This window comes from Allobosea sp. LjRoot237 (assembly GCF_964253285.1).
Classification (GTDB): Bacteria; Pseudomonadota; Alphaproteobacteria; order Rhizobiales; family Beijerinckiaceae; genus Allobosea.
The window spans coordinates 2,559,306-2,612,942 of the sequence record NZ_CAXUQP020000001.1 but is presented as its reverse complement, the minus strand read 5'-3'; the positions used below and the strand labels follow the sequence as shown (position 1 = coordinate 2,612,942).

Here is a 53,637-nt window from a genome sequence, read left to right as displayed (position 1 = left end):
GTCAAGGCGGATATCCGCCGACAGGAGAATGCCATGTCAGATTTCGGAAAGAGCCGCTTCCTCGTGACGCTCGCCGTCGCCGGCAGCGTTCTGGTAGCAGGCCTGACCCCCGTTATGGCGGGTGAGACTCGCGCGGTCGGCTTCGACAAGAGCCGCCTCGATGCGGCGCAGGCCGATTACTCGCAGTATTATCGCCGTGGCTGGCGCGGCAGCAATCGCGGTGCCGCGATCGCAGCCGGCGTGGGTTTGGGCATCCTCGGCGCTGCGGCGATCGCCGCCAGCCGGCCAGCTTACGCCGAGCCGGTCTATGGCTACGATGACGGCTATGATTACGAGGAGCCGGTTTACGTCGCGCCGCGCCGCTACTATCGGCAGCGTTATTACGGCGGCTACTATCCCGACAATATCCGCGATCCGGCCGGCGGCAGCTACCGCTGATCTGTCCTTCACGGAAAAACAGCCTTAATCAATTCTGAACGCCTGCTGCCTAGGCTTTGAAGGGTCGCTTCCGTCGCTCGACGGCAGCGGCCCTTTTCACGGCGTACGGCAACGACTGGCCCCGATCCTGGGGCCATCGCCTTGTCGACCTTGGAGAAAGACGATGAAACCCTCGCTCAAGACGCTACTGTCCGGCTGCGGTGCGGTCGCCCTGGCGGCGTTCTGGTCCGGCACGGCGATGGCCCAGTATTATGATGACGGCTATGGCCGCCGTCAGGAGCGCCCCCGCTATGACCGCGGCTATGATCGCGGCGGCTACGACAGGGGCTATGATCGAGGCTCACGTGATCGTGGCTATGGACGCGATGACGGCCGCGGTCGGGGCTACGGGGCCGACAACGCGTATGGACGCGGCAATCCGGTCAACCGGATGAGCATCGAAGACCAGAAGCAGGCGCTCAAGAATCACCGCAACGCGCAGAAGAAGGCGATCAAGCGCGGCTACGTCATTCCGTAACCGAGTCGTCCTCCGGCTCGTTCCCGTCCGATTCGAGGCGGGCGAGCCGGTCGAGTGCGCCCTGCAGGATATAGGCGGCCGCCATCTTGTCGACGACAGCCGCCCGCCTTGCCCGCGAGGCATCGGCCGCGAGCAAGGTGCGGGTGACCGCAAGCGTCGACATCCGCTCATCCCAGAACACGATCGGCAGCGCCGTCAACGGCGCGAGATTGCGCACGAAGGCCCGTGTCGACTGCACCCGCGGTCCTTCGCTTCCATCCATATTGAGCGGCAGCCCGATCACCAGGCCGGCGATGGCGTGCCGCTCTGCCACTTTCAGCAGCGCCACCGCATCCTGCCTGAACTTGACGCGTTGGATCGTCTCCAGCGGCGTCGCGATCCGGCGTTCGACATCGGAGAGCGCGAGCCCGATCGTCTTGGTGCCGAGATCGAGCCCGAGCAGGCGGGCATGGTCGGGCAAGCCGAGGAACTGATCCAACGTGACGAGATTGGCGCTCATCTGTGGGCGGTAGCACGGGCCGCCCGCCTAGTGGAACGAATTTGACATTTTCCTCCGGCAGACATCCCGCTGGGAGCAAATGTCAAATTCATAAGTTCCACTTGAAAATCAAGAGGTTGCTAGTGGTCTTGTTGATTCCGACATTCGCTCCGTCGCTCTGTATAGAGGGATGCGAATGTCGGAATCAGACCACTAGGCGAGCGGCCCGTCCTTCAGTTGGCGGCCTGCGGCGTTAGGCCCGCTGCCTTCAATGCCGTTCCCCATTTGGTGACTTCGGCGGCGAAGCGCTTGCCGTGGGCATCGCGCGTCCATTCGGTAGCCGGAAAGGCGCTGGTGCCGACTGCCTTGAAGCGCTCCAGTATCGCAGGGTCCTTCAGCGCGGCCTGCAAGGCGCCATTGAGTTTGTCGAGCGCGGCGTCCGGCGTTCCTTTCGGGGCGTAGAGACCGTGCCAGATCGTCATGTCGATCTCGGTACCCACCTCCCGCGAGGTTGGAGTGTTCGGCAGCACGCCGAGCCGCTCCGGCGAGGTCACGGCATAGGCGCGGATCTTGTCGGATTGGATCTGCGGCACCGCCGTGGTCGACTGGTCGCAGAGCACGTCGACCTGGCCTCCGACGAGGTCGTTCATCGCCGGTCCAGTGCCGCGATAGGCGACCTGGGCGAGCTTGACGCTCAGCGCCTGCGAGATCAGCACGGCGCATAGATGCGCATTCGAGCCGACACCGGCATGGGCAACGGTGAGCTTCTCGGCCTGCTGCTTGGCGTAGGAGAAGAAGGCCTTGCCATCGACCGGGGGCAAGGCGAGCTTGCCGGCGATCACCATCGGCCCGGTGTTGACCAGCCCGACCGGAGCGAAGGCGGTCTGCGTCTCGTAGCCGAGATTGCTGTACAGCGCCGGTGCCGCGGCGAGCGCCAAATGGTGGATCAGCAGCGTGTATCCGTCCGGCGCCGCCGAAACCAGACGCTTGGCGCCGGCCGTCCCGCCGGCGCCGGCGATGTTCTCGACGATGACCTGTTGACCGAGCGTGCGGCCCATATGCTCGCCGAGCAGGCGGGCGATCACGTCACTGGGGCCGCCGGCGGCGAAGGGAACGATCAGCGTGATCGGTTTGCTCGGAAAGCTCTGGGCCAAAGCGGGCGCGCCGAACCCCAATAGGAACAACCCTGCAAGCGCGCCGCGGCGCGTCGCGAGGAAACTGCGGAAATGGGCGATCATTCGTATCCTCCGATGTGGCTGCCGCTCTGCGTCGGCTTGGTCGAAAACTCGGGCCATTTGGTCCTCGAGCCTTGGTCGCTCGATTTCGAGCGAAACTTTAGAAACATTCGGCAACACGCTGATCATGAACGATCAGTTGGGTTAGTTCTTGAGCGGCAAGGAGATTCACCGCAGGTCTGAGAGATAGTGGACCTCCTGGGTCAGACAGAGGCTGAGCCTGCGCTCGACAGGTGTGCCGTCGAGCGACAAAGCGACACGGTCGATCTGCAGCGCGGGCTCTCCTGGCGTCACGCCAAGGGCGGCCGCGTCGTCCGTCGCAAGCGTCACCGCTTTCAGCCGCTCGCGCGCATTGGCGATGGTGATGCCGTAGCGGCCCGCGTACAGGCTATAGAGATTGTTCGGGATCGGCCCATCCTCCAGGCCGGGGAAAAGCTGCTGCGGCAGGCTCAGCGTCTCGACGATCAGCGGCGCGCCGTCGAAGGAGCGCGCCCGCCGGATACGGGTGACCGCGGCATTCTCGGCAAGATCCAGGGCGGCACGTTCAGCCTCGTCGGCCGGGCCGGTCGTCACCGAGAGGACGACGCTGTCGGGAAAGCGCGGTTCGCCGCGATCGGGCGCCAGCTTGAAGAACTGGAACAGGATGCGGCGCTCGTCATGTTCGGCGACGAAGGTGCCGCGGCCCTGGCGCCGGACGACGAGGTTCTCGGCGGCGAGCTCGTCGAGTGCCTTGCGTACCGTCCCCTGGCTGACGCCGATCTCGTTGGCGAGCTGGCCTTCACTCGGTAGCACTGCGCCAGGCGCCCAGACCCCGTCCATGAGCCTGCGCACGAAGATTGCTTTGACCTGCCGGTAAAGCGGCCGGAAGCCCAGCGCCTCCGGCGTATCCGGCTCGCGCCGGGGCTCTGCGATTTCGAGCTTGTGCACACTCATATGTCTTATATAAGACTTGGGCGCAGCCACGTCGAGGCCCGATTTCGCAAACGGAGCCGCGACGTGCAGATCACGGAAACGGTCAGGGAGCCCACCATGAGCAAGCCGCATCTGCTGGTGCACGAGAAGAAGGACACGGTCGGTGTCGTCGTCGTCGAAGGCCTGAAGGCCGGGACCGACATGCTCGGCGTCGTCACCCACGACAATTCGGATTTCCGCCTGACCGCCAAGATGGACATCCCGATCGGCCACAAGGTCGCGCTCAAGGACATCAAGAAGGGCGACACGATCTGGAAATACGGTCAGGACATCGGCAAGGCCGTCGCCGACGTGAAGCAGGGCGAGCATCTCCACATCCACAACGCCAAGACCAAGCGCTGGTGAGCCCAGCTCTCCGCTGATCCCGATCTCCGGGCTCCCGTCAGGTCGAGCCCAAACCTTCAGGAAATCGCCAATGTCCATCGTCGCCAATTTCGATCTCGTCAAAGGCAAGCTCGCCCGGGTGAAGGGCCGCAAGATCGAGGCGCCCGAGTTCAAGACACCGTTCGTCAAGCGCCCGACCGGTCGCAGCCTCGATTCCTTCATGGGCTGGCGCCGCGAGAACGACCGCGTCGGCGTGCGCAACCATGTGCTGCTGCTGCCGCTCGACGATCTCTCCAACGCCGCCTGTGAGGCTGTCGCCAACAACATCAAGGGGACGCTGGCGATCCCGCACGCCTATGGCCGCCTGCAGTTCGGCGAGGATCTCGAGATCCATTTCCGCACCCTGATCGGCACCGGCTCGAACCCGAACGTCGCTGCCGTCATCGTCATCGGCATTGAGGACGGCTGGACCAAGCGCATCGTCGACGGCATCGCCAAGACCGGCAAGCCGGTGGTGGGATTCGGGATCGAGGGTCATGGCGACATCGCCACCATCGCCAAGGCCTCCTATGTCGCCAAGGAGTTCGTGCAATGGGCGACCGAGCTGCCGCGCACGAAATGCGGCATCGAAGAGCTCTGGGTCTCGACCAAATGCGGTGAATCGGACACCACCACCGGCCTCTCCTCCTGCCCGACGGTCGGCAACATGTACGACAAGTGGATCCCGCGCGGCGTCTACGGCGTCTTCGGCGAGACCTCCGAGATCACCGGTGCCGAGCATCTCTGCAAGGCGCGCGCCGCCACCCCCGAGGTCGGCGAGCGCTGGTACAAGATGTGGAAGGCCTATCAGGACGACGTGATCGAGGCCCACAAGACCGACGACCTCTCGGATTCGCAGCCGACCAAGGGCAATATCGCCGGCGGCCTGACCACGATCGAGGAGAAGGCGCTCGGGAACCTCGAGAAGATCGGCCGCGAGTGCAAGTTCATCGACATCCTCGAGCCGGCCGAGGCACCGCAGAAGGGGCCCGGCCTGTACTATATGGACACCTCCTCGGCGGCGGCCGAGTGCGTGACATTGATGGCTGCGGGCGGCTATGTCGTGCACACCTTCCCGACCGGGCAGGGCAACGTCATCGGCAACCCGATCGTTCCGGTGATCAAGATCACCGGCAATCCGAAGACGATGCGCACGATGCCCGAGCATATCGACGTCGACGTCTCCGGCATCCTGCGCCGCGATCTCACCATCCCGCAGGCCGGTGACGCGCTGATCGAGAACATCGTGCGCACGGCGAATGGCCGCCTGACGGCTGCAGAGGCGCTCGGCCATCGCGAGTTCTCGATGACCAAGCTATACCGCAGCGCCTAGAGTCGGATCCGCTCAGATTGACTCAATCTGAGCGGTGAATCCGTCTCTCACTTTGAGTAGAGACCGTTTTACCGATCAGCTTGCGGTGCAAGCTGATCGGAACGGGCTCTGAGCAACAGCTCTCCGGGCGCGACGAGGCAAAAGTGTCGGACAGGATCGTTTCATTGCATGCGCCGGGGCGGGACGTGCTGCCCGCTTATGTCCGGGCGCTGGAAGCGGGCTGGTCGCCGAACACGATGCGCAATGTCGCGCCCGAGCAACTCGCCGCGATTGCGGCCGACCCCGAGGCTTTCGTAGCCGGGCTGAACGGACGCGGTGGCAAGATTCGCCTGCATGACGGCAGCGAGGTCGCGCGCCTGCCGGACATGATCCGCTGGATCGTCGCCGTCGATCAGCCGGAGCGTCCTTTCGTCGGCAGCATCAACCTGCGCTGGCAGGAAGACGAAGCAGGCAGGCCGGTCACGGATTTGCCGCCGCATGTGCTCGGCCATGTCGGCTACACCATCCTCCCGGACCATGCCGGGCGTGGCTATGCCAGTGCAGCCCTGGCGAGCGTGCTCGCCGAGGCGCGCGCCATCGGATTGCCATTCCTGAAGATCACCTGCGACACGCGCAATGCGGCCTCGCGGCGGATCATCGAGAAGAATGGCGGGCGTTTCGTCGAGAGCTTCGTCGCGCCATTCTACGGGCCAGAGGAACGGCTGATGTATCGGGTCGATCTGCAATCATGACCGAAGCAGCTGCCTTGCGTCTGACCAATGGGCTCGGCCGGCTCGTGCCGGGCATCGCCCTGTCGGCGGCGGTGGCGATCGCCTCCGTGCTCGCCGAGCCTGTCCTGAAACAGCTCGCCGGCGGGCGCGTCGGCATCCCGGCCGTGGTGATCGCGCTGGTGATCGGCATGCTCCTGCATCCGATCGCCAACACCAGGCGCTTCGAGCCGGGCATGACCTTCAGCGTCAAGAAGCTGCTGCGTTGGGCGATCGCGCTGCTCGGCCTGCGCGTCGCGCTCGGCGATATCATCGCGCTCGGCCTGGGCACGGCGGTGCTCGTCATCGTCTCCATGGTGGCGACCGTCGTCAGCGGCTTCCTGCTGGCCCGACTGCTCGGCCGCGAGCCCGGAGTCGGCGCCCTGGCAGGCGTCGCCACGGCGGTCTGCGGCGCCTCGGCCGCGCTCGCCACCGCGACGGTGGTGCCCGATTATCGCAACAAGGCCGCCGACACCGCCTTCACCGTGATCGCGATGAACGTGCTCGCGACGATCGCGATGCTGGCCTATCCGCTGCTCTGCGTCTGGCTCGGCCTTTCGCAGCAGCAGACCGGCGTCATGCTCGGCGCAACCATCCACGACGTCGCGCAGGTCGTCGGCGCTGGCCAGGCCGTGTCGGACGATGCGGCGAACGCCGCGGTGATCGTCAAGCTGTTCCGGGTCTTCCTGCTGCTGCCTTCGGTGCTGATCGTCGGCTGGTGGCTGACCCGCCATGGCGAAACCCATGGCGATGCCAAGGTGCCGGTCCCGGTCTTCGCCTTCGTCTTCCTCGTCATGTGCCTGGTCAACAGCGTCCTCAGCACGCAGGCCGGACTGGCGGGCCTTTACCTGCCGCTGCGCGACATCCTGCTCGAAGTCTCGCGCTGGGGCTTGCTGATCGCGATCGCCGCGCTCGGCTTGGGAACCTCGATCGCGGCGATGGCTCGGCTCGGCTGGCGCCACCTTGCCCTCGTCACCGGAACCAGTCTCATCATTCTCGTCGTCGCCACGGGCGGTATCGTCCTGCTCGGCTGAACGGCTCTCACAGCGGAAACAGCCATGACCGACATCGTCATCACCGAATTCATGGACGAGGCGGCTGTGGCGGCGCTGAAGGCGCGCTACAGCGTGCATCATGATCCGGAGCTCTTCGGCAAGCCCGACGAGCTTGCCCGGCTCGTGGCCGACATCCCGGCGCTGATCGTCCGCAACCAGACGCAGGTTCGCGGTGCGCTGCTGGCGGGTGCGAAGAACCTCAAGGTCGTCGGCCGACTCGGCGTCGGGCTCGACAATATCGACATGGAAGCTTGCATAGCGCGCAGAATCCAGGTCTTCCCGGCCACCGGCGCCAACAGCTTGTCCGTGGTCGAGTACGTGATCGGCACGGCGATGACGCTGCTGCGCGGCGCCTATTTCGCCAATGCCGCCATGATCGCCGGCGAGTTCCCGAAGACGAAGCTGATCGGCCGCGAGATCGCCGGCAAGCGCATGGGCCTCGTCGGCTTCGGCGCTATCGCCCGCGACGTCGCTCAGCACGCCAAGGCCCTCGGCATGACGGTTGCCGCCTACGATCCCTATGTTTCCGCCGATGCGTCCGTCTGGCAGGGCATCGAGAAGCTCGAGCTCGACGCTCTGCTTGCAACGTCCGATGTGATCTCGATCCACCTGCCGCTGACGCCCGAAACGCGCGGGCTGATCGGCGAGGCGGCCTTTGCGACGATGAAGCCCGACGCCGTGCTGATCAACGCGGCGCGCGGCGGCATCATGGACGAGGCGGCCCTGGTCGCCGCGCTGAAGGGCGGGCGTCTCGGCGGCGCGGCGCTCGACGTCTTCGAGCAAGAGCCGCTCAAGGCCGAAGGCGCAAAACTCTTCGCCGGCGCGCCGAACCTGATCTTGACCCCGCATATCGCCGGCAACACGGTGGAATCGAACGGGCGCGTCTCCGGCCTCGTCGCCGAGCGCGTCATCGCGGCGCTGGAGGGGCGGACATGACGCGGCTCTCGCTGGTTGAGGCCGAGCAGAAGGTTGCGGAGCTCTTCATCGAGGCCGGCACCTCGCCCGCCAACGCCGCCTCGGTCGCGCTAGCCCTGGTCATGGCCGAGGCCGACGGGCTGAAGGGACATGGCCTGTCGCGCGTGCCGACCTACCTCTCGATGCTGCGCTCCGGCAAGATCGACGGCCAGGCCGTTCCGATCGCGCGCCAGCCCAAGCCCGGCGTGCTGGCGATCGACGCCGCCCATGGCTTCGCCTATCCGGCGATCGACCTCGCGGTGATCGAGTTGCCGGAGATCGCCCGCAAGCAGGGCATCGCCGCAGCCCCGATCCGCCGCTCGAACCATTGCGGCGCCGCCGGCCTGCATGTCGAGCGGCTGGCCGAGCAGGGGCTGGTGGCGCTGCTCTTCGCCAATACGCCCGGCGCGATGGCGCCCTGGGGCGGCGCCAAGGCGATTTTCGGCACCAATCCGATCGCTTTTGCCGCGCCGCTGGCTGGCCGCGAGCCGCTGGTGATCGACATGGCGCTGTCCAAGGTGGCGCGCGGCCCGATCGTCGCGGCGAAGCAGAAGGGCGAAAGCATTCCGGAAGGCTGGGCGCTCGACGCCGCTGGCAACCCGACCACCGACCCGGCGGCGGCGATCGCCGGAACCATGGTGCCGCTCGGCGACGCCAAGGGCGCGACGCTCGCCATGATGGTCGAGATCCTCGCCGCGGCACTGGTCGGCACCCATTTCGCCTTCCAGGCCTCGTCTTTCCTCGACGACACGGGCGGCCCGCCCGATACCGGCCAGCTCATTCTCGCCATCGACCCTGCAGGCATGGGCGGCAACTGGTTCGCCGAACGCATGCGGATGCTGACGCATGCGATCGAGGAGCAGCCGGGGACGCGGCTGCCGGGTGTCAGGCGGCTGGGGCTGCGGGCCAAGGCGCGGGCCGAGGGGATCGAGGTCGATCTCTGAGACAGGCCGTCATGCTCGGGCTTGACCCGAGCATCTCAGGCCGGTCGAGGCGCTGACCAGCACCATCTCGTCATGAGATTCTCGGGTCTGCGCTTTGCTGCGCCCGAGAATGACGGTTCCGATCACACGAAATCGAATCGATCAACGTCGACAAGCCCTTTGTCGGTGATCTTCAGATACGGGATCACCGGCAGGGTCAGGAAAGCGACCTGCAGGAAGGGCTCGGCCAAGACGACGCCGAGCGCCTTCGCCGCCGCGCGCAGGCCCTCGAGCCCATGCCGCACCGTCTCGAAAGGCTGATCGCTCATCAGCCCGGCGACGGGAAGCGCCAGTTCGGCCACGACCTCGCCGCCATCGGCCACCGCAAAGCCACCGCCGGTCTCGATCAGCCGGTTGGCCGCCGCCGCCATCGACGCCTCGTCGACGCCGACGACACAGAGGTTATGGCTGTCATGGCCGACCGAGGAGGCGATGGCGCCATGCTTCATGCCGAAGCCATGGACGAAGCCGGTGGCGATACCGCCATTGCGGCCATGGCGCTCGATCACCGTGACCTTGACCGCATCCTGATCGAGATCGGGCAATGCGAGGCCATCCTGCGTTGGCAGGCGCATCGCTAGCCGTTCTGTGATGATCCGGCCAGGCACGACGCCGATGACGGGCGTCTCGCCGTCGCGAGCCTTCGCCGCGAAATCCTCCGGCGCGAGCTTGCGGCTGCGAACGCTGTGCAAACCAACCGGTGAAACCGCCTTCCGATCGGCGAACAGCTCGTCCTCGACCAGCCTGCCGCCGGCGAAGACCTGCCTGACGCGGCAGGCGGCGAGATCGTCGACCAGCACGATGTCGGCGCGCTTGCCCGGCCCGATGAATCCGCGGTCGAACAGGCCGAAATTCCGCGCCGCCGAGAACGAGGCGACGCGATAGGTCGCGAGCACGTCGGCGCCGTGTGCGATCGCAGTGCGGATCATGAAATCGAGATGGCCTTCCTCGGCAATGTCGAGCGGGTTGCGGTCGTCGGTGCAGAAGGCGAGGAAGGGCGAGGCGTCGCGCGTGATCAGCGGGATCAGCGCATGCAGGTCCTTCGAGACCGAGCCTTCGCGGACCAGGATCGCCATGCCCTTGGCCAGTTTTTCGCGGGCTTCTTCGGCGGTCGTGGTCTCGTGGTCGGTGCGGATGCCGGCGGCGAGATAGCCGTTGAGATCGAGACCGCGGACCAGCGGCGCATGGCCGTCGATATGCCGGTGCGAGAAGGCTTCGAGTTTGGCAAGGCAGCCGGGATCGCGGTGGAGCACGCCGGGGAAATTCATGAACTCGGCAAGGCCGATCACCTTGGGATGGTCCATGAACGGGGTGAGGTCGGCTGCCTCGAGCGCAGCGCCGGCGGTCTCCAGATGCGTCGCCGGCACGCAGCTCGATAGCTGCACGCGCAGATCCATGCGCATCTCTTCGGCGCAGGCGAGGAAATAGCGGATGCCCTCGGCGCCCAGCACGTTGGAGATTTCGTGCGGATCGCAGATCGCGGTGGTGACCCCGTGCGGCAGCACGCAGCGTTCGAATTCGAGCGGCGTCACCAGCGAGGATTCGACATGCAGATGCGTGTCGATGAAGCCGGGCACGGCGATCAGGCCGGTGGCGTCGAAGCTCGCCTTGCCCTCGTAGCGGCCATGGGTGCCGACGATCGTGTCGCCGCAGAGCGCGATATCGGTTTCGACCAGATCGCCTGAGACGAGATCGAACAGCTGCGCGCCGCGGATGACGAGGTCGGCCGGCTCATCGCCGCGACCCTGGGCGATCCGGCGGGCGAGGGTGGCTGCATCGGTCATGGGCGTGGGCTCCGGGTTAAGGCCGGCTTGGCTACGCCATCTCGCCGGCCTAGACAGGCGCTGTCCAGTCGCCTTTCGCGGAGACCATCATGCAGCTCACCTGGTTCGGCCATTCGGCCTTTCGGCTCGACCTGCCCGGCGCCTCGGTCCTGATCGACCCGTTCTTCACCGGCAATCCGGCCTTCGATGGCGATATCGCGGCTGCAAGCAAGGGCGTCAGCCATATCGTCGTCACCCATGGCCATGGCGATCATGTCGGCGACACGCTCGCCATCGCGGCGGCGAACGATGCGACCGTGATCACCAATTACGACCTGTGCATGCACCTCGCCTCCAAAGGGCTGAAGAAGTTCGAGCCGATGAACACCGGCGGAACCGTCGATCTCAGCGCCTTCTCGGTGACGCTGGTCCGGGCCGATCATTCCGCCGGCATGGGCGAAGCGGGGGTGGCCGTTCCGGTCGGCAACGCCAACGGTGCGATCATCAAGGCGCCTGGTGAGAAGACGCTCTGGCATATGGGCGACACCGACATATTCGCCGACATGGCGCTGCTCGCCGAGATCCACGGCGTCGAGATCTGCATCTGCCCGGTCGGCGACCGCTTCACCATGGGCGCGAAGACGGCGGCGCTGGCGATGAGCCGCTTCGTCAAGCCGAAGGTCGCGATCCCCTGCCATTACGGCTCGTTCCCGATCATCGCCCAGGACGCGGCGATCTTCGTCGAGGGGCTGAAGGGCAGCGGTATCGAGGCGCTAGTGCCGGAGAAGGGCAAGGCGGTGGCGGTTTGAGGGGCCGAAGCTTTTTCTAGTGAGGCGCGGGGAACCCTCTCCTGGAAGGAGAGGGCAGGGTGAGGTGCGGGAGATTAGACCAGTTCCGCGAGCGCTCACCGCGCGCTCAGGTTCAGGCCAACGTTTCCAGCCCGAACACCTCACCCCTACCCCTCTCCTTACAGGAGAGGGGATCCCGCGCTTGGCTTGAGGCGTGTTGCGGGCTGGCTGCGCCCGCCGTATAGCCCGTGACCACACATCATGTTCGCCAGTGCCGCGAAGTTTCAGGAGCCCGCCCATGTCGGTCGATGCCGCCACCGTCAAACGCGTCGCGCATCTCTCGCGCATCGCCGTCGATGATGCGGATGTGCCGAAGCTGCAAGGCGAGCTCAACGCCATCCTTGGCTTCGTCGAGCAGCTCAACGAGGTCGATGTCACAGGTGTCGAGCCGATGACCTCGGTTACTCCGATGGTGATGAAGAAGCGCCAGGACGTGGTGACCGACGGCGAGATCGCCGCCGAGATCGTCGCCAATGCGCCGGCTTCCGAGGACGACTACTTCATGGTGCCGAAGGTGATCGAGTGAGCGCCTGAGGCGCTCCGCTCACCCTCATCACTCGACCGCATATGTTTTACGGATATTCCCCGTGACCGACCTCACTCGCCTGACCCTGACCGAAGCCCGCGACGGGCTGAAGGCCAAGCAGTTCTCCGCCACCGAGCTCACCAAGGCCCATATCGCCGCCGTCGAGCAGGCGAGGGCGCTGAATGCCTATGTGCTGGAAACGCCTGAGCACGCCTTGAAGCAGGCCGCGGCCTCGGATGAGAAGCTCGCAAAGGGCGAAGCCGGCCCGCTCGAAGGCCTGCCTCTTGGCATCAAGGACCTGTTCGCGACCAAGGGCGTGCGCACCACCGCCTGCTCGCGCATCCTCGGCAATTTCGTGCCGCCCTATGAGTCGACCGTCTCGTCGCAGCTCTGGCGTGACGGCGCCGTCATGCTCGGCAAGCTCAACAATGACGAGTTCGCCATGGGCTCGTCGAACGAGAGCTCGGCCTTCGGGCCAGTGGTCAATCCCTGGCGCCGCCAGGGCTCCAACGTCGGAGCAGGGCCTGCCGGTGCGATCGAGGGCAACCATCTCGTTCCTGGCGGCTCCTCTGGCGGCTCGGCTGCGGCCGTCGCCGCGCATCTCTGCCTCGCCGCGACCGCGACCGACACCGGCGGCTCGATCCGCCAGCCCGCCGCCTTCACCGGCACGGTCGGCATCAAGCCGACCTATGGCCGCTGCTCGCGCTGGGGCATCGTCGCCTTCGCCTCCTCGCTCGACCAGGCCGGGCCTATCGGCAAGACCGTGCGCGACTGCGCCGTGATGCTGCGCTCCATGGCCGGGCACGATCCGAAGGACACCACCTCGGTCGATCGGCCGGTGCCGGATTACGAGGCCTCGGTCGGCCGCTCGATCAAGGGCATGAAGATCGGCATCCCCCGGGAGTATCGCCTCGAAGGGCTCAACCCCGAGATCGACGCGCTCTGGCAGCAGGGCATCGACTGGCTGAAGGCGGCCGGCGCCGAGATCGTCGAGATCTCGCTGCCGCACGCCAAATACGCGCTGCCGGCCTATTACATCGTCGCCCCGGCGGAGGCTTCGTCCAATCTCGCCCGCTATGACGGCGTCCGCTATGGCGTGCGCGAGCAGGGCCGCGACATCGTCGAGATGTACGAGAAGACCCGCGCTGCCGGCTTCGGCGCCGAGGTCAGGCGCCGCATCATGATCGGCACCTATGTGCTGTCCTCGGGCTATTACGACGCCTACTATCTCCGCGCCCAGAAGGTCCGCACGCTGATCAAGCGCGATTTTGAAGCTGTCTACGACCAGGGCGTCGACGCGGTTCTGACACCTGCCACGCCATCCGCCGCCTTCGGCATCGGTGAGAAAGGCTCGGCCGATCCGGTCGAGATGTATCTCAACGACGTCTTCACGGTGACGGTGAACATGGCCGGCCTGCCGGGCATCGCCGTGCCGGCTGGGCTCGACAGCCAGGGCCTGCCGCTCGGCCTGCAGCTGATCGGCCGGCCTTTCGACGAGGAGACGCTGTTCTCGCTTGGCCGGGTGATTGAGGAGGCCGCCGGCCACTTCCCGGTCAGTGAGCGCTGGTGGGCGTGAGCGGGCTCCAACGGCCTCCCGTCCACTCCTAGTCATTCCGGACGGAGCGAAGCGGAGATCCGGAATGGGTCCCGGGTCTTCCTGTGGTCGCCCGGGACGACTCGGAAAGGTTGAGCAGAGATCAGTCACCGCCGCTTGATCGATCGCATTTCGATTCCTGATTTCCCGACGGCCGCTTCCGGTGCCAGTCTCCGCGCCTGATCAGGCTGCCGGAGACCGCCATGCCGTCCTATCCGTTCGAGACCGTCGACGTCTTCACCAACAGCCGCTTCGGCGGCAACCAGCTCGCCGTTTTCACCGATGCGCGCGGCCTCTCGGATGCCGAGATGCAGGCGCTGGCGGCGGAGATGAACTACAGCGAGACGACCTTCGTGCTGCCGCCGAGCGATCCGGCGAATACGGCGCGCGTCCGCATCTTCCATCGCACCGCCGAGATGCCCTTCGCCGGCCACCCCAATGTCGGCACGGCCTGCGTGCTGGCAGGCCATGGCCGCGACCGTGACGGCATCCTGTTGTTCGAGGAGCTCGCCGGATTGGTCGAGGTTCGCATTGCGCGCGATGCCGCCGGGCTGGTGACGGGCGCGACGATCGCTGCGCCCCAGGCGCTTTCGCTCGACATCCAGCTGCCGGCCGACGCCATAGCGGCCTGCGCCGGCCTTGCGATCGAGGACGTCCTCACCGGCCGCCATCCGCCGCAGCAGGCCTCGGTCGGCGTCAAGTTCGTCCTCGCCGAGGTGACACCCGAAGCCCTGACGCAGGCGATGCCTGATATCGCGGCCTATCGTCGCCTCGAACAGGCCTATCCGGCTCTGGAGAAGCGCCTGTCGATCTTCTTCTATGCCTGGGATGGCGACAACGTCCGCGCCCGCATGTTCGCGCCGCTCGCCGGAACCTGGGAGGATCCCGCGACCGGCAGCGCCAGCGCGACCTTGGCGGCACTGACCTTGTCTCTCTCCGATAAGGACAGCGTCGCCTTTGACATCATCCAGGGCGTCGAGATGGGCCGGCCGAGCCTCTTGCACGTCGCGGCGCGGCGCGTCGACGGCGAAATCCGCGCGACCGTCGGCGGCGGCTGCGTGCCGGTGCTGCGCGGCGAGGCCACGGTATGACGGGCTCGTCATGCTCGGGCTTGTCCCGAGCATCTCAGGCCGGGGCAGGCTCCTGATGACGCTTTCTCGTCCCGAGATTCTCGGGTCTGCGCTTTGCTCCGCCCGAGAATGACGAGGCCTTCAGCTGCCGAGCCCCAGCTCCTTGCGGAGCTTGCGCGTCAGCCCCGCTGCGACCAGCCGGTGGCTCTCGCGCAGATAGTCGCGAAAGGCGTCGTCCGGCAGGCTCTCGTCGGAGAAGCGCTGGATCCACTTGATCCCGCGCGAGGCCAGGTAAGGCGCAGGGCGGCAGCCCGGCGCATCGCGCAGCATCTCGTAGGCCATGGGCGAGCATTTGAATGAGACGAAGAGCGCGCCTTCTGCGTCGTCGCGGCCGAGCGCGAACACCTTGCCGCCGACCTTCCAGACATCGGCGCCGCCCCATTGCATGACATGCGTGGTCGCGGGCAGGGCGGCGCAGAAGGCGTTGTATTCAGCGAGAGTCATGGCGTCCTGATATCGCGGAGCGGCAACGCTGCATCTTTGCCGCATTCGCCCGAGAGCAGGATGCGAAAAAGTGGAAACCGGTTTTTCGCATAGATCCTGCTCTAACTTTTTGATGAGAGACGGATTCAGATTTCAAGCGGAATCGCAAGGGATTCCACTTGAAATCATCCGGCTCTAGCGCTGCCAGAAGCGTTTGGCGATCTCCGTTTCGACCTGCTGTCTCGTCAGGCCGATATCGTTGAGCAGATGTGGGTTCTCTTGCGACATCTGCGCGAGTTTCCAGCGCGAACGGATGCGCTCGCGCCAGGTCATGATGATGCTTCGCAAAGGCGCAGGGCCGTAGCGCCGATGCGGGTCGGAAGCGTGGTTCATGGCAACCTCCCCGTGGTTCGAGAGGCCGGAGGCCCCAAAACTGAAGGAGGTTTAGTTCTGCGGCATGCGGGCAGCACCGTCCTTAAGCGCGGCCAAAGAGTTCCAAAAACCTCCAAACCGGCTATGGATTCACCCATGCAGGGATCGCGTTTTGCCTTTGGGCCGTTCGTGCTCGATTCGGGCGCAGGAACGCTGCTTCGGAACGATGTCCCGGTTACTGCCGGCTATCGCGCGGTGAAGTTGCTTGCGGCGCTCGTCGCGCGGCCAGGCGAGATACTCGGCAAGGCCGAACTGATGGATGCGGCATGGCCGGGCACGGCCGTGGAGGAAGGCAATCTCACCGTCCAAATCGCGCAGCTGCGCAAGCTGCTCGGTGCATCTGTCGACGGCGGCGAATGGATCGCCACGGTCCCGCGCATTGGCTACCGCTTCACGGGGGCGGTCAAGGAGATCGGTGAGGCCAGGCGAAAGCCTTTGCCTCTGCCCAGCAAGCCATCGATCGCTGTGCTGCCATTCGTCAACCTCGGCAACGATCCCGAGCAGGAATCCTTCGCGGACGGGCTGACCGAGGACCTGATCACCGACCTGTCCAGGACCTCTGACCTGTTCGTCATCGCCCGCAACTCGGCCTTCGCCTACAAGGGGAAGGCGAGGGACGTGCGCGCGATCTCTGAGGAGCTCGGTGTGCGCTACCTGCTGGAAGGCAGCGCAAGGCGCGCTGCAGGGCGCGTGCGCATCAACGCGCAGCTGGTCGATGCTGTCAGCGGCGAGCACCTCTGGGCGGAACGCTTCGATCGCGGCCTGGACGACATCTTCGCCGTCCAGGACGAGGTCACGGCCCGGATTGTCGAGGCCCTGCTCGGCCGGCTGCGAATGCCGCCGCCGCGGCAGCGGCCGAAGAGCCTCGAAGCCTATGATCTCTGCGTGCGTGCGCGCCGGCTGATGGACGACACGCCTCGGGCGGCACAGGAAGCGCATCTGCTGCTGACGCGCGCTGTGACGCTCGATCCCGACTACGCCGAGGCCTATCGCTGGCTCGCTTTGAACCACTGGATGGGATGGGTACATTCCGGCGGACCGACAGAGGCGTCCCGTGGCATCGCCTTGGAACTGGCGCGCAAGGCCGTGGCGATCGATCCGGGCGATGCCGGCTGCCGTTGGGCACTGGCCTATCTGCTCGCCTACGAGCGTGACTTTACCGAGGCGGATACGGAATTCGCCAAAGCGATCGAACTCGATCCGAACGAGGCCGATGCCTGGGCTGCCCTGTCCGACATCACGGTACTGGCCGGGCGGATCGACGAAGGCCTCGAGCACATCCGCAAGGCCTTCCGGCTGAACCCGTTTCCGGCGAGCTGGTACTATCTGCCGCTCGGCCAGGCGCTCTACGCGGCCGGCGAGCATCAGGCCGCGGTTGAGGCGCTGCGCCGGGACGAGACCCATCGGACGAGCTCGCGCCGTTTCCTGGCGGCGAGCCTCGCCCAGCTTGGCCGGGTCGACGAGGCGCGCGCGGAGGCCGAGCTTTTCCTGGTCGGCAATCCGGATTTCAGCATCCGCCACTGGGCCGCGATGGAGCCATTTCGCGATGTCGCGATGCGCGAGCGCTTTGTCGAGGGCTTCCGCAAGGCCGGCCTTCCGGAGTGATGAAGCCGGCTCCGGCTATCTAGACTGAGGCGGTGTCAGGCTGGTCCTTCAGGAACCAGCCCGTGCTAGGCTCGTTGGTCTGCCGCTGGCGACGGTGAAAACCCGAGGGCGACACAAATGAAACTCTCCGGTGGCTGCAATTGCGGACAGGTCCGCTACGAACTCGACGGCGAGCCCATCCGCGTCGGCATCTGCCATTGCGAGACTTGCCGTAAGAGTTCCGGCTCGACCTTTTCCTATTTCGGGATTTGGCCGAGGCGCGCCGCAACCCTGTCGGGTGAGCTCGGATGCTGGCAGAGCAGGGCAGGAGGCGAGCGCTTCTGCCCGACATGCGGCTCCCCGCTCTTCTGCTGGGCGGATGATTCCGACGAGATCGAGATCAAGCTTGGCACTTTGGACAGCCCGCCCAGCGCGCTCGTACCGGCCTATGAGCTCTGGACCATCCGCCGCGAGCCATGGCTGGCGCACCAGAAAGGCGCCGAACAGCATACGCGCGATCGCGAACGGTCAGGACCTAACGCCGGTTAGAAGCGCTCGGCGTCGACGCCATGAGCGTGGGCGGCTGCGACGATCTGCGACCAGGTCTCGTCGTCGAGCGGGATGCCGTCGCGCTCCCGTTCGATCCTTGTCGCACGCTCCTTGTCGCCGGGCGCCAGCACGGGCTGCGACGGATCCTGCGGCGCGGCGGCGCGGACGAAAGTAAGATAGCTCTCGATCCGCTGCTGACGCAGGCTCGCATCCGGCTCGAGCCGGGCCGGGTCGATCAGCACGCCGAACAGCGAGTTGATGATCCAGCTCTTGTGCGGCTTCTCGTCGATACGCGCAGCACCCATCAGCCCAGCTGACAGCAATTCGGCGATCAGCGAGAGGCCGGCGCCCTTGTGGTCGCCGAAGGGCAGGAGAGCACCCAGCGGCAGGTCCGGCTGCAGGAAGACGTGCCTCGGTTCGGTAGTCGGGCGGCCCTCGCCATCGATGATGTAGCCCTCCGGCACGTCGACGCCCTTGTTGAGTGCGACGCGGGCCTTGCCATGCGCCATCCGGCTGGTGGCGAAGTCGAGAATCAAAGGCTCGCCGCCCGGTACTGGAAGGCCGATCGAGATCGGATTGGTGCCGAATCGCGCCTCCTTGGCGGCAAAGGGCGCGACGATCGGCGGCCGGCCGGCGACATTGACCCAAAACACCGAGATAAGCCCGGCAGCCGCCACGACCTCGGAATAATGGCCGATGCGGCCGATATGATGGGAGTCGAGCAGGTTGAGCACGGCGACGCCACCGGCCTGCGCGATCGTGATGGCACGGTCGACCGCGTTGCGGGCGGTCGGCTGCCCGAGTGCGACATTGCCGTCGGCGATCAGGAAGGGGCCGGCTTCGCTGCGGATGCTGAGCTTGGCCTCCGGCTTCAGATTGCCGTCGGCGAGCGAGTTGAAATAGAGCGGCAGCATGCCGATGCCGTGGCTGTCATGGCCGCTGAGATTGGCGAGCACCAGATGCTCGGCCGTCTCTTTCGCTTCATCCTCGCTCCAGCCGGCGGCTGTGATCATGGCGCGGGTGAGGGCGCGAAGCGCGTCGGGACGGTGCAGACGATACGAGGGCATGGCGATCTGTCGGATATGAAGACGGTAAGGGCAGAGTGCACGGGCCTGCACGCCATGCAATGGACGCAAGCAAATGGCGCCGTCCCGGCCGGTGCATCTCGACGTAGCGCTCACCAATCCTTATGTTGCTGTCTGCAATCCTGTTTTCACCGGACCTTGAATCCGGTCGAGGAGGGACGAGGATGTTTTCGATACCTGGCCTCAAGGTGGTCTCGCTGACCGATGCCGCCGCGACCCGCATTCGCGCGATCATGGCGCAGTCGAGGCGTGACGATCCGAAGGCGCCCGCGCTCGGTTTGCGCGTCGGCGTCAAGAAGGGCGGCTGCGCCGGCATGGAATACACCTTCGAGGTCGCCCGCGCGGTCGCGAAGGGCGACGAGGTCGTGACCGAGAAGGACGCGACGGTGATCGTCGACGCCAAGGCGGTGCTGTTCCTGCTCGGCACCGAACTCGATTTCAAGAGCGACCGCTTCTCCTCGACCTTCGTCTTCAACAATCCGAACCAGGTCTCGGCCTGCGGCTGCGGCGAATCGGTTGAGATCAAGCCGCGCGCGGAAAGCGCGATGGCGGCCCAGTAGCCGCGCATGGACATTGCCGCTGTCGCGGAACTGTTCGCGCCGGTGGTGTCGGTTCGTATGCGCCGTATGTTCGGCGGACTGGGCGTTTATGCCGGAGAGGCCATGTTCGCGCTCGCCTTCGATGGCGAGATCTTCCTCAAGACGACAGACGCAACCCGGCCGGAATTCCTGGCGGCCGGCAGTGAGCCTTTCCGCTATATGGCGCGCAGCCGCGAGCGCGAGATCGGCTATTGGCGCTTGCCGGCGATAGCCTTCGACGATGAAGACGCCTTGCGCCGCTTCACCGAGCTCGCGCTGGCGGCGGCGCGCGAGGCCGCGCTCAAGAAGAGCGCCGGCGCCAAGCCGCTCAAGCGACCTTCGCGGCGTCCAGGATCGCGTCCTCGGTGATGGTGCGATTGCGGCCGTCCCGCTTGGCCTGCAGCAAGGCATTGTCGGCGCGCTCGACGATCGAGCTCGCCGTGTCGCCGCGTCGATAGACCGCGACGCCGAGCGAGATGGTGATCCGCCCGAGACTTTCGTTGGTCGAGCGCTTCACCAGTTCGCGGGTGAGCAGCGCCTGACGAACGGTCTCGGCGCCGAACTTGCCGGCGACGACATCGGCTTCCGGCAGGATGATGGCGAACTCCTCGCCGCCGAAGCGGGTGATGATCGCCTTGTCCTTGAACTTGTCCTTCATCGTCTTGGCGACCAGCCGCAATACCTGATCGCCGGTCAAATGGCCGTGCATGTCGTTGAAGTGCTTGAAGAAATCGATGTCTGCCATGACCAGCGCGAAGGGCTCGCGCCGCAGCGTCGCCTGATCGATCGCCTTCTGCAGCATCTCCTCGAAATGACGGCGATTGGCGAGGCCGGTGAGGGGATCTGTCAAGGCTTCGGCTCGCGTCGATTCCAGAGCTTCGCGCAGATTGTGGATTTCGTGGGCGCTTTCCCGAAGCTGGGTTTCGAGCTGGGTCTTGCGCGCGACCTCCTCGCGCGTCGACAGCACCAGCGCCTCGACCCATTCGCGCAGCTTGTGCCGGTCGGCCGAGGGCGGAACCTCCTCCGTCATGGCGCAGAGCCGGCCATGGTACTCCTCGCTGGAGCTGAGTGCCCGATCGACCAGAGCCATCATGCTGTCGATCTCGGCGAGCACTTGCAAACTGGTGCGCTCGGCCTGGCGCGAGATACGGTCGGTGCTGATGAATTTATCGTAGAGCGTGTCGATGTCGGCGGCGCCGACCTCGCCATTGCTTGCAGCGATCACGGCGTTCATCGCCATGCTCAGCGCCGGCATCTCGCCGCTGAGATGCGCGTACCAGACTTCGAAGGCGCGGGGATAGCCCGGCGAATAATGCTGACGCATCGCCGCGACGACCTGTTCGGCGAGGTCGTGAGCTTGCGGCAAGCCCGATCGGCTGGCTGTCATGACGTCCTGTCCCCGCCGGCTGCGAAATTCTTCCGCAGCCGCTACGCGGCGATCCTAGGACGATCGAGGTTAAAGCAAGGTTGCTGTGAAGCGCGGTTCAGCCGGCGCGGACGGGGCGCATCAGGAAGGCCGGAACGTGGTCGCCGAGGCCCTTGACCTGCGGCCCGTCGTCGAGATCGTCGCGGCGCGGGTTGCGGGGCCGCTCGCTGCCGCGACGCGGCGCGGCATTGTCGGATACAGGCTCGCGGCGGGGCGGGCGCTCGCGGGGCGGCGCAGCCTCGCGGGCCGGGGCAGCCTCGCGGGCAGGCGCCGGCTCGGTCTTTGCCTCGCCGCGCGGCGGCCTGCCATCACGTCCGCCGCGTTGCGGGCGGCCGCCTTTTCGGTCGTCGCCACGGCGGCCGCGGCGCTCCTCGCGCGGCTCACCCGGCGGAAGCGCGTCGAGGCCGGGACCTTCCCACTCGATGCTCTTGCCGGTCAGCTTCTCGATCGCCGCGACGAGCTTTTCATCATGGCGGGTGACGATGGAGAAGGACGCGCCCTCACGGCCGGCTCGGCCGGTACGGCCGATGCGGTGGACATAGTCCTCGGCATGGGTCGGCACGTCGAAGTTGAAGACGTGGCTGACTGCCGGGATGTCGAGGCCGCGGGCGGCGACGTCGCTCGCCACCAGAATCGGAAACTCGCCGGTGCGGAAGGATTCAAGCGCCGCCATGCGGGCGTACTGGTCCATGTCGCCATGCAGCGCAACAGCGGGAAAGCCATGGCTCTGCAGGGACTTATGCAGCGTTGCTACATCGCGCTTACGGTTGCAGAAGACGATGGCGTTCTGCAGGTCCTTGGCTTCGCGGATGAGCTTGCGCAGGGTTTCGCGCTTTTCAAAGTCCTGACTGTTCGAGGCGATCAGGCGCTGGGTGATGGTGGTCGCTGCGGTCGCCGGGCGGGAAGCCTCGATACGGATCGGGTTGTGCAGGAACTGCTCGCTGATCCGGGTGATCTCCGGCGGCATGGTCGCAGTGAAGAACAGCGTCTGCCGAGTGAAGGGCACCAGCTTGCAGACCCGCTCGATGTCGGGGATGAAGCCCATGTCGAGCATGCGGTCGGCCTCGTCGATGACGAGCAGCTCGACGCCGGTGAGCAGGAGCTTGCCCCGCTCGACATGGTCGAGCAGGCGGCCGGGCGTCGCGATCAAGACGTCGACGCCGCGGGTGATCTTGGCGTCCTGATCGCCGAAGGAGACGCCGCCGATCAGCAATGCGACCGAAAGCTTCTGGTTGACGCCGTAGCGGGTGAAGTTCTCTTCGACCTGGGCCGCGAGCTCGCGGGTCGGCTCGAGGATCAGCGTGCGCGGCATCCGGGCGCGGGCGCGGCCGTTTTCCAGGATCGTCAGCATCGGCAAGGTGAAGGCGGCGGTCTTGCCGGTGCCGGTCTGCGCGATCCCGAGCACGTCCTTGCGGGCGAGCACGTGGGGAATGGCCTGGGCCTGGATGGGGGTGGGCGTCGTGTAGCCGGCGGTGGTGACCGCCGTGAGTACCTTATCGCTCAGGCCGAGTTCGGCAAAAGACATCGATGGTAGCGCTTCTCAAGGGTCGGTGACACGTGGCGGGATGACCGATCGACCGCAACGGTGGCGCGACTTTGTTTGCTGCGCGCCTTCGGACGCCCGTGCAATGCAGAAAAAACAGGGCAAAGTCAACATTCTAGAGCCGGTTCCGATCAGCTTGCACCGCAAGACTGATCGGTAAGAATGGTTTCCATCCTAATGTGAGAGACAGATCACTGGTCAGATTGAGGCGATCTGATCAGATCTGGCGCGCCGAGATCAGTGGAGAATGAGCGCTGTGACGATGAAGATACCGGAATCTCTGGTCCTGATCCCGGGGCTGAATTGCACGCCTGCACTCTACGCGCCGCAATGGCCGGCCCTGGCGACCGGCCGCCAGATTCTCGTCGCCGAGACCACCGCAGACGACACCGTCACCGCCATGGTCGAGCGGCTGCTGGCGGCCGCGCCTGAGCGCTTCGCGCTGTGTGGGCTCTCAATGGGCGGCTACATTGCCCTCGACGTGATGCGGCGCGCGCCGGAGCGCGTGACGCGGCTTGCCTTGCTCGACACCACGGCCAAGCCACCGACTCCGGAGACCAACGCGCCGCGCGAGCAAATGATCGCGTTGGCGCAGAAGGGCGCGTTCGACAATGTCGTGACTCTGCTCTGGCAGAAGCTGGTCGCGCCAGACCGCCTCGCCGACGAAGCGCTGCGGCTCGAAGTGAAGGCGATGGCCGAGGCGGTCGGCCCAGCAGGCTTCATCCGGCAGCAACGCGCCATCATGGGTCGTCCCGATGCCCGGCCGGTTCTCGCGACGATCTCCGTCCCAACCCTGGTCGTCGTCGGCGCGGAGGATGCGATCACGCCGCCTGAAGAAGCGCGCGAGATCGCCGCTGGCATCGGAGCGAAGGCGCGCTATCTGGAGGTGCCGGGCTGCGGTCACCTGTCGACGCTGGAGGCGCCGCAGGTCGTCACGCCGGCTCTGCTCGACTGGCTCGGCTGAGCCTCAGCGAGGGATCACGCAAGGGTCGAGTTTCGTATCATTGGCGCGCTTGACGATCGATCCCGTGGTGAGCGGGTCGAAGGACTGGCCCTTGGCAGCTGCGTTCGCGGCTTGACGCATCGCATCCCGATCGAGTTGGGCCGTCTGGCTCGAGACGAAGTTGGCGGCGATGACGGAAAGGAACGCGATCGCGGCGCCGGCCTTGGCGATGTCGGCGACCATGGTACCGCGCTGGTTGCGCAGGAAGGCGATGACGAGGCGCATCGCTGCTCTCCGAGCTTGCAAGACAAGGCGCCAGGCGCCGATGAGGAAATCTTGCGCCGGCTGCTGTAAAAACTTGGTTAGCGAGGCCTGACGGCCGCTGATGGAAATTGATCCATCATGAGCGCCCCTCGAGCCTGCCACGATGCTCGCGGAACAGTTTGCGTAGTGCCTCCAGCACCGCCAGCACGGCCGGGCGCTGACGGCCGGTCTCATGCGAGACCAGGAAGATCTCGTCGGCGGTCTCATCTGGAGGCTCCTCCAGACGGATCAGTGCGGCATCAGTGTCGGCCAGGAAGCAGGGCGCCATCGACACGGCGCCCGATGAGCGGATGCTCTCATAGCGCGCGGCAGAATCGCCGACCCGGGCGGCGATCGGCCGGCCGGCGGCCCAGGCGAGGATATGCTGCTCGATCCGCGACGAGACGTCCCGGCTGACCGAGATGATCGGCGCCGTTGCCGGGTCGCTGTCGCGGCGTACATAGAAGGCCTGCGCCAGCCTGCCGACTTTCTGGCCGAAATAGCCTGCGCCCTCCGGCGGCCTGCGCATGCGGATCGCGATCTCGGCCTCTCCCTGGGCCAGATCGAGGCGTTCGCGCGTGCTGAGAATGACGATCTCGACGCCCCCTGCCGCGGCCGAAAGCCGGGTCGCATGTTGCGTCAGGAACAGGCTGATCGAGGTGGTCGCGGTCACGCGGACCGGCGCATCATCCCGGGCGCGCGCAGATGTCGCCCGCGCCTCGAAGCGTGCAACGGCTTCGGCTGCGGCAGCTGCGTCAGCAGCCAGCGAAAGGCCGATCGCGGTCGGGATCAGGCGATTGGCGCCGCGGCGGAACAGCGGCAGGCCAAGCCGTGCCTCGAAAGCTTTGAGGCGCCGCGCAACAGTCGTCTCGCTCAGCCCGAGCGCAGCCGCCGCCAGAGCCAGCCCACCGCTGGAGGCGATGGCGTGGAGGATCTCGATATCGGCCCAGAGCGAGCCTTGGGTTGAAATCTGGGCATCGCGTCGAGATGGAGTGGCAGCAGGCTCGCCCATGCGCTCAGCGGCCAGAGCTCGGACGCGGGATGGGGTCGCGGAGAAATGTCATGGTCGGCATCGTGCGGATCGGTCGGCATGCGCGCAGGGTGGGCGCATGGCGATCGCGACACAGCCCGGCGAGCTTGCGGGGGTGCCCGGCATGCAGGGCGCCACCGGGCTGCCTCACAGGTCGATCAACTCGCCGGCAAAGGCAGCCCGCTCCTGGATGAAGAGGAAGCGTGCCTCCGGCTTGTTGCCCATCAGCCGTTCGACCGTGTCGGAGGTCTCTTCCTTGTTCTCATGGTCGACCATGACCTTGAGCAGCGTGCGCTTGCTCGGGTCCATGGTGGTTTCCTTGAGCTCGGCCGGCATCATCTCGCCCAGGCCCTTGAAGCGGCCGATCTCGGGCTTCTTGCCCTTGAAGACGGTCTCGATCAGCTCGTCCTTGTGGGCATCGTCACGGGCATAGACCGACTTGGTGCCATGACGCAGCCGATAGAGCGGCGGCACCGACAAATAAAGGTGGCCCTTCTCGATCAGGCGCGGCATCTGGCGCCAGAAGAAGGTGACCAGCAGCGAGGCGATATGGGCCCCGTCGACGTCCGCGTCGGTCATCACGATGACCTTCTCGTAACGCAGGTCGTCCTCGCGGAACTGGCTGCCGATGCCGCAGCCCAGCGCCAGGATCAGGTCGGCGAGTTGCTGATTGGCATTGAGCTTCTCACGCGTCGCATTGGCGACGTTGAGGATCTTGCCGCGCAGGGGCAGGATCGCCTGATTGGCGCGGTTGCGCGCCTGCTTGGCCGAGCCGCCGGCCGAATCGCCCTCGACGATGAAAAGCTCGGAACCTGCCGCGCCGGCATTGCTGCAATCGGCGAGCTTGCCCGGCAGCCGGAGCTTGCGCGTTGCGGTCTTGCGCGAGACCTCCTTCTCGAGCCGGCGGCGCAGGCGCTCCTCGGCGCGGTCGACCGACCAGTCGAGCAGCTTCAGCGCCTGCTGCGGCGAGGCCGCGAGCCAATGGTCGAAGGCGTCGCGCATCGCGTTCTCGACGATGCGGGCGGCTTCCAGCGTCGCCAGCTTGTCCTTGGTCTGGCCCTGGAATTCGGGCTCGCGGATGAAGACCGAGAGCATGGCGGCGCAGGTCGCCATCACGTCGTCGGCAGTGACCTGCGCCATCCGCTTGCTCTGGCCGATGCGCTCGGCATGGTCGCGCAGGCCGCGCAGCAGCGCGATGCGCAGGCCGGACTCGTGCGTGCCGCCCTCGGACGTGGGAATCGTGTTGCAATAGGAGGACGAGAACCCGTCCTCGCCGGTGGCGAGCCAGGCGATCGCCCATTCGAGCGAGCCGTGGCCGCCTTCCTTCGTGATCTTGCCGGAAAAAATCGGCTCGGCGACCAGGTCCTTGCCCTCGATTTCGCGGGCGAGATAGTCGCGCAAGCCGCCCGGGAACTTGAAGACGGCTTCGGCCGCGACGTCGCCTTCGGCCTTGAGCAGGGAGGGCGCGCAGCGCCAGCGGATCTCGACACCGCCAAAGAGATAGGCTTTCGAGCGGGCCATGCGGAACAGCCGCGCCGGAACGAAATGCGCGCCTTCGCCGAAGATCTGCGCATCGGGATGGAAGCGCACGCGGGTGCCGCGCCGGTTCGGCGCCCGGCCGACCGTTTCAAGCGGGCCCTGAGGAATGCCGCGCGAGAAAGTCTGGCGATAGAGCGTCTGACCGCGCGCGACCTCGACCTCGAGCAGATCGGACAGCGCATTGACCACGGAGACGCCAACGCCATGCAGGCCGCCCGAGGTTTCGTAGACCTTGGAGTCGAACTTTCCGCCGGCATGCAGGATCGTCATGATCACTTCGAGCGCCGATTTGTCCGGAAATTTCGGATGTGGGTCGATCGGGATGCCGCGGCCATTATCCGTGACGGCGAGCGAGCCGTCGGCGAAGAGCTCGACGTCGATGAAGCTGGCATGGCCCGCCACCGCCTCGTCCATAGCGTTGTCGATCACCTCGGCGAAGAGGTGGTGCAAGGCCCGCTCGTCAGTGCCACCGATATACATGCCGGGCCGGCGCCGGACCGGCTCCAGCCCCTCGAGCACTTCGATGGTGGAAGCGTCGTAGCCGGCCTCCGATGGCGTGCCGACGCGCGGGGCGGGGGCAGGGCGCGCAGCCGGTTTCGGCGCAGGGGTGGGCGCGGGCGCTTCTGCGCGCGCATCCTTGCCGCTGTCATCGCCGAAGAGGTCGTCCGTCATCGCCACCGCACTCGCTGATTCGCTTTGTCCGCAGGATATCGTATCGGCCCGACGGCCGCTTGCCGGAGCCCTATAACCCGGCCTTCATCCGCAATAAACCGATCGGGATGCCGCCGAAAGTCAGGAACGACGAGGCCGTCGCCCAATCGTCATCCAGCGATGGCACAGCCGACCTGTGGAACCCCGCAGCCACTCGCCGGTTCAGCTGCCGTTAACGGCAGCGGTCTCATCATCGGCAGGCGAATCGGGACTAGGCTCGGCCGCGCATTCGGCTAAGCTGGTATGGGGAGAAGGTCACGTGGCGTCGCGTTCCGCAATACCCAAGATTCGCATCGCCGGCCTCGAGCGGGCCGCGCGCTTTGCCGGCGAGTCCTTCGCGTATGAGGAGCTGTCCGGCTTCGAGCGGCGGCACGATGCCGAGACCACTCAGCTGCGCCGGCTCTGGTGGGCTGCCGCCGTCGTCGCCCTGATCGGCCTGGCCGCCGTCGCGCTGCGCTGAATCGCCGTCAGCGCTTCCTCAATCTTTGAGGGCTAAAGAGCTTCTGTGGGAGGCTCGACATGCGCGTTGTCATCATCAGCGATTTCGGCTTGGTCAATGGCGGCGCCGCCAAGGTTGCAATCGAGAGCGCGCGCGGGCTTGCCGAGGCGGGCGTCGAGATCGTCTTCGCTTGTGCGATCGGCCCTGTCTCGGATCGGCTCGACCATCCGCTTATCAGCGTCGAGCTCTATCCTGGCGAAGAGATCTGGCAGGTCGGCAGCAAGGTGGCCGCCACGCGCCAGGGCATCTGGAACGCCGCGGCTCATGCCTTCCTGAGCGATCTGCTCGCGCGCCAGCCGCGCGGCGAGACGTTGGTGCACCTGCATCAATGGACCAAGGCCTTCAGCCCGGCAGCGATCGCGGCGGCCGGCGAGAGCGGGCTTCCCGTCGCGATCACCATGCACGACTACTTCTCGTTCTGCCCGGTCGGCGGCTATTTCGATTTCAAGGCCGGAGTGCCTTGCCGGCAAAAGCCGATGTCGGTCGGCTGCATCGCCGCAAATTGCGACCGCGCGTCCTATGTCCACAAGCTGGTGCGGGTCGCCCGGCAGTGGCGTTCGGACGAGGCGATGCGCAAGCTCCGGGCGCCGCTCTTCATCCATGTCAGCGACTTCGCCCGCCGCTTCGCCGAGCCCTTCCTGCCAGCGCAGGCGCGGCATGTCGTGGTCGAGAACATGATGGAGGCGCAGAAGCGCAAGCCGGCGGATGTCGCGAAGAACCGGCATGCGCTGTTCCTGGGCCGGTTCACGCAGGAGAAAGGCGTCCTGCGTTTGGCTGAGGCGGCGCGCGAGGCAAGCATGCCGCTACGCCTGGTCGGCGATGGTGACGATCTGATCAAGGCTGAGATCGCGCGGCTCAACCCAGAGGCCGTCTTTGCCGGTTGGGCGCCGCCCGAGGCGGTCGCAGACGAGTTGCGGGCCGCGCGCTGTCTCGTTGCGCCGTCGCTATGGTACGAGACCGGCCCCCTGACCGTCCTGGAGGCAATGGCGCAGGGCGTGCCAGTCGTCCTGACCCGCAACATGGGCGCGGCCGAGCGAGTTTCGGACGGCCGTGACGGCATGGTCCTTGAGGTTGCCGAGGTCCTGCTGCTGCGCGCCGGTCTGGAGACATTGGTCGAGGATGCCACAGCCCGACGGTTGGGGCGCGCCGCTCATGCGGCTTATTGGGCCAATCCGTTGACGCTCGAACGGCATGTCCGGCATCTCCTCGACGCATACGGCGCTGCGCAAGCGGCTGCTGCCTGACGTTTCACCTCAGATCCTGGACAGCAGCGAGCAGATTTGCCGAATAGCTTGGAGGGCTGTCGATCCGTTCGATCGAGCAGCGATGCCCTGCGGCCAGTCGAATGACTTCGCGAAGCACGGGCGCGGCCTCTGTGGCATTGTGACGGAGTTCGTGGAGCCGCTCATAGCCGCAGGCGCGCAGGACGCTCCAGGCCTGTTCGCCGAGTTGTCGCGAGTTGCTCTCGAAGGCCACGACAGGTCTGTGCCGTTTCAATGTTTGCTCGAGACCCTGGAATACGGCATGTTCGAAGCCCTCGACGTCGCATTTCACGAAACTGATCCGGCTGCCGCTAAGATCGATCTCGCCCAACAGGGCGTCGCCTTGGCGTACGGGTAGCGTCCGATCGCCTTTGCCTCTGGCGAAGGTGCCGCTGCCGTCATTGCCATCCTCATGGAAGGAAAAGGGCAATTCGGCGTCCTCCGTGCCGAGACCGGCTTCGATCACCCGCACATTGATGCAGGCGTTCAAGGCGAGATTGGCCCTCAATATCGCGCTCATATGCGGGTTGGGCTCGAAGCAGACCACCTGCTCGAACAGGCTCGACCAGATCACGGCGTGATTGCCGATATTGGCGCCGATATCGAGGCAGATTCCATCTGCCAACCCCTGTCCTCTGACCATCCGGCTCAGGCAATCGAGCTCCTCCCGTTCGTAGAGCCCGTTGGTGAGGACAGCCAAACCGACATGCTCATGTGGCACAACGGCGAGGCGAGGGGAGGTCGAGCGCAGGCTTTTCCACTGGCTCCGCACCAGAGCCTTGATGGCCAGGTCTCTTAGTCGAAACAGCACGCCCATACTTATCCCCGTCGCTCAAAACGCCTGCATAACAACGCCGTCTTTCAGACACGCTCAGCAACAAGGACGATCCAAATGCCCGGATATCGTGAATTCGACGACGTGGTGATTGCCGATCCCGCTACGCCGCCCCCCTCTGGTTTCACCAGCGCGACGATCGGTGTTGTGATCAACGCCGCGCGGACTGCAGGCAAGCCGCTCCAGGTCCGACCAGGAAGCTATGACATTTCGAACGTTGATATTCTGACAACGAACGGGGCCGGCCGCGGCATCGAGGTGACCTGCCCGGCCGGAGCTGCGACGTTCCGCCTTACCGGCGGTAATTACGGCTTGCGCGTCAGTGGCCAGCGCGGGATGCGCTTCCGAAACATCACGTTCGACGGCCAGAACCTGAGCCTGCCTTCCTACAGCGCACCCAACATGATTACGGTCGCCGCGGGTGTCGTCACGCTAGACAATGCGAGAGATGTCTCCTTCCACAAGTGCTCCTTCATAAACACAGTCAAGGCCGGCGGCGAGCCGACCGGCGCCTACAAGGCCGGCCTGCTTTGCGTCAACGATTCCCAGCCGACCGTTGCCGAGTGCACCTTCGACAACGTCGATATCGCAATCTGGTCCTTCAGCTCCGAGACGATCATCGACGGCTGCAGAATCACTGGCGCCAAGAACAACGGCATCGCCGTTTGGGGGACGGTCGGCAGCGGCGGCAATCTTTCCGTCATCCGCAACAACACGATCAACTTCGTCGCGAGCGACTATGGCACCGGCGCCAACGGCAACGGCGTTGCGGTCTATCTGGCGAATGACGTTTCGATCAAAGGCAACATCATCCTGAACTGTGACTTCTCGGCGGTTCGGATCAATGGCGGCTCGCGCTGCGCCATCGCCGACAACACGTGCTGGAACATCAGGGAGGGGTGCCTCTACTATGAGGCGCCGGGAGCAGGTCAGGACGGCACGGGTGTAACTATCGTCAACAACAAGGTCGATACGGCCGGCGACGGAATCTATGTCACCAATTCCGGCTATTTCGGCGACGGAACGGCGCGCAGGGCTGTCATCCAGGGGAACCAGATCAGCAATCTGTCGTCGAACGCGATTCCAGGTTCCGGCGGGATCGGATCGTATTCGACCATGGCGATCGGCGTGACGGTCGAACAGGACTGCGTGATATCCGGCAACATCGTCGAGAGCGCGCTCGGCGGCATCAAGCTTGGAGTGGCGCAGGGCGCGCGTGATCTGGTCTGTGACGGCAATCTGCTGCGGCAATGCGGCGTCGGGATCGCATTCTCGGCCAATGCGTCCGCCGGCAAGATGGTGATCTCGAACAATGTCATCACGGGCTCCGGCGGTAACGCCATCGTCTCCGCAACGACGATCGGGCTCACGCCTCCGCTCGTCAGCTACAATGCCAACACCCTATCTCAAACTGCCGGCTCCAGCTCGCAGATCCTGATCGCGCATAATCGCGCGTCCTGATCTCCCCCGAGCCAACAAAAAAACCGGGGCATCTCTGCCCCGGTTGTTAGGTGGATCGCGAACCGTCGCGATCGGGAGGAACTTGTCGCGCTGGCGGTGCCGGCGCGGAAGCCTCAGTAGGAATAGTACATCGCGAACTCGACCGGGTGCGGCGTCATCTCGAAGCGCGCCACGTCCTGCATCTTGAGCTCGATATAGCTTTCGATGAAGTCGTCGTTGAAGACGCCGCCGGCCTTGAGATAGGCGTTGTCCTTCTTCAGCGAGTCCAGCGCCTCGCGCAGCGAGCCGCAGACGGTCGGGATCTTCTTCAGCTCGCGCGGCGGCAGGTCGTAGAGGTCCTTGTCCATCGCCGGACCCGGATCGATCTTGTTCACGATGCCGTCGATGCCCGCCATCAGCATGGCGGCGAAAGCGAGATAGGGGTTCGCCATCGGATCGGGGAAGCGGACCTCGACGCGCTTGGCCTTCGGCGAGGTCGTCCACGGAATACGGCAGGAGGCCGAGCGGTTGCGCGCCGAATAGGCGAGCAGCACCGGGGCCTCATAACCCGGGACGAGGCGCTTGTAGGAGTTGGTCGAGGGGTTGGTGAAGGCGTTCAGCGACTTGGCGTGCTTGATGATGCCGCCGATGTACCAGAGGCATTCCTGCGACAGGTCGGCATACTTGTTGCCGGCCATGATCGGCTTGCCGTTCTTCCAGATCGATTGGTGGACGTGCATGCCCGAGCCGTTGTCGCCATAGACGGGCTTGGGCATGAAGGTCGCGGTCTTGCCGTAGCTCTGGGCGACGTTGTGGATGCAGTATTTGTAGACCTGCATCTGGTCGGCCATGTGCGTCAGCGTGTCGAACTTCAGGCCGAGCTCATGCTGGGCCGAGGCAACCTCGTGATGGTGCTTCTCGACCTTGGCGCCCATGGCAGCCATGGCAGCCAGCATCTCGCCGCGCATGTCCTGCGCCGAATCCTGCGGCGGAACCGGGAAATAACCGCCCTTGGTGGCGATGCGGTGGCCGAGATTGCCGCCTTCGTACTCGGTCATGCCGTTGATCGGCAGCTCGACATTGTCGAGCTTGAAGCCGGTGTTGTACGGGTCGGCGGCGATCTTGACGTCGTCGAAGACGAAGAATTCAGCCTCGGGGCCGACATAGACGGTATCGCCGATGCCGGTCGACTTCAGGTACGCCTCGGCCTTCTTGGCCATGCCGCGCGGATCACGGCCATAGGGCTCGCCCGTCGCCGGCTCGAGCACGTCGCAATTGATGACCATGGTCGAGGCCGAGAAGAACGGGTCGATGCAGGCCGTCGACGGATCCGGCATCAGCAGCATGTCGGACTCGTTGATCGCCTTCCAGCCGGCGATCGAGGAGCCGTCGAACATCGTGCCCTCGGCGAAGATCTCTTCGTCGATCATGGTGATGTCGAAAGTGACGTGCTGCCACTTGCCGCGCGGATCAGTGAAGCGGAAGTCGACGTATTTGACGTCATTGTCCTTGATCGCCTTCAGGACTTCTTTGGCGTTCTTCATCTCACGACTTCCTTTGTCGACTAGGGTCTCACGACTGACGTTGCCTGCGCGTTTCGCTGGCGCACGCATTCCTTGGGTGTCGGGGAAATATCCTCAGATCGCGTCTGCGCCGGACTCGCCGGTGCGGATACGGATCGCCCCCTCCACGCTCGATACAAAAATCTTGCCATCGCCGATCCGGCCGGTCTGGGCGGCCTTCTTGATCGCCTCGATCGCGCGCTCGACCATGTCGTCGGCCAGCACGATCTCGATCTTCACTTTCGGCAGGAAGTCGACCACGTATTCGGCGCCGCGATAGAGCTCGGTATGGCCCTTCTGGCGTCCAAAACCCTTCGCCTCGAGCACCGTGATGCCCTGGAGACCAACCTCCTGCAGCGCCTCCTTCACCTCGTCGAGCTTGAAGGGCTTGATGATCGCTTCGATCTTCTTCATGCGCCGACCAACCTCCTTGGCGTGAGCTCGCGCCACTGTACGCAGCCTGCCTCCGTACTGACCATCTTGGCCGGCTCGGATCAACCTCGGCGCGTCCACAAAACTTCGCCTGTTGTGCTCATAGCATCGGCGCAAGCGGGCCGCCATGATGGTGCCCCAAGCAAACCGCCTCTTGAGGAGGCGAAAAACCGTCTAAAAATTATGCAACTGATTATATTACATGCAATCACCGGTATCGCTCGGTTTCCTTGCCTGCGCGCTTAGCCTGGCGGACAATCCCGATCAATGATGGCAGCGCCCCCCTTGACCCTTGCCCTGCTCAGCGTCGCCGAGATGGCGGCTGCGGATGCTGCCATGATCGCAGCTGGCACGCCTGGCATCGTCCTGATGGAAAAGGCGGGCAGGGCGGTTGCCGATGCGGTGACGCGGCGCATCCGCTCCGGCCAGCGTGTCCTGGTGCTCTGCGGCCTCGGCAACAATGGCGGCGACGGCTTCGTTGCCGCTCGTCTCCTTGGGGAGCGCGGCTGCCGCGTGACGCTCGCCCTCGCCGGTGAGCGAACGGCCCTGCAAGGAGATGCCGCACTGGCGGCGGAAACCTGGGCCGGCCCGATCGAGCGGATCGGCGCACTAGATCCCGCACAGCATGATCTCGTTGTCGATGCCTTGTTCGGCGCCGGCCTCAGTCGCTCAATCTCGGGCGAAGTCGCAGCTCTGGTCGAGCGGGTCAACGCCGCGGGCCGGCCGGTCGTCGCAGTCGACGTGCCGAGCGGCGTACGCGGCGATACCGGTCTCGCGGAAGGCCCAGCCATCCGTGCAGCCGAGACGGTGACCTTCTTCCGGCTGAAGCCCGGCCATCTGCTTCATCCCGGCCGGGTCCTCTGCGGCGTCGTCACCCTGGCGGACATCGGAATCAGCCCCGAGATCGTTTTTACGCCGGGCGGGGTCGCGCCATCTGCTTTTCGCAATGCTCCGGCCTTCTGGCGCGCTCACCTGCCCGACCATGCGGTCGGGGTTCACAAATACGGGCGCGGCGCTGTTGCAGTCGCCGCAGGCGGGCTTTCGGGCGTCGGAGCGCCGCGGCTGGGCGCGCGGGCTGCGCTGCGCATAGGCGCGGGCCTTGCGACGGTCATCTGCCGGCCGGAGGCGCTTGCAGCGCATGCAGTGCGCGGGCCCGATGCCTTGATGCAGGCATCGGCCGGGGATGCTCCAGCCTTCGAGGCGATGCTTTCAGAACGGAAGGTTGATGCGCTGCTGATCGGGCCGGCACTCGGGCTCGGCGCCGAAGCGCGATCCTGGGTGGCGGCGGCCTTGCGCGGAGCCTTGCCCTGCGTCTTCGATGCCGACGCGCTCACACATATCGGGGCGCATCGGCCTGCCTTCATTGCCCAGCTTCGTCGCCGCGCCGGCGCCGCTGTGCTGACGCCGCATGAGGGCGAATTCAAACGGATGTTCGGTGAAGTTGCCGGCTTCGAGCCAGAGCTCGGCAAGCTCGAGCGGGCACGGCATGCGGCCCGGCTGACCGGAACGGTCGTTGTGCTCAAAGGGCCGGATACGGTGATCGCGGCGCCGGATGGGCGGGCCGCGGTCAACGACACCGGCTCGCCCGCTTTGGCGACCGCCGGCTCGGGCGATGTTCTCGGCGGGATTGTCGCGGGCCTGCTGGCGCAACAGGTGCCGGCCTTCGAGGCGGCCTGCGCCGCCGTCTGGCTGCACGGGCGCGCCGGTGAAGCGCTCGGCATGGGCCTCATCGCCGACGACCTGCCGGAAGCCCTCCCAACTATTCTGGCCCAGCTCGACGACTGAGCCGTTGGGAAAAAAGGCCCGCCCCGGAAGGGGCGAGCCTGTGACGGTCTGGTCGAGTCGTCCTCAGCGGGCAGCGTAAGTCACGGCCGGAGCAGACGTCAGCTGATCCTTGGTCATCGTGATCTTGCCGTGGTCCGGATACATCTCCGGGCCCTTCTTGGCCGCCGGCGGCGCGTTCATCGCGGTGCCGCCACCGGCGCTGCTGCCACCCGCTCCGGTGCCACCCGACGGGGCAGGCGCCGGCGTAACCATCGGCTCCTCGCTCCACTGGACCTGCTCGAACGGGATTGCGACATCCTTCGAGCCGATACCGAGGAAGCCGCCGACACCGACGGTGACCAACTCGATCTTGCCGGTCTTGTCGAACACCACCTCGGTGACATCGCCGACCTTCTTGTTGTCGGGCCCGTAGATGTCGACGCCCATCAGCTTCGACGCCCGCCACTTGCCCTGGCCAGCGAGATTATTTTCCGGAGCCTTGGCCGTTTCGGCGGCGGGTGCCGGAGCAGCCGGCGCGCTTGTCGACGGTGAGGTCGGCTGCGGGCTCGGCGGCTGGTTCGAGGGCGAAGAGGTCTGCGCGACGGCAGCGGCGGCAAGCATGACGCCGCCGATAGCCGTCAATGCAACGTGACGCTTGTACATCGGTGTCCTCCTGTCGTTTCCGCATCTGCGGAATGAACGAACAACGCAGAACCGAGGTTTTGGTTCGCATATGGGCAGCTATGCGCCTGCTGTTTGACGAATGCGGGCATGTGGCCGGATCGGCTTAGCGCTTCAGTAAGGCCTACGAGCTTTGCTGATGGGCGGCCATGATGGCCCGGAGCCGACGTGATGAGCAGGAACCTCATGATTCTCGGTTTTGCCGCGATCGGCACGATCGCGACGATTGCACCCGCCGCGGCCTTCTGGCCGCGCTCGCAATGGCTCGCTTGTTCGGAGGCTGCCACGGCCGCCGACTACCAACGCTGGCGCTGCTGGGAGCTCGATGGCTATGCGGGGGAGATCGCGCCGGGCTATGGCGACCTTGGCACCGACGGGCAGATCCGGCCGGATTGGCGCCGGCCGCTGCGGCGAGGCGGATCTGTCAGCCGCCTGGGCTGACCACGGCGGACCGATCAGGCTCCCGCGCGATGACGCGTGCCGCCTCGGAACAAGATTGGTGACAACTGGTTCGTTCCAAGGGTGCATTCCATCGAAGGAGAGGCATCATGACGCGGATCGTCACACGTTCTTACGAGAACTACAGTGATGCGGAGACGGCCGTTGTCCGCCTTGAAGCGGCTGGCCTTCCATCCGAGGACATCACGATTCTCAGCAACAGCCCGGACAGGATCGCAGCCGATGCCGCAAGAGGCGCCGAGGTCGGCGGCGCCGTTGGAAGTGGCGCTGGTCTCCTGGCAGGGCTGGCTGCTTTGCCGATTCCGGGAGTTGGGCCGGTCCTTGCCGCAGGCTGGATCTTCGGGACCCTTGCGGTTGGTGCTACCGCCGGCGCCGCGGCCGGCAGCCTGATCGGCGCGATGACCGGCGCCGGCATCGGCGATGACGACGCTCATTTCCTTGCGGAAACCGTTCGTCGCGGCGGTGCGGTCGTCTCGGTCCGCACCAGCGACAGCCATGCCCCCGCTGTCGAGAAGATCATGGACGGCGCAGGCCCGATCGATGCTGCCCAACGCCGGTCCGAGTACGAGCGCGAGGGGTGGACGAATTTCGACGAACGGGCCGAACCTTACCGGCGGCCAGCCTGGTCCGAGGTGTCCTGAATCGCTTGCTTTGCGAATGGTCGGCCAAAAATGGCCAAGCCTGTCGGCAAGTCCTTAGGTGGTGAGCGGGGAGGGGATCGAACCCTCGACCACATGATTAAAAGTCACGTGCTCTACCACTGAGCTACCCGCCCTCACTGGGGCGCTGACATAGGCAGGTGGGACGCGTCGGTCAACATTGTTCCGGCGGGCGCATCGTGGCAGAAGCCGCGCCCATGGCGAGCGAACGCAGGACAGGAGCGGATTCGACCGGCGCGCAGCAAGACTGGCGCGGCTGGGGCAGGGCGTTCGCGCTCGCCGCGCTGACGTTGACGGCTTTGCTGTTCGGTTTCATCGTCGCGCTCGATCCCTATGGCGTACGCGTGCAGGCCGGCCAGCCGGCCCGGCCGCTGATGGATCTCAACCAGCGTTTCATGTACCCGCAGATCATCAAATCGGGCGCCTTCGATTCGGCGGTCATCGGAACCTCGACGCTGCGCCTGCTCGACCCGGCGATTCTGTCGACGGGGCTCTCCGCCCGCTTCGCCAATCTCGGCATGAACGCTGCGACGCCCTGGGAGCAGGCGCAGATCGCCGGCCTGTTCGCGCGCCAGGTCGCGACGCCGAAATTCGTGATCTGGGGCATCGACCAGAACTGGTGCGAGCCCGATGCGGCCAGCGAGGCCCGCCGGCTGACGCCGCGGCCGTTCCCGCCCTGGCTCTATGACGACAATGCCTGGAACGATTGGCCAAAGCAGCTCAATTTCACCACGCTCGAAATCGCCTTGCGCCTCGCTGCGCACCGGCTCGGCCTTCAACCGCAGCGCCTGCGCGGCGATGGCTACGAGGTCTTCACGCCGCCTGAGGGTACTTATGACCTCGCCCGCGCCCGCTTTCATCTCCATCGCGGTTCCGGCGGCCACGCTCCCGACCTGACGCCGCAATCGCCGCCCGTGGTGGTCGCCGCCGCAGAGCGTGCGAGCTGGCAGTTTCCGGCGCTCGCCTGGCTCGATCAGGGGCTGGCTGCCTTTCCGGCCGCAACGCGGCGCCTGATTGTGCTGCCGCCGGTGCATGCCGGTGCGCTGCCGCGTGAAGGGAGCGCTGCCTGGCAGCGATTCGAAGCCTGCAGAGCGCAGATCACAGCGATTGCGGCGCGCCAGCACGCCGTGATCGCCGATTATGCGCATCCGTCGGTGCTGACGCGTGAGGATTCCAATTACTGGGACCCCGCGCATTACCGATTGCCGATCGCACGCCGGATCGAGGCCGACCTGATCGCGCTGGGGCGGGGACAGGCGGCCCCGGTAGACCCCGCGCTTACCGTGCATGGCGCGTTTCGTTAACGGCGCATCAACCAAGCGATTCTACCGTGGGCGCATGGTCATCCGCCGCGGTCTCCGCTCCATCCTCGTCACGTTCGCGCTCTACCTCGTGTCGAGCGCCGTGGTCGGCTATTTCCTGTTCCATGCCCAGCATGGCGCTCGCGGGCTCGAGACCCTGGGCGGCCTGCGCGAGAAATTCGGCGAGATGGAAACCGAGATCGCCGCATTGACCAGCGAACGGCAGGACTGGGAGAAGCGTCTGACCCTGATGCGCGACGAAGCCGTCGATCGCGATGTGCTCGAGGAAAGGGCCCGCGCCATCCTCGGCCGCGTGCACCGCAACGATGTCGTGGTGATGGGACGCTGAGCGGCTCCGGTTGGCGTCCGCCCCAAATCGGCAGGGCCAACAGCGCGATCTGCTCCGCTTCGGACGCGGCATTCTCACCACCGATGGTCGCAAAAAGGTCGATTAACCGATAATCAGTTAAATTATATTATAACAGCAAAAACAATAGCTTAGTTCATGTTGCAGTGCGAGATGCCCGTCTCGCCAAGGCTTGGGGCTTCCTCTACAACCAAAGCAGTAGAGCTTGGAGGAGCCGTTCATGGCCATTGCCGCACGGAAGACGAAAGCAGGCGCGCCTGCGAAAGCCGCCGGAAAGGCACCCGCCAGGGCGACGGCGAAGAGTGCTGCGAAGGGACCCGCCAAGGCCATTCCCAACGTTCCGACCTTCACCAAGGACGAGGAACTCCACGCCTATCGCGAGATGCTGCTGATCCGGCGCTTCGAGGAGAAGGCCGGCCAGATGTACGGCATGGGCCTGATCGGCGGCTTCTGCCATCTCTATATCGGCCAGGAGGCCGTCGTTATCGGCATGCAGATGGCCTCGAAGGATGGCGACCAGGTCATCACAGGCTATCGCGACCATGGCCACATGCTCGCCTGCGGCATGGAATCGCGCGGCGTGATGGCCGAGCTGACCGGTCGGCGCGGCGGCTACTCGCGCGGCAAGGGCGGCTCGATGCACATGTTCAGCCGCGAGAAGAACTTCTATGGCGGCCACGGCATCGTCGGCGCGCAGGTCTCGCTCGGCGCCGGCCTCGGCTTCGCCAACTGGTACCGCCAGGACGGGCGCGTATCGATGGCCTATTTCGGCGACGGCGCCGCCAATCAGGGCCAGGTCTATGAGAGCTTCAACATGGCCCAGCTCTGGAAGCTGCCGGTCGTGTTCGTGATCGAGAACAACCGCTACGCCATGGGCACCTCGGTGAACCGGGCCTCGGCCCAGACCGACTTCTCCAGGCGCGGCGTCTCCTTCGGCATTCCCGGCGAGCAGGTCGACGGCATGGATGTCCGCGCCGTGCGCGAGGCCGCGAGCCGTGCCATAGAGCACGCTCGTACCGGCAAGGGCCCGTACATCCTCGAAATGCAGACCTATCGCTATCGCGGCCATTCGATGTCGGACCCCGCGAAGTACCGCTCCAAGGACGAGGTCCAGCGCATGCGCGAGGAGCACGACCCGATCGAGCAGGTGCGCGGCCGCCTGACGCGCGAGCACAAGCTCGGCGAGGACGAGTTCAAGGCGATCGACGCCAAGGTCCGCGAGATCGTCAACGACGCAGCCGAATTCGCGACGCATGATCCCGAGCCGGACGTCTCCGAGCTCTACACCGACATCCTGCTGGAGCCGGCGCAGGCGTAAAGCCGCGCCTCGCTTCCTCCCCGACATCGAGGCCCTCGCGGCCGCTCCAGAACTCCGGGTGCGTTCATGCCGATCGACATTCTCATGCCCGCCCTGTCCCCCACCATGGAACAGGGCAAGCTCGCCAAATGGCTCAAAGCCGAGGGCGACAAGATCAAGGCCGGCGACATCATCGCCGAGATCGAGACCGACAAGGCGACCATGGAGGTCGAGGCGGTCGATGAGGGCGTCCTCGCCAAGATACTGATCGCCGACGGCACCGAGAACGTCGCGGTGAACACCCCGATCGCCGTGATCGCGGCCGATGGCGAGGACGTTTCCGCAGCTGCAAGTGGCGCAGCCAAGGCTGAAGCGCCGGCGCCCAAGGCTGCTGAGCCGGAAAAGGCCGCCGAGGCCCCCGCCAGCCCTGCGCCTGCCGCGGCACCGAGCGTCCCGGCGCAGGCGAAAACCTATGACGCCTCCTCCGAATTCCCGGCCGGTGCCGAGGTCGTCTCGATGACGGTGCGCGAGGCGCTGCGCGACGCCATGGCCGAGGAGATGCGGCGCGACGCCGACGTCTTCGTCATGGGCGAGGAGGTCGCCGAGTACCAGGGCGCCTACAAGGTCACGCAAGGGCTGCTGCAGGAGTTCGGCGCACGCCGCGTGATCGACACGCCGATCACTGAGCATGGCTTCGCCGGCATCGGCGTCGGCGCGGCTCTGACCGGCCTCAGGCCAATCGTCGAGTTCATGACCTTCAACTTCGCCATGCAGGCGATCGACCAGATCATCAACTCGGCTGCCAAGACGCTCTACATGTCCGGCGGCCAGATGGGCTGCCCGATCGTCTTCCGCGGCCCTAACGGCGCCGCCGCCCGCGTCGGTGCCCAGCATAGCCACGACTACGCCGCCTGGTACTCGAACGTGCCCGGCCTCAAGGTGGTGATGCCCTACAGCGCTTCCGATGCGAAGGGCCTGCTGAAGAGCGCGATCCGCGACCCGAACCCGATCATCTTCCTCGAGAACGAGATTCTCTACGGCCGCTCCTTCGACGTGCCCAAGGGCGATGATTTCACGATTCCCATCGGCAAGGCCAAGGTCGTCCGCCCCGGCAGCGACGTCACCATCGTCTCCTTCGGCATCGGCATGACCTACGCGCTCGGCGCCGCCGAGGTGCTGGCCAAGGAAGGCATCGAGGCCGAGGTCATCGACCTGCGTACCATCCGGCCGATGGATATCGAGACCGTGATCGCCTCGGTGCAGAAGACTAATCGCTGCGTCGCGGTCGAGGAGGGCTTCCCTCAGTCGGGCATCACCGCCGAGATCGGCATGAAGATCATGGAGGCGGCGTTCGATTATCTCGACGCGCCCGTCGCGCGCGTCACCGGCAAGGATGTGCCGATGCCTTATGCGGCCAATCTCGAGAAGCTGGCACTGCCTAACATCGGCGAGGTCGTCGCGGCGGCCAAGTCCGTTTGCTACCGCTGAAAGAGGGCTGACCGATGCCGACCAACATCCTGATGCCCGCGCTTTCTCCGACGATGGAGAAGGGCAATCTCGCCAAGTGGCTGAAGAAGGAAGGCGACACGATCAAGTCCGGCGACATCATCGCCGAGATCGAGACAGACAAGGCGACCATGGAGGTCGAGGCGGTCGATGAGGGCATCCTCGCCAAGATCGTCGTGCCGGAGGGCACCGCCGACGTCGCGGTCAACGAGGTGATCGCCGTCATCGCCGGCGAGGGCGAGGACGCCAAGAGCGTCTCCGCGCCGGCAAAAGCCGATGCTCCGCAAGTCGCAGCTCCAAAAGCCGAGGCGCCCAAAGCCGAGGCCGCCAAGCCGGAAGCGCCTGCGCCGAAGGCGGAGGCCAAGCCTGAATCGACGCCGCAGGTCACGGCGGAAGCCGGCTTCAACACCGGTGGCAAGACCGTCTCGGGCGATCGCCCGTTCGCCTCGCCGCTGGCACGCCGCCTCGCCAAGGACGCCGGCATCGATCTCGGCAAAGTCCAGGGTTCCGGCCCACATGGCCGCATCGTCGAGAAGGACATCGAGGCCGCCAAGCAAAGCGGGGCTGCCAAGGCCGCGCCGGCTCCGGCGGCTGGAGCGCCTGCAGCGCCCAAACCAGCTGCTGCGCCGCTCGCCACCGGTCCCTCGGACGAGCAGACCAAGAAGCTGTTCGCCCCGGGCTCCTATGAGGAGATTCCGCATGACGGCATGCGCAAGACGATCGCGCGCCGCCTGACCGAGGCGAAGCAGACTGTCCCGCACTTCTACGTCACGCTCGACTGCGAGCTCGACGCGCTGCTGAAGTTGCGGGCCGAACTCAACGCCGCGGCGCCCGAAAAGGACGGCAAGCCGGCCTACAAGCTCTCGGTCAACGACATGGTGATCAAGGCGCTGGCCTTGGCGCTGCGCGCGGTGCCCGACGCCAATGTCAGCTGGACCGAAGGCGCCATGCTCAAGCACAAGCACGCCGATGTCGGCGTCGCCGTCTCGATCCCGGGCGGGCTGATCACGCCGATCATCCGCGACGCCTGCCACAAGACGCTGAGCCAAATCTCCAATGAGATGAAGGACATGGCCGGGCGCGCTAAGGCGCGCAAGCTCAAGCCCGAGGAGTATCAGGGCGGCACCACGGCCGTCTCGAATCTCGGTATGTTCGGCGTCAAAGACTTCGCAGCGGTGATCAACCCGCCGCATGCGACGATCCTGGCGGTCGGTGCCGGCGAGCAGCGCGTCATCGTCAAGGGCGGCCAGCCGGCCGTGGCTACGGTGATGTCGGTGACGCTCTCGACCGACCACCGCGCCGTCGACGGCGCGCTCGGCGCCGAGCTGCTCCAGGCCTTCAAGGGCTATATCGAGAAGCCGATGGCGATGCTGGTCTAGGCGGCGATGACCCGCCAGGCCCGCATCCTCGCTTTCGGCGATTCCCTGACCTGGGGGCGGATCGCCAATCGCCCGGAACGGCACAGCGACGATGTGCGCTGGCCGCGCGTGCTGGAGAAGGCGCTCGGCGGCTACGCCACGGTGATCGAGGAGGGGCTCAACGGGCGGCGGATCGCGCTCGAGGACCCGCTGCGCCCCTATCGCTCCGGCATCTCGCTGTTGCCGCTGTTCATCGAGTGCCATGCGCCGCTCGATCTCGTCATCCTGATGCTCGGCACCAATGACTGCCAGCGCCAGCACTCGCTCGCCCCTTACGACGTTGCCCGCTCGATGCGCATGCTGGCGCAGGTGGCGCAGCGCCCGCCGGTCGAGCCGGGCATGCCGGTGCCGGAGGTGCTGATCGTCTCGCCGCCGCTGGTGCGGATGCCCGACGATCCCGAGCATGAGGCGAGCTTCTTCATGGAGGGTGCGCCGGAGAAGACGGCGCTGCTGGCGACCTATTACCGTCGCATCGCCGACGAGATTGGTGTGAGCTTCTTCGACGCCGCTGCGGTCGCGACCGTGACCGGCGAGGACGGCATCCATCTCGACGCCGAGAACACCCGCGCCATCGGGCTGGCACTGGCCCCTGTCGTCGACGGCCTGCTCGGCCTGCCGCTGCCGGCGCGCGGGCCGGCGCTGCGGATCACTGGGCGCGTCGGATGAATACGCCCCAGACCAATCCCGCGAGGGCTAACCCCTCCCCCTTGTGGGGAGGGGCAGGGGTGGGGGGCGGAATGCCGGTCTCCCTGCGGAGATGTGGGGCAATGCGCTTTGAGCGAGACAAGCCGGCCGTAGCCACACTGAACGCCCGTCGAAACAGCAAAAAACTGCGCCGGGCTACGACCGAAGCAGAGGGTCGTCTATGGACATTGCTGCGCAAGCGGTTGCCACAGACAGACACGCATTTTCGGCGCCAGATGGCGATCGGGTCTTATATCGTCGACTTCGCCTGCCTCGGGGCTCGTCTTATCGTCGAAGTCGATGGTGACCAGCATGGCCAGCGCGCTGCAGTCGTATACGACGCAGAAAGAACACGATGGCTCGAAGCGCAGGGCTTCCGTGTTCTGCGCTTCACCAATCGACAGGTGATGACGGAGAGCGAGATGGTTATCGACACCATCTTTGCTGCTCTTTCCGGTAGTCTCGAACTCTGTCCGTCGCCCCCCACCCCCAACCCCTCCCCGCAAGGGGGAGGGGTGCGCTGAGGCACTCCCCATGGCTGACTACGATATCATCATCATCGGCTCCGGCCCCGGCGGCTATGTCGCGGCGATCCGGGCTGCCCAGCTCGGCTTCAAGACCGCGATCGTCGAGCGCGAGCATCTCGCCGGCATCTGCTCGAACTGGGGCTGCATCCCGACCAAGGCGCTGCTGCGCTCGGCCGAGATCCTGCACTACGGCCAGCACGCCAAGGACTACGGGCTGACGCTGGAAGGCACGTTCAAGGCCGATCTCGACGCGGTGGTGAAGCGCTCGCGCGGCATCGCGGTCAGGATGAACAACGGCGTCCAGTTCCTGATGAAGAAGAACAAGGTCGACGTGATCTGGGGCGAGGCCAAGCTCACCAAGGCCAATACCATCGTCGTTGCCCCGACCAAGAAGCCGGCGATGCAGCCGCAGGGGCCGGTGCCGAAGGGCGCCAAGGGCGAGGGCACCTATACCGCCGACCATATTATCATCGCGACCGGTGCGCGCCCGCGCGCTCTGCCGGGGCTGGAGCCTGACGGCAAGCTGATCTGGACCTATTTCGAGGCGCTGGTGCCGCCGACCATGCCGAAATCGCTGGTGGTGATGGGCTCGGGCGCGATCGGCATCGAGTTCGCCTCGTTCTACCGCACGCTCGGCGCCGAGGTGACGGTGGTCGAGGTGTTGCCGCAGGTCGTGCCCGTGGAAGATGCCGAGATCGGCGCCTTTGCGCGAAAAGCCTTCGAGAAGCAGGGCATGAAAATCCTGACCTCGACCAAGGTCACCAAGGTCGAGAAGTCGGCCAATTCCGTCACGGCGCATGTCGAGGACGACAAGGGCAACAAGCAGACGATTCAAGCCGAGCGGATGATCTCGGCGGTCGGCGTCGTCGCCAATGTCGAGAATCTCGGCCTCGAGGCGCTCGGCGTGAAGCTGGACCGCGGCGTGATCGCGATCGACGGGCTCTGCCGCACCAATGTGAAGGGCGTCTACGCCATCGGCGACGTCGCCGGGCCGCCGATGCTAGCCCACAAGGCCGAGCACGAGGCGGTGATCTGCGTCGAGGCGATCAAGGGCCTGCACCCGCACCCGATGGACAAGGCTATGATCCCGGGCTGCACCTATTGCCATCCGCAGATCGCCAGCGTCGGCCTGACCGAGGCCAAGGCCAAGGAAGCCGGCCATGAGCTCAAGGTCGGCCGCTTCAACTTCGTCGCCAACGGCAAAGCGGTGGCGCTCGGCGAGGATAGCGGCATGGTCAAGACCGTGTTCGACGCCAAGACCGGCAAGCTGCTCGGCGCCCATATGGTCGGCGCCGAAGTCACCGAGCTGATCCAGGGCTTCGTGGTCGCGATGAACCTCGAGACCACCGAGGAAGAGCTGATGCACACCATCTTCCCGCATCCGACCCTGTCGGAGACGATGAAGGAGGCCGTGCTCGACGCCTATGGCAAGGTGCTGAACGCTTGATCAAACACCACGCCTCAATGGGAGAGCGGGCCGTCTACGGAACCATAGACGGCATAGTCTTTCTCGTTGTCTGGAATGTCGTGATGGCCTTCGCTAACGTAAAGCCGCCCTTTAGTATTCATAAGCGACCATACACCGAGGCGCATCACCTCAAGTATCTCGAAACGATGCTGTGGATGACGTTGGCTCTTTTCATTGTCAGCGTACTTTTTCACCGGTTCGCGGGCGGGTCGCCAGGCAAACTCGCGATCGGCTATACGACACGGCGCGTCGATGGCACCCGCATCGATTGGCGGCAGGCGATCGTGCGGGGCATGTCGTTGTTTGTGCTCGGCATAGTGATCCTCGCCCCAGGGCCAATCGCATTCTATGCGCTCGGGCTCGATCCCGCGCAGACGGCTCAGCCCATGCTTTTCGCTGGGCTGGCACTATGGTTTGTCACTGTGCTGTACCCATTTCGCGGCTACGATGCGGGTGGCGGGAGGCCGGCCATTGAAAAATGGCTGGGTATCGAGACCGTTTGGGTCGAGACGCCAACGGTCACAAGGATAGGATAGACGAGCCCAGTCACGCCAAGGCCACTAGGAGCACTGCCATGGATCTGCGTGCAATTCTCATTGCCATCGCCATCGGCGCGGTCGCCGGCTGGCTCGCCAGCATCGTCGTCGGTGGTGGCGGGCTGATCCGCTACATCATCACCGGCCTGATCGGTGCCTTCGTCGGCAGCTTCCTGCTGCAGGCGCTCGGCGTCAGCCTCGGCATCGGCAACCCGCTGGTCTCGCAGATCGTCACCGCGACGATCGGCGCGATCGTCGTGGTGTTCCTGGCCCGGTTGATCGCCTGATCTCCTGGCGCTGGCATTCGCGCGCGGCTGAGGCCATATCCGGCCGATGACGCGCGCCCGCAAATCCGCCAAGCCCGACCGGATCGTCCCCGACGAGAAGGTCGAGATTCTGCTGCCCGGCAGAGGCCTGGCGCTCGATTGGCGCCGGCTTCTGCCTCCGGTGGCGTTCGGTACGGGCGCGGGCTTCATCGCCAGCCTCGTCGTCGGTGGCGGTGGATTCCTCCGCCATGCCGTGGTCGGTGTGCTCGGCATGCTGATAGGGCAAGGCATCGTGCGCGTGACCGGCTGGCGGGTCGGCACGGGCTATCGTTTTCTCGACGCCATGGCGATGGCGGTGATCGGCGCGATCATGGTCGTGCTGCTCGCCCGTTTCATCGCTTGAAGCTGGAACCAGGCGACGCTCGCTGCGTTGTCGTTCGCGGCGGGACGGCCGGTCTTTGAGGGCAGGGGGACTACCATGAACGACCAGATTTATGCCGCGCTCGGCACGCCGGGCTACGGCTTCTTCATGACACTGCTGATCGGCATGATCGCCGGCTGGATCGCCGAGCGCGTCACCTCGTCCGATCACGGGCTCTTCACCAACATGATCGTCGGCGTCGCCGGCTCCTTCATCGGCAGCCGGATCGCCGAGCTCATGGATATCTCGATCTTCGGCTTCTGGCGGACCTTGATCGCAGCGATCGCCGGCGCCTGCCTGCTGATCGTGGTCTGGCGCGCAGTGCGCAACTGAGTCCCATGGCGCGTGGGTTGCCCGCGCAGCACTTCGGCATTAGCTAGACGGGAGTGGCTGCGCCGTGATGCGCAGCGCCAGTAACGGACCCATCCATGGCCGTCGTGCTCGATCTTCTCAACCGCGATCCGCGCCCCAATGCCGGCAACCCGAAATCCGAGGTGAAGCCGGAGTTGCGCCATCCGGAAAAGCAGAAGCGGCCGGAGAATCCGATCCTGCGCAAGCCGGACTGGATCCGGGTCAAGGCCCCCGGCTCGCCGAAATGGGCCGAGACCCAGAAGATCGTGAAGGCGGAGAAGCTCGTCACCGTCTGCGAGGAGGCTGGCTGCCCCAATATCGGTGAGTGCTGGGAGAAGAAGCACGCCACCTTCATGATCATGGGCGACACCTGCACGCGCGCCTGTGCCTTCTGCAACGTCAAGACCGGCGTGCCTGAGGCGCTCGACGCCCAGGAGCCGCGCAAGGTCGCCGACGCCGTCGCCAAGCTCGGCCTCGAGCATGTCGTCATCACCTCGGTCGATCGTGACGACCTCAAGGATGGCGGCGCCGAGCATTTCGCGCAGGTCATCCGCGCTATCCGCAAGGCTTCGCCTGGCACGACCATCGAGATCCTGACGCCCGACTTCCTGCGCAAACCCGGCGCGCTCGAAATCGTCGTCGCGGCCAAGCCCGACGTCTTCAATCACAATCTCGAGACAGTGCCCGGCAAGTACCTGACCGTGCGGCCCGGAGCCCGCTACTTCCACTCGCTCCGGCTGCTGCAGCAGGTGAAGGAGCTCGACCCGACCATCTTCACCAAGTCCGGCATCATGGTCGGCCTGGGCGAGGAGCGGAACGAAGTCCTGCAGTTGATGGACGACCTGCGTTCGGCCGATGTCGATTTCATCACCATCGGCCAGTACCTGGCGCCCTCGCGCAAGCATCATCCGGTCGTGCGTTTCGTCACGCCGGACGAATTCAAGAGCTTCGAGACCATCGCTTATGTGAAGCGCTTCCTGATGGTGTCGTCGACGCCGCTGACGCGCTCCTCGCACCATGCCGGCGAGGATTTCGCCCGGCTGAAAGCGGCGCGCGCAGCCAAGCTCGGCGACTGACCGGCACCGCATCATGCCGATGTTCAATAGCACCCGCCGGGTGAAGCACTCGCCCGCACAGATGTACGCGCTGGTGGCGGATGTCGAAAAATACCCGCAGTTCCTGCCGCTTTGCGAAGGGCTGACGGTGCGTCGGCGCACGCCGCGCGAGGGTGGCGGCGAGGTGGTACTGGCTGACATGACCGTCGGCTACAAGGCGATCCGCGAGACCTTCACCAGCCGCGTCACGCTGGACCCGACGAATTTGAAGATCCTGGTCGAATATGTCGACGGGCCGTTCCGCTACCTGGAGAACCGCTGGAACTTCAAGCCGCACGATAAGGGCTGCGAAATCGGTTTCTTCATCTCCTACGAGTTCGCCAGCCGAATGCTCGGCCTGCTGATGGGCGCGATGTTCGATAAGGCCTTCCACAAGTTCGCCGAGGCCTTCGAGAAGCGCGCCGATGCAATCTATGGGCGAAACAGCCCGGCCACGCTCACCTAGTTTTAAGTTGTCTGCCTCACGCTTTCCCTGTTCCGGCTAGGGGGAAGATGTGGAAGCTCCAATATCGCAGGCGCGTGCCGGTACAGAGGTGCGCCGAGTGAGCGCAGTGCTGCCCGTTTACGCCGGCACGATCTTTCTCTCCGCCTTCCTGCTCTTCGGCATCCAGCCGATGTTCGCCAAGATGGTGCTGCCGAAGCTGGGTGGTTCACCAGCTGTCTGGTCGACGGCAATGGTGTTCTTCCAGGCTCTGCTGCTGGCGGGATACGCCTATGCTCATTGGCTTGTGAGCCGTTTCAGCGTACGGCGCGCGGCCTTGATCCATATCGCGCTGATGGTGGTCGTCCTTCTGACGTCCTTGCCGATCAGCATCGCCGCAGGTTTCGAGCGGCCGCCACAGCAGGGCGAAATCGCCTGGCTGCTCGCTCTGTTCGCAGCCTCTGTCGGACTGCCTTTCTTCGCGGTTGCGGCCAATGGCCCCCTGCTTCAGGCCTGGTTCGCACGGACCGGTCATGAGTACGCCCGCGACCCTTATTTCCTCTATGCTGCCTCCAATATCGGCAGCTTCCTGGCGCTGCTGGCCTATCCCTTGGCCGTCGAGCCTTTCCTAAGGCTCCCGACCCAGACCACTGTCTGGGCCGCGGGCTTTGCGCTGCTCCTCGCCGGAATCGCCGGTTGTGCAGGGCTGGGGGTGGGGCGCAGCGACGCGGCCACGGCTCCCCAACCGCTGACAGCCGAGCCGGTCGCCGCTTCGCGCAAGCTGCACTGGCTCCTCCTCGCCTTCGTGCCGTCGGGATTGTTGGTCGCGGTGACCGCGCACATCTCGACCGATGTCGCCGCCGTGCCGTTACTCTGGGTCGCGCCGCTCTCGCTTTTCCTGCTAACCTTCGTCATCGTCTTCCAGCGCAAGCCATTGCTGCGGCATGGCTGGATGCTCAATCTGCAACTTCCCTTGCTTCTGCTCTATGCGATCACGATCGCATTCGACCTGCATCTGAGCTGGGAGCTCCAACTGCTGCTTCATCTCGGGATCCTGTTCGTGACTGCCATGGTAGCGCACGGCGAACTGGCGCAGTTGCGGCCTTCTGCGGCAGGTCTGACGGCGTTCTATCTCTGGATGTCGCTTGGCGGCGTGCTGGGCGGCATGTTCTCGGCGCTGCTTGCGCCACTGCTGTTCAACTCGGTGGTCGAATACCCGTTGCTGATCGTCGCCGGCGTGCTCTGTCGCCCCAGCATCAGCGGCATCAGATTGCCGCGTGCGGGAACGATCGTGCTTGCGTCGGTGGCGTTCGTTGGCGCTGGCAGCATCGTCGTCCGCGAGGCAGCGCGAACCGATTCCGTGCGTTCATTCTTCGGGATCCACCGGATCATCGAGACCAAGGATGGTCGCTTTCGCCTGCTTGGGCACGGCAGTACGATCCATGGCGCGCAAAGGTTGCGTCATGACGATGGTACGCCGGCATCAGGACGGCCCGAGCCGCAGACCTACTATCATCGGGGCGACGGTATGGCTGACGGCATCGAGTCCCTGCGCCAAGCGCATGCTGGCCGGCTGGGAGCAGTTGCTGTCATCGGCACGGGAGCCGGCACGCTCGCCTGCTGGAAGCAGTCAGGAGAAGACTGGATCTTCTACGAGATCGATCCGGCTGTGCTCCGCATCGCCACGGATCCGGAGCGCTTCAATTTCTTCAGCTCCTGCGCGCCGGATACACGCTTCGTTGTCGGTGATGCCCGGCTCACCTTGGCGGATGCCCGCGACGGCTCTCTCGACCTGATCATCCTCGACGCCTTCTCATCAGATGCCATTCCCGTGCATTTGCTGACGAGCGAGGCCCTGGCGCTCTATACGCGCAAGCTGACGCCCAACGGCGCCCTGCTGTTCAATATCTCCAATCGCAACATGGAGCTGGGATCGGTCGTTACCGCGACCGCCGGCGGATTGGGCCTGTCGACCTGGCTCAACACACCGATCCGGACGGCCGAACGCATGAAGGGGATGAGGACACCACCCGATATCGCGATGGTGGCCCGTCCTGGCGTCGATCCAGGCACGCTCGTCACGGCCGGATGGCGCGCGCAGCGAGGCGTGAGCGCTGTCCGGCCATGGAGTGACGACTATGCCGATATCGTCGGCGCCATCTGGCGCAAACTGGCAAGGTGATGGCTTCTAGCCTTGGGCCAATGCTGCCTCACGCAGCAGATCGAGCGCTTCCAGGACGCTGAGCCGACGGATCTCGTCGCGCCCCTGTGCCCCGAAGCGCTTCTCGCGATGCAGCGTCGTCGCGCCAGTGGCGCAGGCGAAATGCACCAATCCGACCGGCTTGGCCTCGCTGCCGCCATCCGGCCCTGCGATACCGGTGATCGCGATGGCGAGCCGCGACGACAGCCGTTCCCGGCCGCCCTCCGCCATCGCGCGCGAGACCGGTTCGCTCACCGCGCCATGCTCGCGGATCAGCTCGGCGGGGACACCGGCCAGAACCGTCTTGGCCTCGTTGGAGTAGGTGACGAGGCCGCCAAGCACCATGCTGGATGAGCCCGAGATCGCGGTCAGAGCACCTACGACGAGGCCGCCCGTGCAGGACTCGACCGTCGCGACGGTGATGCCACGCTCGCGTGAGATGTTCAGGAGTTCGGCGGCGAGCGAACGGATGTCGAGGTCGAACATGGCGTCACTCCGGCTCTGGAAGGCGGATGGTCGCGGTGGCGAGCGCGGCGAGGCCTTCGCCACGGCCAGTGAAGCCGAGGCGTTCCGAGGTCGTCGCCTTGACGCCGACCTGGTCGAGGCGCAAGCCTGCGATCTCAGCGATCTGGGCGCGGATCGCATCGCGATGCGGGCCGACCTTAGGCCCCTCGCAGACGATGGTCAGGTCGAGATGGTCGATGCGGCCGCCGCGCTGCCGGACCCGTTCGGCCGCGAAGGCGAGGAAACGGTCTGAGGAGGCGCCGCGCCATCGCGGATCGCTCGGCGGGAAATGGCTGCCGATATCGCCATCGGCCAAGGCCCCCAATACCGCGTCGGTGAGCGCATGCAGGCCGACATCCCCATCGGAATGGGCCGTGACGCCGCGGCTATGCGGGATCCGAACGCCGCCGAGCCAGACATGGTCACCATCGGCGAAGGCATGAACGTCATAGCCCGTACCCGTGCGCGTCACGAGTGACCTGGCGATGCGCTGTTCAGCCAGCGCGAAGTCGCCCGGGTGGGTCAGCTTCTGGTTCATCGGATCTCCAGCGAAGGTCGCGACCCGGTGGCCGGCCCATTCCATGATGGCGGAATCGTCGGTGAAACCGCTGGCTCCGGCGCCGTGAGCGGCCCGGTGCGCTGCGAGCAGAGGCTGGAAGGCGAAGGCCTGCGGCGTTTGCACCGAGACGAGTTGCTCGCGCGGCAGGGTCTCCTCAATCAAGCCTGCGGGATCCACGCGCTTGATGGTGTCGGTCACGGTGAGCGCGGGGACCGCGGCGGCATGGTGGGCGCCGGTCTCCAGTGCCCGCTCGATGAGCGCAGCTGAGACGAAGGGGCGGGCCGCATCATGCACGAGCACATTGCCTGCGAAGCCGCTGGCGGCGAGTGCCTCCAATCCCGCGCGGACCGAATCCTGGCGAGTCTCGCCGCCGTTGACCGCCGGGGCGAGCCGGGTCTGGGCACTCTCCGGAAGTTGGCCGATCGCATCGTCATACCGTGGCCGGTCGCCAACACCGATCACCACGAGCACGATGTCGATCCGTCTCTCGGCCAGGAAGGGGGCGAGCGTACGGCAGAGAACCGGCATGCCACCAAGTCGTCGATACTGTTTCGGAGCGTCCGCACCAGCGCGCAGGCCGCGGCCGGCGGCGACGATCAGGGCTGCGACGGCGGACGTCATCGATCCTCTAGGCTCCATGAATTGGGCCTCGCTGATAGGACGGCGCGGCTCTGTCGCCAAGCCACCACAGGAGCCATGACGGTACTCACGCGAGCCATCGCGCTCGCACCATGTCGATATTGCAACGCAATATGCTGCGAAATTCTCTTGCGCGGCGCAGCATTTGTCTAATAAATCGGCAAAATGATAACTGCCTCAAATTCGGGCGAGCGCGAGATTCCGATCGGTGGATTGTTTCCGGCCTCGCGCGCCTTCCTGGCGCCGATGTCGGGCGTGACCGATCTGGCGATGCGCCGCATCGCCGCGCGCTTCGGCGCCGGCCTCGTCGTTTCGGAAATGGTGGCCTCCGACGAACTCGTCCGCGGCAGCGAAGAGGCGCGGCTGCGGGCCGAAGGCGCGGGGGTGACGCCGCACGTCGTCCAGCTCGCCGGCTGCGAGGCGCGCTGGCTGGCCGAGGCTGCTCAGGTCGCGGAAGCGTCCGGCGCTGATATTGTCGACATCAATATGGGCTGCCCGGCCAAGCGGGTGGTCGGCGGCTGGGCCGGCTCGGCGCTGATGCGTGATCTCGATCACGCAATCGGCCTGGTCGAAGCGGTCGTGGCGGCGGTGAAGGTGCCGGTCACGGTGAAGATGCGACTCGGCTGGGACGATACCAGCCGCAACGCGCCTGAACTGGCGCGCCGCGCCGCGATGGCCGGAGCGGCTGCGATCACCGTCCATGGCCGCACGCGTCAGCAGTTCTACAAGGGCCAGGCCAATTGGGCAGCGATCCGCCCGGTGCGGGCGGCAGGCACGTTCCCGCTGATCGCCAATGGCGACATCGCGACGCCGGCCCATGCCCGCAGCTGCCTGGAGCAATCGAAAGCGGATTACGTCATGGTGGGGCGCGCTGCGCTCGGCCGGCCCTGGCTGCCTGGCGCGATAGGGGCCGCACTCGCCGGCCGCGAGCCGGCGAATATCCCGCTCGCCGTCAAACATGATGTCGCCCGCGAGCACTACGAGGGTCTGCTATCATTGATGGGACGCGAGAGCGGCGTCCGTCATGCCCGCAAGCACCTGGCCGCCTATGCCGACGAGGCGCTTGCCTGCGGACTGGAGCCGGACGAGGGCGCCCGACGCGAGTTGCTGACGACGAGCGAGCCTACGCGCGCCATTGCGGCTTTAGGGCAACTGTTTTCCACCGACCCTCTCGGCGCTGCCGCCTGACCCAGGAAGTCCTGCTTATGACGATGGCGATGTTCAACGACGGTGCGGAGGGGCAGCACGATCCCTTGTATGATCTTCTTGAAGTCCAAGCGCTCAACGTCCTGCCCATGCCCGTCCTGGTCATCGGGGAAGGGCACGGCATCCTTTACGCCAACACCGCCGCCGAGGACTTCTTTCAGGCCAGCGCCCTCGTGC

58 protein-coding genes and 1 tRNA gene (1 of these 59 cut by a window edge) are annotated in these 53,637 nt (G+C 65.6%); 40 read left to right on the top strand and 19 right to left on the bottom strand.

Annotation, left to right across the window (positions count from 1 at the left end):
- Positions 1 to 33 precede the first annotated feature (33 nt).
- Positions 34 to 438: a hypothetical protein gene (locus ACSQ24_RS12690; RefSeq protein ID WP_436095020.1), complete on the top strand. Its 405-nt coding sequence runs from the start codon at positions 34 to 36 to the stop codon at positions 436 to 438.
- A 163-nt stretch (positions 439 to 601) separates the two neighbouring features.
- Positions 602 to 955 carry a DUF5320 domain-containing protein gene (locus tag ACSQ24_RS12685; protein ID WP_436095019.1) on the top strand — a complete coding sequence of 118 codons (354 nt, stop codon included), beginning with the start codon at positions 602 to 604 and terminating at the stop codon, positions 953 to 955.
- On the opposite strand, the gene ruvX is transcribed toward ACSQ24_RS12685, so the two are convergent.
- The 3 genes from ruvX to ACSQ24_RS12670 form a co-directional block, all read right to left on the bottom strand.
- Positions 945 to 1,454 (bottom strand): Holliday junction resolvase RuvX, encoded by a 510-nt coding sequence (gene ruvX, locus ACSQ24_RS12680; protein ID WP_436095018.1) that lies wholly within the window; start codon positions 1,452 to 1,454, stop codon positions 945 to 947. The two genes, ACSQ24_RS12685 and ruvX, sit on opposite strands and share 11 nt — an antisense overlap.
- Before the next feature lie 212 nt (positions 1,455 to 1,666).
- Complete coding sequence (locus tag ACSQ24_RS12675) at positions 1,667 to 2,671, bottom strand: tripartite tricarboxylate transporter substrate-binding protein (RefSeq protein ID WP_436095017.1); 1,005 nt, start codon at positions 2,669 to 2,671, stop codon at positions 1,667 to 1,669.
- Positions 2,672 to 2,836: 165 nt separating this feature from the next.
- Entirely contained in the window at positions 2,837 to 3,595 is a 759-nt protein-coding gene (locus tag ACSQ24_RS12670; RefSeq protein ID WP_436095016.1) for a GntR family transcriptional regulator, read from the bottom strand.
- Between the two features lie 102 nt (positions 3,596 to 3,697).
- Between ACSQ24_RS12670 and ACSQ24_RS12665 the strand changes: the two genes are divergently transcribed.
- The 6 genes from ACSQ24_RS12665 to ACSQ24_RS12640 all read left to right on the top strand — a co-directional run bounded on the left by ACSQ24_RS12665 (position 3,698) and on the right by ACSQ24_RS12640 (position 9,035).
- Positions 3,698 to 3,985 carry a UxaA family hydrolase gene (locus ACSQ24_RS12665; RefSeq protein ID WP_436095015.1) on the top strand — a complete coding sequence of 96 codons (288 nt, stop codon included), beginning with the start codon at positions 3,698 to 3,700 and terminating at the stop codon, positions 3,983 to 3,985.
- Positions 3,986 to 4,184: 199 nt separating this feature from the next.
- Positions 4,185 to 5,336, top strand: coding sequence for a UxaA family hydrolase (locus ACSQ24_RS12660; RefSeq protein ID WP_436097883.1), 1,152 nt, complete (start codon positions 4,185 to 4,187; stop codon positions 5,334 to 5,336).
- Positions 5,337 to 5,479: 143 nt separating this feature from the next.
- Complete coding sequence (locus tag ACSQ24_RS12655; protein ID WP_436095014.1) at positions 5,480 to 6,067, top strand: GNAT family N-acetyltransferase; 588 nt, start codon at positions 5,480 to 5,482, stop codon at positions 6,065 to 6,067.
- Positions 6,064 to 7,116 (top strand): YeiH family protein, encoded by a 1,053-nt coding sequence (locus ACSQ24_RS12650; protein WP_436095013.1) that lies wholly within the window; start codon positions 6,064 to 6,066, stop codon positions 7,114 to 7,116. The genes ACSQ24_RS12655 and ACSQ24_RS12650 overlap by 4 nt, the downstream gene beginning before the upstream one ends.
- Positions 7,117 to 7,140: 24 nt before the next feature.
- Complete coding sequence (locus ACSQ24_RS12645; protein ID WP_436095012.1) at positions 7,141 to 8,073, top strand: hydroxyacid dehydrogenase; 933 nt, start codon at positions 7,141 to 7,143, stop codon at positions 8,071 to 8,073.
- Positions 8,070 to 9,035, top strand: coding sequence for an Ldh family oxidoreductase (locus ACSQ24_RS12640; RefSeq protein WP_436095011.1), 966 nt, complete (start codon positions 8,070 to 8,072; stop codon positions 9,033 to 9,035). The genes ACSQ24_RS12645 and ACSQ24_RS12640 overlap by 4 nt, the downstream gene beginning before the upstream one ends.
- Before the next feature lie 122 nt (positions 9,036 to 9,157).
- On the opposite strand, the gene ade is transcribed toward ACSQ24_RS12640, so the two are convergent.
- Entirely contained in the window at positions 9,158 to 10,858 is a 1,701-nt protein-coding gene (ade, locus tag ACSQ24_RS12635) for an adenine deaminase (RefSeq protein ID WP_436095010.1), read from the bottom strand.
- Between the two features lie 89 nt (positions 10,859 to 10,947).
- Between ade and ACSQ24_RS12630 the strand changes: the two genes are divergently transcribed.
- From ACSQ24_RS12630 to ACSQ24_RS12615, 4 genes are all read left to right on the top strand, one after another.
- Positions 10,948 to 11,646, top strand: a complete 699-nt coding sequence (locus ACSQ24_RS12630; protein WP_436095009.1) for a metal-dependent hydrolase — start codon at positions 10,948 to 10,950, stop codon at positions 11,644 to 11,646.
- 277 nt (positions 11,647 to 11,923) lie between these two features.
- Positions 11,924 to 12,211: an Asp-tRNA(Asn)/Glu-tRNA(Gln) amidotransferase subunit GatC gene (gene gatC / locus ACSQ24_RS12625; RefSeq protein ID WP_436095008.1), complete on the top strand. Its 288-nt coding sequence runs from the start codon at positions 11,924 to 11,926 to the stop codon at positions 12,209 to 12,211.
- A gap of 61 nt (positions 12,212 to 12,272) precedes the next feature.
- Positions 12,273 to 13,787, top strand: a complete 1,515-nt coding sequence (gene gatA, locus ACSQ24_RS12620) for an Asp-tRNA(Asn)/Glu-tRNA(Gln) amidotransferase subunit GatA (protein WP_436095007.1) — start codon at positions 12,273 to 12,275, stop codon at positions 13,785 to 13,787.
- A 221-nt stretch (positions 13,788 to 14,008) separates the two neighbouring features.
- Positions 14,009 to 14,896: a PhzF family phenazine biosynthesis protein gene (locus ACSQ24_RS12615; protein WP_436095006.1), complete on the top strand. Its 888-nt coding sequence runs from the start codon at positions 14,009 to 14,011 to the stop codon at positions 14,894 to 14,896.
- Positions 14,897 to 15,016: 120 nt separating this feature from the next.
- Here the strand turns inward: ACSQ24_RS12615 and ACSQ24_RS12610 are convergent, their stop codons facing one another.
- Together ACSQ24_RS12610 and ACSQ24_RS12605 are read right to left on the bottom strand one after the other, a co-directional pair.
- A complete protein-coding gene (locus tag ACSQ24_RS12610) occupies positions 15,017 to 15,379 on the bottom strand; it encodes an MmcQ/YjbR family DNA-binding protein (RefSeq protein WP_436095005.1) in 363 nt (120 codons plus the stop codon).
- A 174-nt stretch (positions 15,380 to 15,553) separates the two neighbouring features.
- Positions 15,554 to 15,691 carry a DUF1127 domain-containing protein gene (locus ACSQ24_RS12605; protein ID WP_436097882.1) on the bottom strand — a complete coding sequence of 46 codons (138 nt, stop codon included), beginning with the start codon at positions 15,689 to 15,691 and terminating at the stop codon, positions 15,554 to 15,556.
- Positions 15,692 to 15,886: 195 nt separating this feature from the next.
- Between ACSQ24_RS12605 and ACSQ24_RS12600 the strand changes: the two genes are divergently transcribed.
- Both ACSQ24_RS12600 and ACSQ24_RS12595 read left to right on the top strand, forming a co-directional pair.
- Entirely contained in the window at positions 15,887 to 17,395 is a 1,509-nt protein-coding gene (locus tag ACSQ24_RS12600; protein ID WP_436095004.1) for a winged helix-turn-helix domain-containing tetratricopeptide repeat protein, read from the top strand.
- A gap of 117 nt (positions 17,396 to 17,512) precedes the next feature.
- Complete coding sequence (locus ACSQ24_RS12595) at positions 17,513 to 17,923, top strand: GFA family protein (RefSeq protein WP_436095003.1); 411 nt, start codon at positions 17,513 to 17,515, stop codon at positions 17,921 to 17,923.
- Here ACSQ24_RS12595 and ACSQ24_RS12590 read toward each other — a convergent pair.
- Positions 17,920 to 18,990, bottom strand: coding sequence for a malate/lactate/ureidoglycolate dehydrogenase (locus ACSQ24_RS12590; RefSeq protein WP_436095002.1), 1,071 nt, complete (start codon positions 18,988 to 18,990; stop codon positions 17,920 to 17,922). The genes ACSQ24_RS12595 and ACSQ24_RS12590 overlap by 4 nt on opposite strands.
- Positions 18,991 to 19,172: 182 nt before the next feature.
- Between ACSQ24_RS12590 and ACSQ24_RS12585 the strand changes: the two genes are divergently transcribed.
- Both ACSQ24_RS12585 and ACSQ24_RS12580 read left to right on the top strand, forming a co-directional pair.
- On the top strand, positions 19,173 to 19,568 hold the full coding sequence (locus tag ACSQ24_RS12585; RefSeq protein WP_436095001.1) for a HesB/IscA family protein: 396 nt from the start codon (positions 19,173 to 19,175) through the stop codon (positions 19,566 to 19,568).
- Positions 19,569 to 19,574: 6 nt separating this feature from the next.
- Complete coding sequence (locus ACSQ24_RS12580) at positions 19,575 to 19,955, top strand: TfoX/Sxy family protein (RefSeq protein ID WP_436095000.1); 381 nt, start codon at positions 19,575 to 19,577, stop codon at positions 19,953 to 19,955.
- Here the strand turns inward: ACSQ24_RS12580 and ACSQ24_RS12575 are convergent.
- A complete protein-coding gene (locus ACSQ24_RS12575; RefSeq protein WP_436094999.1) occupies positions 19,915 to 20,973 on the bottom strand; it encodes a GGDEF domain-containing protein in 1,059 nt (352 codons plus the stop codon). The genes ACSQ24_RS12580 and ACSQ24_RS12575 overlap by 41 nt on opposite strands.
- Positions 20,974 to 21,070: 97 nt before the next feature.
- On the bottom strand, positions 21,071 to 22,537 hold the full coding sequence (locus tag ACSQ24_RS12570; protein WP_436094998.1) for a DEAD/DEAH box helicase: 1,467 nt from the start codon (positions 22,535 to 22,537) through the stop codon (positions 21,071 to 21,073).
- Positions 22,538 to 22,802: 265 nt separating this feature from the next.
- On the opposite strand from ACSQ24_RS12570, the gene ACSQ24_RS12565 reads away from it, so the two are divergent.
- Complete coding sequence (locus ACSQ24_RS12565) at positions 22,803 to 23,519, top strand: alpha/beta fold hydrolase (RefSeq protein WP_436094997.1); 717 nt, start codon at positions 22,803 to 22,805, stop codon at positions 23,517 to 23,519.
- Positions 23,520 to 23,522: 3 nt separating this feature from the next.
- Here the strand turns inward: ACSQ24_RS12565 and ACSQ24_RS12560 are convergent, their stop codons facing one another.
- From ACSQ24_RS12560 to parE, 3 genes are all read right to left on the bottom strand, one after another.
- Positions 23,523 to 23,783 (bottom strand): hypothetical protein, encoded by a 261-nt coding sequence (locus ACSQ24_RS12560; RefSeq protein WP_436094996.1) that lies wholly within the window; start codon positions 23,781 to 23,783, stop codon positions 23,523 to 23,525.
- 115 nt (positions 23,784 to 23,898) lie between these two features.
- Positions 23,899 to 24,813 (bottom strand): LysR family transcriptional regulator, encoded by a 915-nt coding sequence (locus ACSQ24_RS12555; protein WP_436094995.1) that lies wholly within the window; start codon positions 24,811 to 24,813, stop codon positions 23,899 to 23,901.
- 165 nt (positions 24,814 to 24,978) lie between these two features.
- Positions 24,979 to 27,042, bottom strand: a complete 2,064-nt coding sequence (gene parE / locus ACSQ24_RS12550; RefSeq protein WP_436094994.1) for a DNA topoisomerase IV subunit B — start codon at positions 27,040 to 27,042, stop codon at positions 24,979 to 24,981.
- A gap of 298 nt (positions 27,043 to 27,340) precedes the next feature.
- Between parE and ACSQ24_RS12545 the strand changes: the two genes are divergently transcribed.
- Both ACSQ24_RS12545 and ACSQ24_RS12540 read left to right on the top strand, forming a co-directional pair.
- Positions 27,341 to 27,541 (top strand): hypothetical protein, encoded by a 201-nt coding sequence (locus ACSQ24_RS12545; protein ID WP_436094993.1) that lies wholly within the window; start codon positions 27,341 to 27,343, stop codon positions 27,539 to 27,541.
- Between the two features lie 59 nt (positions 27,542 to 27,600).
- The gene (locus tag ACSQ24_RS12540) at positions 27,601 to 28,824 is read left to right on the top strand and encodes a glycosyltransferase family 4 protein (protein ID WP_436094992.1); all 1,224 of its coding nucleotides are present in this window, start codon (positions 27,601 to 27,603) and stop codon (positions 28,822 to 28,824) included.
- A 4-nt stretch (positions 28,825 to 28,828) separates the two neighbouring features.
- On the opposite strand, the gene ACSQ24_RS12535 is transcribed toward ACSQ24_RS12540, so the two are convergent.
- Positions 28,829 to 29,659 carry an FkbM family methyltransferase gene (locus tag ACSQ24_RS12535; protein ID WP_436094991.1) on the bottom strand — a complete coding sequence of 277 codons (831 nt, stop codon included), beginning with the start codon at positions 29,657 to 29,659 and terminating at the stop codon, positions 28,829 to 28,831.
- Positions 29,660 to 29,734: 75 nt separating this feature from the next.
- On the opposite strand from ACSQ24_RS12535, the gene ACSQ24_RS12530 reads away from it, so the two are divergent.
- Positions 29,735 to 31,138, top strand: a complete 1,404-nt coding sequence (locus tag ACSQ24_RS12530) for a TIGR03808 family TAT-translocated repetitive protein (protein WP_436094990.1) — start codon at positions 29,735 to 29,737, stop codon at positions 31,136 to 31,138.
- A gap of 113 nt (positions 31,139 to 31,251) precedes the next feature.
- Here the strand turns inward: ACSQ24_RS12530 and glnA are convergent, their stop codons facing one another.
- On the bottom strand, positions 31,252 to 32,661 hold the full coding sequence (gene glnA / locus ACSQ24_RS12525; RefSeq protein ID WP_436094989.1) for a type I glutamate--ammonia ligase: 1,410 nt from the start codon (positions 32,659 to 32,661) through the stop codon (positions 31,252 to 31,254).
- 93 nt (positions 32,662 to 32,754) lie between these two features.
- The gene (locus ACSQ24_RS12520) at positions 32,755 to 33,093 is read right to left on the bottom strand and encodes a P-II family nitrogen regulator (RefSeq protein WP_057192756.1); all 339 of its coding nucleotides are present in this window, start codon (positions 33,091 to 33,093) and stop codon (positions 32,755 to 32,757) included.
- Between the two features lie 285 nt (positions 33,094 to 33,378).
- Between ACSQ24_RS12520 and ACSQ24_RS12515 the strand changes: the two genes are divergently transcribed.
- Positions 33,379 to 34,896 carry an NAD(P)H-hydrate dehydratase gene (locus tag ACSQ24_RS12515; RefSeq protein ID WP_436094988.1) on the top strand — a complete coding sequence of 506 codons (1,518 nt, stop codon included), beginning with the start codon at positions 33,379 to 33,381 and terminating at the stop codon, positions 34,894 to 34,896.
- A 63-nt stretch (positions 34,897 to 34,959) separates the two neighbouring features.
- Here the strand turns inward: ACSQ24_RS12515 and ACSQ24_RS12510 are convergent, their stop codons facing one another.
- Entirely contained in the window at positions 34,960 to 35,538 is a 579-nt protein-coding gene (locus ACSQ24_RS12510) for a PRC-barrel domain-containing protein (protein ID WP_436094987.1), read from the bottom strand.
- Positions 35,539 to 35,727: 189 nt separating this feature from the next.
- On the opposite strand from ACSQ24_RS12510, the gene ACSQ24_RS12505 reads away from it, so the two are divergent.
- On the top strand, positions 35,728 to 35,997 hold the full coding sequence (locus tag ACSQ24_RS12505; protein ID WP_436094986.1) for a hypothetical protein: 270 nt from the start codon (positions 35,728 to 35,730) through the stop codon (positions 35,995 to 35,997).
- A gap of 107 nt (positions 35,998 to 36,104) precedes the next feature.
- Positions 36,105 to 36,656, top strand: coding sequence for a general stress protein (locus ACSQ24_RS12500; protein ID WP_436094985.1), 552 nt, complete (start codon positions 36,105 to 36,107; stop codon positions 36,654 to 36,656).
- A gap of 59 nt (positions 36,657 to 36,715) precedes the next feature.
- On the opposite strand, the gene ACSQ24_RS12495 is transcribed toward ACSQ24_RS12500, so the two are convergent.
- Positions 36,716 to 36,790: transfer RNA gene (locus ACSQ24_RS12495), tRNA-Lys, on the bottom strand.
- 81 nt (positions 36,791 to 36,871) lie between these two features.
- Here ACSQ24_RS12495 and ACSQ24_RS12490 point away from each other — a divergent pair.
- From ACSQ24_RS12490 to ACSQ24_RS12420, 15 genes are all read left to right on the top strand, one after another.
- Positions 36,872 to 37,978 carry a hypothetical protein gene (locus ACSQ24_RS12490; RefSeq protein WP_436094984.1) on the top strand — a complete coding sequence of 369 codons (1,107 nt, stop codon included), beginning with the start codon at positions 36,872 to 36,874 and terminating at the stop codon, positions 37,976 to 37,978.
- A 34-nt stretch (positions 37,979 to 38,012) separates the two neighbouring features.
- A complete protein-coding gene (locus ACSQ24_RS12485) occupies positions 38,013 to 38,324 on the top strand; it encodes an FtsB family cell division protein (RefSeq protein WP_436094983.1) in 312 nt (103 codons plus the stop codon).
- Between the two features lie 238 nt (positions 38,325 to 38,562).
- Positions 38,563 to 39,660, top strand: a complete 1,098-nt coding sequence (gene pdhA, locus ACSQ24_RS12480) for a pyruvate dehydrogenase (acetyl-transferring) E1 component subunit alpha (RefSeq protein ID WP_436094982.1) — start codon at positions 38,563 to 38,565, stop codon at positions 39,658 to 39,660.
- A gap of 66 nt (positions 39,661 to 39,726) precedes the next feature.
- On the top strand, positions 39,727 to 41,127 hold the full coding sequence (locus tag ACSQ24_RS12475; protein ID WP_436094981.1) for a pyruvate dehydrogenase complex E1 component subunit beta: 1,401 nt from the start codon (positions 39,727 to 39,729) through the stop codon (positions 41,125 to 41,127).
- 14 nt (positions 41,128 to 41,141) lie between these two features.
- The gene (locus tag ACSQ24_RS12470) at positions 41,142 to 42,524 is read left to right on the top strand and encodes a pyruvate dehydrogenase complex dihydrolipoamide acetyltransferase (RefSeq protein WP_436094980.1); all 1,383 of its coding nucleotides are present in this window, start codon (positions 41,142 to 41,144) and stop codon (positions 42,522 to 42,524) included.
- A 6-nt stretch (positions 42,525 to 42,530) separates the two neighbouring features.
- Positions 42,531 to 43,229: an SGNH/GDSL hydrolase family protein gene (locus ACSQ24_RS12465; RefSeq protein WP_436094979.1), complete on the top strand. Its 699-nt coding sequence runs from the start codon at positions 42,531 to 42,533 to the stop codon at positions 43,227 to 43,229.
- 101 nt (positions 43,230 to 43,330) lie between these two features.
- Positions 43,331 to 43,771, top strand: a complete 441-nt coding sequence (locus ACSQ24_RS12460) for an endonuclease domain-containing protein (protein WP_436094978.1) — start codon at positions 43,331 to 43,333, stop codon at positions 43,769 to 43,771.
- A gap of 10 nt (positions 43,772 to 43,781) precedes the next feature.
- Entirely contained in the window at positions 43,782 to 45,221 is a 1,440-nt protein-coding gene (gene lpdA / locus ACSQ24_RS12455; protein WP_436094977.1) for a dihydrolipoyl dehydrogenase, read from the top strand.
- Positions 45,218 to 45,778, top strand: a complete 561-nt coding sequence (locus ACSQ24_RS12450) for an RDD family protein (protein ID WP_436094976.1) — start codon at positions 45,218 to 45,220, stop codon at positions 45,776 to 45,778. Before lpdA ends, ACSQ24_RS12450 begins: the two co-directional genes overlap by 4 nt.
- 38 nt (positions 45,779 to 45,816) lie before the next feature.
- Entirely contained in the window at positions 45,817 to 46,065 is a 249-nt protein-coding gene (locus ACSQ24_RS12445; protein WP_436094975.1) for a GlsB/YeaQ/YmgE family stress response membrane protein, read from the top strand.
- A 46-nt stretch (positions 46,066 to 46,111) separates the two neighbouring features.
- Positions 46,112 to 46,447: a GlsB/YeaQ/YmgE family stress response membrane protein gene (locus tag ACSQ24_RS12440; protein ID WP_436094974.1), complete on the top strand. Its 336-nt coding sequence runs from the start codon at positions 46,112 to 46,114 to the stop codon at positions 46,445 to 46,447.
- A 75-nt stretch (positions 46,448 to 46,522) separates the two neighbouring features.
- Positions 46,523 to 46,798, top strand: coding sequence for a GlsB/YeaQ/YmgE family stress response membrane protein (locus ACSQ24_RS12435; protein ID WP_436094973.1), 276 nt, complete (start codon positions 46,523 to 46,525; stop codon positions 46,796 to 46,798).
- 95 nt (positions 46,799 to 46,893) lie between these two features.
- A complete protein-coding gene (gene lipA, locus ACSQ24_RS12430) occupies positions 46,894 to 47,892 on the top strand; it encodes a lipoyl synthase (protein ID WP_436094972.1) in 999 nt (332 codons plus the stop codon).
- 13 nt (positions 47,893 to 47,905) lie between these two features.
- The gene (locus ACSQ24_RS12425) at positions 47,906 to 48,376 is read left to right on the top strand and encodes a type II toxin-antitoxin system RatA family toxin (protein ID WP_436094971.1); all 471 of its coding nucleotides are present in this window, start codon (positions 47,906 to 47,908) and stop codon (positions 48,374 to 48,376) included.
- 97 nt (positions 48,377 to 48,473) lie between these two features.
- Complete coding sequence (locus tag ACSQ24_RS12420; protein ID WP_436094970.1) at positions 48,474 to 50,534, top strand: fused MFS/spermidine synthase; 2,061 nt, start codon at positions 48,474 to 48,476, stop codon at positions 50,532 to 50,534.
- 6 nt (positions 50,535 to 50,540) lie between these two features.
- On the opposite strand, the gene ACSQ24_RS12415 is transcribed toward ACSQ24_RS12420, so the two are convergent.
- Together ACSQ24_RS12415 and ACSQ24_RS12410 are read right to left on the bottom strand one after the other, a co-directional pair.
- Positions 50,541 to 51,038, bottom strand: coding sequence for a CinA family protein (locus ACSQ24_RS12415; protein WP_436094969.1), 498 nt, complete (start codon positions 51,036 to 51,038; stop codon positions 50,541 to 50,543).
- Positions 51,039 to 51,042: 4 nt separating this feature from the next.
- The gene (locus ACSQ24_RS12410; protein WP_436094968.1) at positions 51,043 to 52,236 is read right to left on the bottom strand and encodes a bifunctional 2-C-methyl-D-erythritol 4-phosphate cytidylyltransferase/2-C-methyl-D-erythritol 2,4-cyclodiphosphate synthase; all 1,194 of its coding nucleotides are present in this window, start codon (positions 52,234 to 52,236) and stop codon (positions 51,043 to 51,045) included.
- Positions 52,237 to 52,419: 183 nt separating this feature from the next.
- Between ACSQ24_RS12410 and dusB the strand changes: the two genes are divergently transcribed.
- On the top strand, positions 52,420 to 53,442 hold the full coding sequence (dusB, locus tag ACSQ24_RS12405) for a tRNA dihydrouridine synthase DusB (protein ID WP_436094967.1): 1,023 nt from the start codon (positions 52,420 to 52,422) through the stop codon (positions 53,440 to 53,442).
- 107 nt (positions 53,443 to 53,549) lie between these two features.
- Positions 53,550 to 53,637, top strand: partial view of a two-component system sensor histidine kinase NtrB gene (locus tag ACSQ24_RS12400; RefSeq protein WP_436097881.1) — the beginning only. Its footprint extends 965 nt past the window's final position; the window shows 88 of its 1,053 coding nt (coding positions 1-88); it begins with the start codon at positions 53,550 to 53,552; the stop codon falls past the right edge of the window.

What these genes read in the sequence shown, in the direction of transcription:
- ACSQ24_RS12650 (WP_436095013.1), top strand. Translation starts at nt 6,064, where the DNA reads ATGACCGAAGCAGCTGCCTTGCGTCTGACCAATGGGCTCGGCCGGCTC.
- ACSQ24_RS12690 (WP_436095020.1), top strand. Translation starts at nt 34, where the DNA reads ATGTCAGATTTCGGAAAGAGCCGCTTCCTCGTGACGCTCGCCGTCGCC.
- ACSQ24_RS12470 (WP_436094980.1), top strand. Translation starts at nt 41,142, where the DNA reads ATGCCGACCAACATCCTGATGCCCGCGCTTTCTCCGACGATGGAGAAG.
- ACSQ24_RS12565 (WP_436094997.1), top strand. Translation starts at nt 22,803, where the DNA reads ATGAGCGCTGTGACGATGAAGATACCGGAATCTCTGGTCCTGATCCCG.
- ACSQ24_RS12475 (WP_436094981.1), top strand. Translation starts at nt 39,727, where the DNA reads ATGCCGATCGACATTCTCATGCCCGCCCTGTCCCCCACCATGGAACAG.
- ACSQ24_RS12510 (WP_436094987.1), bottom strand. Translation starts at nt 35,538, where the DNA reads ATGTACAAGCGTCACGTTGCATTGACGGCTATCGGCGGCGTCATGCTT.
- lpdA (WP_436094977.1), top strand. Translation starts at nt 43,782, where the DNA reads ATGGCTGACTACGATATCATCATCATCGGCTCCGGCCCCGGCGGCTAT.
- ACSQ24_RS12505 (WP_436094986.1), top strand. Translation starts at nt 35,728, where the DNA reads ATGAGCAGGAACCTCATGATTCTCGGTTTTGCCGCGATCGGCACGATC.
- ACSQ24_RS12665 (WP_436095015.1), top strand. Translation starts at nt 3,698, where the DNA reads ATGAGCAAGCCGCATCTGCTGGTGCACGAGAAGAAGGACACGGTCGGT.
- ACSQ24_RS12585 (WP_436095001.1), top strand. Translation starts at nt 19,173, where the DNA reads ATGTTTTCGATACCTGGCCTCAAGGTGGTCTCGCTGACCGATGCCGCC.
- ACSQ24_RS12675 (WP_436095017.1), bottom strand. Translation starts at nt 2,671, where the DNA reads ATGATCGCCCATTTCCGCAGTTTCCTCGCGACGCGCCGCGGCGCGCTT.
- ruvX (WP_436095018.1), bottom strand. Translation starts at nt 1,454, where the DNA reads ATGAGCGCCAATCTCGTCACGTTGGATCAGTTCCTCGGCTTGCCCGAC.
- ACSQ24_RS12685 (WP_436095019.1), top strand. Translation starts at nt 602, where the DNA reads ATGAAACCCTCGCTCAAGACGCTACTGTCCGGCTGCGGTGCGGTCGCC.
- ACSQ24_RS12645 (WP_436095012.1), top strand. Translation starts at nt 7,141, where the DNA reads ATGACCGACATCGTCATCACCGAATTCATGGACGAGGCGGCTGTGGCG.
- ACSQ24_RS12415 (WP_436094969.1), bottom strand. Translation starts at nt 51,038, where the DNA reads ATGTTCGACCTCGACATCCGTTCGCTCGCCGCCGAACTCCTGAACATC.
- ACSQ24_RS12540 (WP_436094992.1), top strand. Translation starts at nt 27,601, where the DNA reads ATGCGCGTTGTCATCATCAGCGATTTCGGCTTGGTCAATGGCGGCGCC.
- ACSQ24_RS12595 (WP_436095003.1), top strand. Translation starts at nt 17,513, where the DNA reads ATGAAACTCTCCGGTGGCTGCAATTGCGGACAGGTCCGCTACGAACTC.
- ade (WP_436095010.1), bottom strand. Translation starts at nt 10,858, where the DNA reads ATGACCGATGCAGCCACCCTCGCCCGCCGGATCGCCCAGGGTCGCGGC.
- ACSQ24_RS12560 (WP_436094996.1), bottom strand. Translation starts at nt 23,783, where the DNA reads ATGCGCCTCGTCATCGCCTTCCTGCGCAACCAGCGCGGTACCATGGTC.
- ACSQ24_RS12460 (WP_436094978.1), top strand. Translation starts at nt 43,331, where the DNA reads ATGCGCTTTGAGCGAGACAAGCCGGCCGTAGCCACACTGAACGCCCGT.
- ACSQ24_RS12425 (WP_436094971.1), top strand. Translation starts at nt 47,906, where the DNA reads ATGCCGATGTTCAATAGCACCCGCCGGGTGAAGCACTCGCCCGCACAG.
- dusB (WP_436094967.1), top strand. Translation starts at nt 52,420, where the DNA reads ATGATAACTGCCTCAAATTCGGGCGAGCGCGAGATTCCGATCGGTGGA.
- pdhA (WP_436094982.1), top strand. Translation starts at nt 38,563, where the DNA reads ATGGCCATTGCCGCACGGAAGACGAAAGCAGGCGCGCCTGCGAAAGCC.
- ACSQ24_RS12435 (WP_436094973.1), top strand. Translation starts at nt 46,523, where the DNA reads ATGAACGACCAGATTTATGCCGCGCTCGGCACGCCGGGCTACGGCTTC.
- ACSQ24_RS12520 (WP_057192756.1), bottom strand. Translation starts at nt 33,093, where the DNA reads ATGAAGAAGATCGAAGCGATCATCAAGCCCTTCAAGCTCGACGAGGTG.
- ACSQ24_RS12490 (WP_436094984.1), top strand. Translation starts at nt 36,872, where the DNA reads ATGGCGAGCGAACGCAGGACAGGAGCGGATTCGACCGGCGCGCAGCAA.
- ACSQ24_RS12580 (WP_436095000.1), top strand. Translation starts at nt 19,575, where the DNA reads ATGGACATTGCCGCTGTCGCGGAACTGTTCGCGCCGGTGGTGTCGGTT.
- ACSQ24_RS12590 (WP_436095002.1), bottom strand. Translation starts at nt 18,990, where the DNA reads ATGCCCTCGTATCGTCTGCACCGTCCCGACGCGCTTCGCGCCCTCACC.
- ACSQ24_RS12630 (WP_436095009.1), top strand. Translation starts at nt 10,948, where the DNA reads ATGCAGCTCACCTGGTTCGGCCATTCGGCCTTTCGGCTCGACCTGCCC.
- ACSQ24_RS12570 (WP_436094998.1), bottom strand. Translation starts at nt 22,537, where the DNA reads ATGTCTTTTGCCGAACTCGGCCTGAGCGATAAGGTACTCACGGCGGTC.
- ACSQ24_RS12555 (WP_436094995.1), bottom strand. Translation starts at nt 24,813, where the DNA reads ATGGGCGAGCCTGCTGCCACTCCATCTCGACGCGATGCCCAGATTTCA.
- ACSQ24_RS12610 (WP_436095005.1), bottom strand. Translation starts at nt 15,379, where the DNA reads ATGACTCTCGCTGAATACAACGCCTTCTGCGCCGCCCTGCCCGCGACC.
- ACSQ24_RS12530 (WP_436094990.1), top strand. Translation starts at nt 29,735, where the DNA reads ATGCCCGGATATCGTGAATTCGACGACGTGGTGATTGCCGATCCCGCT.
- ACSQ24_RS12440 (WP_436094974.1), top strand. Translation starts at nt 46,112, where the DNA reads ATGACGCGCGCCCGCAAATCCGCCAAGCCCGACCGGATCGTCCCCGAC.
- ACSQ24_RS12640 (WP_436095011.1), top strand. Translation starts at nt 8,070, where the DNA reads ATGACGCGGCTCTCGCTGGTTGAGGCCGAGCAGAAGGTTGCGGAGCTC.
- ACSQ24_RS12535 (WP_436094991.1), bottom strand. Translation starts at nt 29,659, where the DNA reads ATGGGCGTGCTGTTTCGACTAAGAGACCTGGCCATCAAGGCTCTGGTG.
- ACSQ24_RS12500 (WP_436094985.1), top strand. Translation starts at nt 36,105, where the DNA reads ATGACGCGGATCGTCACACGTTCTTACGAGAACTACAGTGATGCGGAG.
- lipA (WP_436094972.1), top strand. Translation starts at nt 46,894, where the DNA reads ATGGCCGTCGTGCTCGATCTTCTCAACCGCGATCCGCGCCCCAATGCC.
- glnA (WP_436094989.1), bottom strand. Translation starts at nt 32,661, where the DNA reads ATGAAGAACGCCAAAGAAGTCCTGAAGGCGATCAAGGACAATGACGTC.
- gatC (WP_436095008.1), top strand. Translation starts at nt 11,924, where the DNA reads ATGTCGGTCGATGCCGCCACCGTCAAACGCGTCGCGCATCTCTCGCGC.
- parE (WP_436094994.1), bottom strand. Translation starts at nt 27,042, where the DNA reads ATGACGGACGACCTCTTCGGCGATGACAGCGGCAAGGATGCGCGCGCA.
- ACSQ24_RS12575 (WP_436094999.1), bottom strand. Translation starts at nt 20,973, where the DNA reads ATGACAGCCAGCCGATCGGGCTTGCCGCAAGCTCACGACCTCGCCGAA.
- ACSQ24_RS12485 (WP_436094983.1), top strand. Translation starts at nt 38,013, where the DNA reads ATGGTCATCCGCCGCGGTCTCCGCTCCATCCTCGTCACGTTCGCGCTC.
- ACSQ24_RS12605 (WP_436097882.1), bottom strand. Translation starts at nt 15,691, where the DNA reads ATGACCTGGCGCGAGCGCATCCGTTCGCGCTGGAAACTCGCGCAGATG.
- ACSQ24_RS12515 (WP_436094988.1), top strand. Translation starts at nt 33,379, where the DNA reads ATGATGGCAGCGCCCCCCTTGACCCTTGCCCTGCTCAGCGTCGCCGAG.
- ACSQ24_RS12600 (WP_436095004.1), top strand. Translation starts at nt 15,887, where the DNA reads ATGCAGGGATCGCGTTTTGCCTTTGGGCCGTTCGTGCTCGATTCGGGC.
- ACSQ24_RS12465 (WP_436094979.1), top strand. Translation starts at nt 42,531, where the DNA reads ATGACCCGCCAGGCCCGCATCCTCGCTTTCGGCGATTCCCTGACCTGG.
- ACSQ24_RS12615 (WP_436095006.1), top strand. Translation starts at nt 14,009, where the DNA reads ATGCCGTCCTATCCGTTCGAGACCGTCGACGTCTTCACCAACAGCCGC.
- ACSQ24_RS12445 (WP_436094975.1), top strand. Translation starts at nt 45,817, where the DNA reads ATGGATCTGCGTGCAATTCTCATTGCCATCGCCATCGGCGCGGTCGCC.
- ACSQ24_RS12410 (WP_436094968.1), bottom strand. Translation starts at nt 52,236, where the DNA reads ATGACGTCCGCCGTCGCAGCCCTGATCGTCGCCGCCGGCCGCGGCCTG.
- ACSQ24_RS12660 (WP_436097883.1), top strand. Translation starts at nt 4,185, where the DNA reads ATGGGCTGGCGCCGCGAGAACGACCGCGTCGGCGTGCGCAACCATGTG.